Genomic DNA, 56,174 nt, shown 5'->3' on the forward strand with positions numbered 1-56,174 from the left:
AGCAGCGCCGCGCGGGAGCAGCGCCGCGCGGGAGCAGCGCCGCGCGGGAGCAGCGCCGCGCGGGAGCAGCGCCGCGCGGGAGCAGCGCGCGCGTGGCAGCAGCGCCGCGCGGGAGCAGCGCGCGCGTGGCAGCAGCGCCGCGCGTGGCAGCCGGGGCGAGGAGTGGCGTGGGTCAGGCCAGGGCGGCCCGCAGCGCGGCGCCCGCCTCGTCCAGCATGGCGCGGCTGTCGTCGACCGCCCCGCCGAACTGGGCGAAGCCGTGGATCATGCCCGGCGACTCGCGCAGCTCCGCCTTCACCCCGGCCGCGTTCAGCGCCGCGGCGTAGGCGGCACCCTGGTCGCAGAGCGGGTCGAACTCCGCGGTGACGATCATGGCGGGCGGCAGCCCGGACAGGTCGGTCGCGCGGGCCGGGGACATCCGCGGGTCGAGCAGGTCCTCCTCGCCGGCCAGGTAGTGGTTCATGAACCACTGCATCCAGGCGACGGTGAGCAGCGGGCCCGCGGCGTTGCGCGTCATGGACGGGCTCTCGTCGGCGGCGTCGACGGCCGGGTAGATCAGCAGCTGGAACCGCAGAGCGGGCCCGCCGTGGTCGCGCGCGTGCTGGGCCAGCACGGCGGAGAGGTTCCCGCCCGCCGAGTCGCCGCCGACCGCGATCCGGTCCGGGTCGGCGCCGAGGTCCGCGGCGTGCGCGTGCACCCACTGCAGGGCGGTGACCGCGTCGTCGACGGCCGAGGGGAACCGGTGCTCGGGCGCGAGCCGGTAGTCCACCGCGACGACGACCGCGCCCGCCCGGTTGGCCAGCACCCGGCAGACCGGGTCGTGGCTGTCGAGGTCGCCGATCACCCAGCCGCCGCCGTGCAGGAACAGCAGCACCGGGAACGGGCCGGTGCCCTCCGGCGTGTAGATGCGGACCGGCACGTCGCCGGCGCGGTCGTCGCGGACCGAGGCGACCGGCTCGGGCGGACCGGACAGCCCGACCATCTCGCGGATCATGGCCCGGTTCTGCGCGACCGTCATGGTCTCCGGCGGCGGGCCGCCCTGCTCGGCCATGAGGGTCAGCAGGGCTTCCACCTGGGGGTGCAGCGGCACGAGGGCTCCTTCGACGTCGTCGGCGGGCGGGCGGGTCGCGGCCCGCCCGCGATCATCCTGCGCCCGGGGCCGTGCCGCTGTCACGTCTCCCGGCGGCGTGCACCACGACGGCCGCCCCGGCCAGTACCGCGGCCAGCGCCGGCACCACGGCGGGCAGGTGCTGCAGCGCCAGCCCGCCCGCGACCGCGCCCAGCACGATCGCGCCCAGCTGGCGCAGCGCCGACAGGCGCCGGCCGTCGCCCGCGGCGAGGTCGGCGACGGCGCCGGTGAGCGTCCCGGTCATGTACGTCGTGGACTGCCCGAGCAGCTGGGCCACGCTGCTCTGCGCGCCCATCGCGACCGCCGCCGCGGCGAGCAGCGCGGTCGCCGCACCCGGCAGCAGCGGCCAGAGCACCGCGAGCGCCGCCAGCACCGCCGCCTCGGCCGCGAGCGGCCCGGTCACCGCGTGCGGCCACCAGCGGCGCAGCAGCGACCAGAGCCCGACGCCGGTGACGAACCCGGCGACCGCGACCGCGGGCGGCAGCAGCCCGCCGGGGTCGCCGGCGGCGACGGCGTACCCCGCCGTCACCAGGTTCCCGGTGACGACACCGGCGAAGGCGCCGCCGAGCGCGACCACCGCCCAGACGTCCACCACCCCCGCGCACGCCGCCAGCAGGGCCAGGACCACGGCTCGTCGCACGACGTGATCCTCCCGCGGCGGGCGCGATGGTGGCAGGCTGGGCCGATGCAGCTGCGTGCGACCGCCACGCCGGCCGGGGTGCTCCGGGTGCGCTACGAGATCACCGCGGACGGGCGCGCCGTCACGGGATGGACCGCGCGGACCTGGCGCCAGCACCGCGACCTCGTGATCGACGGCCATCCCTACGCGCTGCGCTCGGAGGGCATCGCACGGTTCGCGCTGGAGGGCGAGCTGCGCGCGCACATCCAGCGCTCGGTCGACCACCCCGACGGCCCGCTGTCGCACCCGCGCTGGACGGTCGAGCTCGGCGACCTCACCTACCGGATGACCGGCTCCGGGCTCGGCCGCCGCTTCGCCCTGCTCACCACCGCCGACGCGCTCAACGAGGCCGGACGGGTGTGGCGGACGACCGGGCTGCGCCCGTCCTACGGAGCGGAGCTGCCCGACGCGCTGCCGCTGCCGGTGGGGGTGTTCGTGCTGTGGGCGGCGATGGCGATCTGGCGGGCCACCGTCGCGGCCGCCGGGACGGCCGCGACCGCGCGCTGACGACGGCGGCCAGCCCCGGCCGCGCACGCACGACGGCGCCGGACGCCGTGGTGGCCGCGTCCGGGGCCGGGTGCGGTCGTGCGGGTGCTCAGACCTCGCCGCGGTAGCCGGCGGCCTGCGCCTGCCACATCCAGCGGGCCTCCTCCAGCGCGCGGCCCAGCTCGATGAGCAGGTCCTCGGTGAGCGGGTCGGCCTTGCCGGCCTGCTCGATGCGCGGGCGGAGCCGCTCGACGGCCGCGTCGACCGTCGCCGAGATGGTCAGGACGGTCTGCTCGTCGGACACGTAGCCCGCCGGGTACTCCGGCAGGCCGGTGTCGCGCCCCACGGTCGCCGCGCGGCCGTCGGGTGCGACGCCGATCGCGGCCGCACGCTCGGCCACGTCGTCGCCGTGCTCGCGGGCGAGGTCGACGAGCTCGTCGAGGTGCAGGTGGATGTCGCGGAACTGCTTGCCGACGAGGTTCCAGTGCGCCTGCTTGGCGACCAGGGAGAGGTCGACGAGGTCGACGAGCGTCTCCTGCAGCACCCGACCGGTGATGTCGGTGGCGCCGCTGTCGAGCGGGCTGCTGATCGGGGTGGCCATGAGGTCACGACTCCTTCGCTGTCGGTTCGGGACTGCACCCGGAGTGCCCCGCCGGGGCTCCGACCATGCGCGGACGTGATCTGCTCGACACCCGGTCAGGTATGCCTGACCTGGGGAAAGAGAACCCTACGAGCGGGCCGCGTGGGTGACGAGCACCGGGATCGGCGACTCCAGGACGATCCGCTGCGCGGTGCTGCCGGTGAGCAGCTTGCCGACCGGGCTGCGCCGTTTCACCCCCACCACGAGCAGCTCGGCGCCCTCCTGCGCGGCGAGGTCGAGGACGGCCTCGGCGGGGTCGCCGCCGTCGTCGACGACCCGGACCTCCGCGTCCGGCTCCCCCAGTGCCGCGAGCCGTGAGCGCACCGACGCGCGCAGCGCGTCGTCCCCCGCGCCGTCGGCGGGGTCGGTGTCGAACCGCTCCTGGCGCGCGGTCACGAGCACCGTCAGGCCCACCCCCCGCAGCCGGGACTCGCGGACCGCCAGGTCCAGGGCGGCGTCGCCCTCGGGCGTCGGGCCGTAGGCCACACAGATCGTCATGTCGCTCCTTCGCGCGTCCGGACGCCACGGAGACTAGCCACCGATTCCGGACGAACCGGAGAAAAGTTCGTTGTGGTCACAGCGGTCGTAGAGTTTCCGATCCGGACACTGGAGGACACAGCGGACGTGTGCCAACGTCTGCGCCCATGCCACGACGGCAGGTCATCGCAGCCCTGGGAATCGTCCTCGTCACCGCTCTCGCGGTGGCCGCCTTCACCGACGCCGCCCGGTCCGGGGAGGGACAGGCGGCACGCTCCAACCTCACCATGATCGCCCCCGCGGCCGCGGGAGGCGGCTGGGACCTCGTCGCCCGCGAGGCCCAGCAGGCCGTGCGCACGGGGAACGTCGTCAACACCGTGCAGGTCGTCAACATCCCCGGCGCCGCCGGGACCATCGGGCTCAACCAGCTCGCCGGCCTGGCCGGGGAGGAGACCACGATGATGGTCACCGGCACCGTCATGCTCGGCGGCATCAGCCAGTCCGGCAGCGCGATCTCGCTGCAGGACACGACGCCGATCGCGCGCCTCGCCGAGGACTTTGAGGTCGTCGCCGTCCCGGCGGACTCGCCGTTCCGCACGCTCGAGGACCTGCTGGGCGCGTGGGCCCGCGACCCGGCCGCGCTGCCGATCGGCGGCGGCTCGGCGGGCGGCATCGACCACATGGTCGCCGCGCAGCTCGCGCAGGCCCGCGGCGTGCCCGTCGAGCGGATGGTCTACACCCCGCACCCGGGCGGCGGCGAGCTCACGCTGAGCCTGCTGTCCACCGCGGCCGGCACCGTCGGTGTCGGGATCTCGGGCTACAACGACTTCCGCGACCTGGTCGAGTCCGGGCAGCTGCGCGTGCTCGCCGTCGTCGCACCGGAACGCCTCGCGGGCGTCGACGCCCCGACCATGGACGAGCTCGGGCTCCCCGGGGTCGACCTCGTCAACTGGCGCGGGCTCGTCGCACCGGCCGGGATCGGCCCGCAGGCCCGCGCCGAGCTGGAGCAGATCACCCGCGAGATGGTCGCGACCGAGTCCTGGGACGAGGCCGTGACCCGCAACCGCTGGGTCCGCAGCGAGGCCTACGGCGAGGAGTTCGAGCGCTTCCTGGTCTCCGAACAGCGCCGCATCGACGATCTTCTGAAGGAGCTGGGGCTCGCATGAGCGGCCGTCCTGCACACCTGTCCCGGGGCGCGCTCGTCGTCCCCGCGATCCTCGCCGGGCTGGGCCTGTTCCTGGTCTACGGCACCGTGACCATGGACGTCGTCGGCGACGGCGGCCTGTTCGGCCCGACGACGATGCCGTGGATCGTCGCGGTGCTGAGCTTCGTCGTCGCCGCGCTGCTGGCGTTCGACATCCTGCGCCCGCGACCCGCGCCCGACGCCGGTCCCGGCTCCGACACCGATTCCGGCTCCGGCACCGGCCCGGGGGACGAGGCCGCCGCCGGCACCGGCGTCAACGCCCCGGCCGTGCTCACCGCGGTCGGCGGGGTCGCGGCGTTCGTCGTCGTGCTGCCCCTGCTCGGCTGGATCCTGTCGGCGACGGGCCTGTTCGTCGTCGTCGCGGCCGCACTCGGCAACCGCCGCCCGGTGCCGATGCTGCTCGGCGGCCTCGCCCTGGCCTCGGCCGTGCAGGTCGTGTTCAGCGGGATGCTCGGGATCTCCCTGCCCGCCGGCTTCGTCGGGGGGTTCTGAGCCGTGGACCAGATCACCAGCCTGCTCGGCGGCTTCGCCGACATCCTCAGCCCGTCCGCGCTGCTGTTCGTGTTCCTCGGTGCCCTCATGGGCACCGCGGTCGGGGTCCTGCCCGGCCTCGGCTCGGCGATGGCGGTGGCGCTGCTGCTGCCGCTGACCTTCGTGCTGGAGCCGACCAGCGCGCTGATCATGTTCACCGGCATCTACTTCGGTGGCCTGTTCGGCGACTCCATCGCCGGGTTCCTCATGAACACCCCCGGCAACTCCACCGCGATCGCCAGCACCTTCGAGGGGCACCGGATGGCGTTGCGCGGCCGGGCCGCGCAGGCGCTGGCCACCGGGGCGATCGGCGCGTTCATCGGCGGCATGGTCGCCTCGGCGCTGGTCGTGTTCTTCGCGCCGACGCTGGCCTCGCTCGCGACCGGGTTCGGCCCGGCGGAGTTCCTGGCGCTGGCGGTGTTCGCCTTCGTGGCGATCTCCGCGGTCGTCGCGGACTCGGCGATCCGCGGCGTCGCCGCGCTCGCGATCGGGCTGACCCTGGCCCTGATCGGGATCGACCAGCCGTCGGGGACGCCGCGGTTCTCCTTCGGGTTCTCCCCCCTGCTCGACGGCGTCTCGATCGTCGTGATCACGGTGTCGCTGCTGGCGCTGGGCGAGGTGTTCAGCCAGGCCGCGAAGGTCGGCCGGGCCGACGAGCAGCACGCGGTCATGCCGAGCGGGCGGTGGTGGCTCTCGCGCGCCGAGTTCCGCCAGGCGCTGCCCGCGTGGCTGCGCGGCACCGCGATTGGCGTGCCGTTCGGCGTCATCCCGGCCGGTGGCGCCGAGGTGCCGACGTTCCTGGCCTACGGCACGGAGCGCCGCCTGGACCGGCGCCGGGCCGAGCCGACGTTCGGGAAGGGCGCCATCGAGGGCGTCGCGGCCCCGGAGGCCGCGGGCAACGCCACCGCGGGCACCGCGATGGGGGCGCTGCTCGCGCTCGGCCTGCCCACCTCGGCGACCGCGGCGATCCTGCTCGCCGCGTTCCAGCAGTACGGCCTGCAGCCCGGCCCGCTGCTGCTCGAACGCTCCGGGGACATCGTGTGGGCGCTGCTCGCCGGGTTCTTCCTCGCGATGATCGTGCTGCTGATCCTGAACCTGCCGTTCGCGCCGCTGTGGGCGCAGCTGCTGCGGGTCCCGAAGTCCTACCTGTACGCGGGCATCGCGGTCTTCGCCGCGTTCGGCGTCTACGCGGCCGGCGCGAGCCAGGTCGACCTGGTGATCATGCTGGTGATCGGGGTGCTGGGGCTGGTGATGCGGCTCTACGACATCCCCGTCGCCCCGGTGCTCATCGCGGTGATCCTCGGGCCGCTCGCGGAGTACTCGCTGCGCGACGCGATGGGCAACTCCGGCAACGACCCGGCGGTGCTGGTGTCGAGCCCGATCACGGTGACGCTGTACGTGCTGCTGCTCGCCGGGCTGGCCTGGACGGCGTGGCGGCGCTGGGCGGAGAAGCGCGCCGCCGACGTGTGAGCGGCGCCGGCCGGGCCGGCCCGGCCGGCGGGGGCGGTCAGACCGCCCGGGCCAGCTCGACGGCGCGGGCCAGGGTCGTCAGGCGCTCGTCGAGGGTCTCCCCGGCGGGGTAGAGCCGGACGGTGTCCACCCCCGCGGCCGCCCAGTCCCGCAGCCGTGCCGCGACCCGCTCCTCGGTGCCGACGAGCGTCGTCCCGAGCACCATCTCGTCGGTGACCGTCGCGGCCGCGCCCGCGCGGTCCCCGGCCAGCCAGGCGGCCCGGACGGCGTCGGCCCGCTCGCCCCAGCCCTGACGGCGGTAGGCGTCGAAGTAGAAGTTCTGCTCGGCGGTGCCCATCCCGCCGAGGCTGAAGGCGATACCGGGCCGGCGGGCGTCGACCATCGCGGACTCCTGCGCGGCGTCGGCGGCGAAGGCGACCTCGGCGCCCTGGCAGATCTCGACGGCGGACCGGTCGCGGCCCGCGGCGCGCAGCCCGGCGTCGAGGTGGCCGAGGTAGGCCGCGGCGCCCTCGGGCACGAAGCTGGTGCCCAGCCAGCCGTCGGCGATCCGCCCGGTCAGCTCCAGCATCCGCGGCGACAGCGCGGCCAGGAAGACGGGCAGGTCCGGCACCGGCGACGTGGACAGCCGCATCGGGCGTCCGGCGCCGCCGGGCAGCGGGACGGCGACGGTCTCGCCGTCGTAGGCGACCCGCTCCCCCGCGCAGGCCGCGCGGATCACCGCGACGGTCTCGCGCAGCCGGGTCAGCGGGCGGGCGAACGGGACGCCGTGCAGCCCCTCGATCACCTGCGGGCCGGACGGCCCGAGCCCGAGGACGAAGCGGCCCCCGCTCATGTCGTGCAGGGTCAGCGCGGCCTGCGCGACGGCCACCGGCGAGCGGGTCCCGACCTGGATCACGCCGGAGCCGAGTCGGATCCGCTCGGTGCGCGCGGCCAGGTAGCCCAGCGCCGACGGCGCGTCGGAGCCCCACGCCTCGGCGACCCAGCAGTCGTCGAGGCCCAGCTTCTCGGCCTCGACGACGAACTCGACGGTCTCGCGCCAGTCGCCGCCCGACGCCTCGACCGTGGTCGCCGTCCTCATCGGCGCACCAGCCCGACCGGGTTCCCGGCCGGGACGTCGCCCGCGGCCAGCACGGTCGCTGCGATCGGGGCGAGCAGCGCCGCGAGCTCGGCGGTGCGCCGCTCGCCCAGCGCGGCCCAGGGGCGGGCCGCCGCGTCGTCGGTGCGGCGCTCGATCTCCCCGCGGACGACGGCGCCGGTCGCGGTGAGCGCGCCGGACGCGTCGGCCCATCCGCGGCGGCGCGCTTGGTCGGCGCCGGCGACCCAGGCCTGCTCGTCGAACCCGCGGGCGGTGCGCAGCCACTCGCCGTCCGTGTCGCCCGCGGCGGCCTTGAGGTGGTGCGCGAGGACCGGGCCGATCCCCTCCGCGACCAGGACGGCGACGTGGCCGTCCCCGCGGTGCTCGCGCAGGGTGGTGGCGGCCTGCCACAGCGCCGCGAGCGGGTCCTCGGGGCGGGGCAGGTCGGCGTTCGCGGCGGCGAGCACGCGCCCCGGCACGTCGATCTCCGACGCCGCCGCCCACGCCAGGTCGGCCGCCCGCCCGACCGCGTCGGGCACGCCGGCCCGGCGCAGGGCCGCGCACGCCCCCGCCAGCCGCGCGTCCAGCGCGGCCTGCGGGGTGCACAGCGACCACACCGACGGCAGCGCGCGGGCCGTCATCGTGGCGGCGAAGCCGTGGAACGCCGCCGTCACCGGGCCCGGCCCGACCGGGCCCAGCGGCGCCGCCCGCATCGCGAAGTAGCCGCGCCAGAAGCCCCGGAGCCCCGCGCGCTCGGCGGACGCGCGGGACTCCGGGGCGAAGTAGACGACGTCGTGGACCGGTTCGTACTGCTCCCACAGGGCACGGGCGGCGCTCACGCTCACCCCCGCACCGTAGGCCGTCGTGCATGGTTCCCGGGACCGGAGCGCCGGGAACCACGCACGGGGCCGTCAGGCCAGGTGGTGCCGCTCCTGCAGGGCGTACACCGGGGTGTCGATGCCCTCCTGGCGCGCCTTGAGCTGCAGCGCCAGGTACAGCGAGTAGAACCGGCTCTGGTGCAGGTTGCCGCCGTGGAACCACAGGTTCTGCTGCTGGGTGGGCTTCCACATGTTGCGCTGCTCGCCCTCCCAGGGACCGGGGTCCTTGGTGGTGTCCGAGCCCAGGCCCCACACCTTGCCGACCTTGTCCGCGACCTCCTGACCGACGATGTCGGCGGCGAGGCCGTTCATCGACCGGTACCCGGTGGCGAAGACGACGAGGTCGGCGTCGAGCTCGACGGTGTCCCCGTCCGGGCCGGTCAGGCGCACGCCCTTCTCGGTGAACTCCTGCATCTGCCCGCGCACGAGCTTCACCTTGCCGTCGGCGACGAGGTCGGCGGCACCGACGTCGATGTAGTAGCCCGAGCCTCGGCGCAGGTACTTCATGAACAGGCCGGAGTCGTCGTCGCCGAAGTCCAGCTCGAAACCGGCGTCGGTCAGGCGCTGGTAGAAGTCGGCGTCGACCTCGCGGGCCTTGTCGTAGGCCGGCTTCTGGAACGTGTGCATGATCCGGTACGGCAGCGACGCGAAGATCATGTCCGCGGTGTAGGTGTCCACGCCGTTGCGGACCGCGCGCTCGGAGTAGAGGTCCCCGAGCCCGTACTCCATCAGCGTGTCGGACTTGATGATGTGCGTGGAGGACCGCTGCACCATCGTGACGTCCGCGCCGACCTCCCACAGCGCCCCGCAGATGTCGAACGCGGAGTTGTTGGAGCCGATGACCACGACCTTCTTGCCCTTGTAGGCGTCCGGGCCGGGGTGCTGCGAGGAGTGCTGCACCTCGCCGCGGAACTGCTCCCGGCCGGGGAAGTCGGGCACGTTCGGCTTGCCGGACACCCCGAGCGCGATGACGAGCTGGCGCGGGCGCAGCGTGATCTCGCCCTCGCCCGACCGGTCGACGACGACGTTCCACCGGCCGGCGGACTCGTCGAACTCGGCGCTGCGCGCGGTGGTGGAGCCCCAGTAGTTGAGCTCCATGATCCGCGTGTAGAACTCCAGCCAGTCGCCGATCTTGTCCTTCGGCGCGAACACCGGCCAGTTGTCCGGGAACTTCAGGTACGGCAGGTGGTCGTACCAGACCGGGTCGTGCAGGGCGAGGCTCTTGTAGCGCCGGCGCCAGGAGTCACCGGGCCGCTCGTTGCGCTCGATGATGATCGTGTCGACGCCGAGCTGGCGCAGCCGCGCACCCAGGGCGATGCCGCCCTGCCCGCCGCCGATGATCACGACCTCCGGGTCGCGGGTGCGGCCGAGCTCGGCGAGCTCGTTCTCCCGGCGCTCCTTCCAGGTGACCCGGTCGGGGTTCGCGCCGTGCTCGGTGCCGAACGGGCGCCGGTCGTTCATCGGCTCCTCGTGGCCCTTGAGCTCGTCGAGGGTGGTGAGGAAGGTCCACGCCTTCGGCGCGCCGTCCTCGGAGATCAGCCTTGCGTGGCCGGTGCCGCGGCCGACCGCGGTCTCGAAGCGGAACCAGACGTCGGTGACGCCGTCGGCCTCGGTGGGCTCGGCCGAGAGCTCCCAGTGCGACGGGTCGGTCTGCTCCAGGGTCCGGGTCAGCAGGTCCCGGACGCCGTCGCGGTGCTCGACCGTCTTCAGGTTCCACGTGAAGGAGACCAGGTCGCGCCAGTAGCTCTGCTCGGCGAACAACGAGACGGCTCGGTCGACGTCACGGGCGGACAGCGCGTCGGCGAAGGCGGAGAGCCAGCCTTCGGCGGTCGTGCGCGCCGTGGACTTCTCCTGCGTGGTGGTCACGGGCACCTCCTGCGAGCGGTTCGCCACGACCGCGACGGCGCTCGCCGTCCTGCCGCGGTCGTCGGGGCAACGACGGCAGTGAACACCACGGGCGTGATCCCCGACACCGGTTGCGGGGAGGTTGCAACTCCCCCCGGGCACGGACGCGCCGGTCGGCGCGTCAGGCCGGGCCGGGGTGCGGCGGGGTCCGCTCGCCGGCCTCGACCGCCACGTCCAGGACGTTCCCGGCGGGCGGCAGCGGGCAGGTGGCGTGGGCGGTGAACGCGCACGGCAGGTTGACGACCCGGTTGAGGTCCAGGCGCAGCGTGCCGTCCGGGGCGGGGTCGTCGGTGCGCAGGATCCGCCCGCCGCCGTAGGTCGTGTCGCCGGAGGTGGCGTCGCGGAAGTGCAGCGACAGGCCGCCGTCCTTCCCGGCCAGCGCGACGAGGCGCTGCGTACCCCCGGCCCAGCCGAACGCGACCTCCCCGACCGCGGTCGGGAAGTGCTGCAGCCCGGCCACGACGGCGTCCACGGTCACGGTGCGCGGCGCGTCGTAGGGCGTGAACACCGCGTCGACGACGGCGGCCGGGTCGTACCCCCAGGCCGGCACCCCGGTGAACGCGGTGCGGGTGAGCGCGCGCGGGTCGCGCACGCGCAGCGCGTAGGAGCCGGTGCGCCGGGCGATCTCGACGACACGGTCCCCCACCGCGACCATCGCGCCCGGGGCGCCGTCGACGGGCCGCAGGTGCACGGTGTCCTCCAGCGGGCCGTCCGCGCCGGGCGGCACGACACCGTCGGCGGCGGTCGCGGTGACGGCCACCTCGTCCGGGCCGGCGACCCGCCAGCGGCCCGGCAGCCCGGGCAGCGTGCCGTCGCCGTCGTCGAGCCAGTGCAGCGCGGTCAGCGAGAGCCAGCCGTGCGGCTCGCGCAGGGTCTCCTCGCGGGCGGCGCGCCACGCGTCGTGCGCGGTGCGGCCCGGTGCCTCGGTGCTCGTCATGTGACCCGCAACGCCCCGCCGGACGCGGCTGTTCCGGGTCCGCGTCGCGGGTCAGTGCACGCGCCGGCGCACCGACTCCGGGTCGGGCCGGGTCAGCGCGACCACCCCGGCCAGTGCCACCACCACCCCGAGCAGCGCCCCGCCCTCCCAGCCGGGCCGGATCCGGTCCCCGAGCAGTGCGATCCCGACGACGCCGGGCACGACCACCTCGGTCACCGACAGCACCGCCGTCGCCGGGCCGACCGCGCCGTCCTGCAGGGCGCGGGCGAAGGCCAGCACGCCCAGCACCCCCATCGCGACGACGCCGTACACCAGCGGGTCGAGCAGCAGCGCACCCGCGGTGTCCCAGCGCAGCGGGCCCGGGTGGATCGCGCGGACGGCGAGCGCGGTGCCGCCGAACCCCAGCCCGGCCAGCAGCGCGAGCAGCATCGGCCGCCCGGCCCGCCAGACGAACGGCGCCGCGGCCAGGATCAGCAGGAACGACACCAGCAGCACCGGCGTCGCCGCCTCGGGGAGCGCGTCCGGCCGCTCGGGCTCGGCACTCGCGGCGACCAGGACCAGCCCGGCGAGCACCGCGACGACCGACCACCGGTCGCGCCGGATCAGGTTCCACGGGTTCCACCCGTGGTCGGCCAGCGTGGTCAGCGCGATCGCGCCGGCCAGGATGGACTGCACCGCGAACACCGGCAGGAACCGCAGCGCGACGACGGTGAGCACCCAGGCCAGCACGTCGGCGAGCAGCCCCGCCAGGAACCACGGCTGCAGCCACACCGGACGCCCGTAGCGCGCCAACCTGCTGCCGCGGGCCTCCCACAGCGCGGCGACCGTGTTGCCGGCCATCGCGGCGACGGCGATCAGCAGCGCGAACAGTGTCGTCATCTCCCGGCCCATCCTGCCCGTCGCCCGCCCGGGCGGGCACGGACACGCCGGTCCGCCCCGCACCGGTGTGGTCGTCGGTGCGGACGTGCACACTCGGCACATGCGCATGCGGTTCGGCCCCGACGAGGACGACGCGTTCCACGCGGCGGCCCTGGAGCTGCTCGACGGCTTCGGCGGCTGGCTCGCCGAGAACGAGGTGGTCGCCGAGCCGATGTCGGCGGAGCTGCTCCTGCAGTACAAGTGGCTGGCCGCCGACGGCGACCTCGCCGACTGGCCGCTGGAGCACGTCGAGACCTTCCTCGACGGCTGGTGCCCGCACGTCGTCGCCGAGCACCGGCTGCCGGTGCGGCTCGTGCCCGACAGCGTCGCGGCGTTCGTGGAGTACCTCGACGAGCGCGGGCTGCTCGCCCCGGGCGGCCCGCGGCCCTCCCAGGTGCGGCGGCTGTGTGCGGAGTACACCGAGGAGTACGCCGAGCTGGAGGCCGGGGCCGGGTCGCCGCTGCTCACCGAGCTGGGCGACGACCCCGACCCGGTGCGGATCCCCTCCCCCGCCGACCGCGCGGCGTCCGCCGCGCAGGCCCGGATCCTGCACGACGCCCGCGCGCTGGCCCGCTGGTGCGGCGAGCACGGGCGGCCGCTGACCGCGGCCGGCAACCTGCGGCTGGCCGACGCCCGCGAGCTCGTCACGCTGCTGGGCACCGGCGACGACCCGGAGCGCGGCGGCCGGCTGACCCGCGCCACCCGGCTGCGGACCCTGACCTGGGTGCTGGAGGCCAGCGTGCGGGCCGGTGCGGTGCGCCGCGACGGCGGCCGGCTGGTCGCCGTGCCCCGCTTCGCCGGGCTCGACGACACCTCCGCCCACGAGGACCTGGTCCTGGCCGCCCGCGAGGTCGGCGCGCTGTCGGTCGGGCCGCTCGGCGCGGCCCCGGACCACGGCGACCCCGACCGGCCCCCGCCGCAGGCCGCCACCCGGCCCGGCCCCGCCGCCGGCCCCGACCTCGACGCCGACCTCGACGCCGGGCTCGACGAGGCGGCCACCTGGGCCCTGCTCGGCGACGAGGACGCCGCCGCGTCGGAGGACGCGACGCCCGCGCTGCTGTTCCTGCTGCGCCACGTCGCCGACGGCGTCCCCCACGACGATCTGCGCCACGCCCTGGACGTGCTGCTCGACTGGAACGAGGAGCACGGCGGCGACCTCGACCTCGCCACACCGCACACCGCGACGCTGCTGGACCAGCTCGAACGGCTCGGCGTCGTCGCGTGGACCGGCTCGCGCCCCGTCGACGGCGACCCCGGGGTCCCCGCCGGCGCCCGCCCCGTCCGCACCGGCGGGCTGGTGCAGCTCACCCCCGGCGGGGTGGCCTGCGCGCTGCTGCTGCTCGCCGCGGAGAACCTGCACTACCCGACCCGGCCGGACCCCGCGGTCGCCTCGGCCGCCGAGATCGTCGAGCTGGCCGGGGAGGTGCCGCCCGAGGAGTGGCGCGCCGACATCGACGCCTGGCACGCCGCGCAGCCGGACCCGGCCCGGGCGGTCGCGGAGTTCGTGGCCGCCGCGCTCGCCCCCGGGCAGCCGCTGCTCGTCGCCCTCACCGCGACCGGCGTCGCGGCCGAGCGGTTCGGCGCCGACGCGGTCGACGCGCTGCTGCACGAGCACCTCGACGGCCCGCACCGCGGCATGGTGGCGCGCCGGCTCGTCGCGCGCGGCGCGCTCGACCCCGACGCCGTCGAGCCCGAGCTGCTGCTCACCGCCTCGGTCGACGTCCTGGCCGTCGCGCTGGACACCGTCGACGTCGAGGACTGGCCGGACGCCTTCGCCGCCGAGTTCCCGCGCGAGACCGTCGAGGTGTTCGACGAGCTCTGGCAGCTCGACCACCCGCGCCTCGGCGAGGTCCTGGCCGCGCTGGGCGAGCACCACCCCGACGGCGCCGTCGCCTCGGCGGCGCGGCGGGCCCGGGAGCGCTGGCGCAGCCGCACCGGGGGCGCCTGACCCCTCGCCCGCCGCGGCCCGGCGTGCGAACATGTGTTCGTGCGCGGCCTGGCCACGATCCTGCATGCCGACCTGGACTCGTTCTACGCGTCGGTCGAGCAGCGCGACGACCCGCGCCTGCGCGGGCGGCCGGTCGTCGTGGGCGGCGGGGTCGTGCTCGCGGCCAGCTACGAGGCGAAGGCCCACGGCGTGCGGACCGCGATGAACGGGCGCCAGGCCCGCGCGCTGTGCCCGCAGGCGGTCGTCGTCCCGCCCCGGATGGCGGCCTACTCCGAGGCCAGCCGCGCGGTCTTCGCGATCTTCCGCGACACCACCCCCGAGGTCGAGGGGCTGTCGATCGACGAGGCGTTCCTCGAGGTCGGCGGGCTGGAACGGATCGCGGGCACCCCGCGCGCGATCGCCGCGCGGCTGCGCGAGCGGGTGGCCCGCGAGGCGGGGCTGCCGATCAGCGTCGGCGTGGCCCGCACGAAGTTCCTGGCCAAGGTGGCCAGCGGGGCGAGCAAGCCGGACGGTCTGCTGGTCGTCGACCCGGACCGGGAGCGGGAGTTCCTGCACCCGCTGCCGGTGCGCAGCCTGTGGGGCGTGGGTGCGGTGACCGCGGCCAGGCTGCACGAGGTGGGCGTGCGGACCGTCGCCGACGTCGCCGCGCTCGGCGAGGCGGCCCTGGTCTCCTACCTCGGCCCGGCCGCCGGACGGCACCTGCACGCGCTCGCACACCTGCGCGACCCGCGCCCGGTCGACACGCACCGGTCGCGGCGGTCGATCGGCTCGCAGCGCGCGCTGGGCCGCGGCGCCCGCACCGACACCGAGCTCGACGGCATCCTGGCCGCGACCGTCGACCGGCTCGCGCGGCGGCTGCGCGCCCCGCGCGGCTCCGACCGCGACGACGGCCCGGCCGGCGCGACGGCGGGCCCCGGCGGCGGCCGGGTCTGCCGCACCGTGGTCCTGCGGCTGCGCTTCGGCGACTACACCCGCGTCACCCGCTCGCACACGCTGCCGGTCGCCACCGCGCACACGCCGACGCTGCTGGCCGCGTCGCGGCGGCTGCTCGTCGACGCGCTGCCGGAGATCCACGCCCGCGGGATCACGCTGCTCGGCCTGTCGCTGACCAACCTCGAACGCGACGACGCGCTGCAGCTGGCGCTGCCCCTCGACGCGCACGCGGGCCCGGCCCTGGACACCGCACTGGACGCGGTGCGCTCGCGCTTCGGGGCCGCGTCGGTCGGGCGGGCGAGCCGGCTGGGGCGCGACGAGGGGCTGGAGGTCCCGCTGCTCCCCGAGCACGAGTGATCGTCAACCCGAGGTTGACGACAATACACCGTCAACTTACGGTTGACGCATGACGACCCCCACCCCGCCCGGCGACACCGTGCGTCTCGACGACCTCATCCGCGCCGTCACCGCCGTCCACACCGACCCGCTCGACCGGCTGTCGGGCGCGGTGCTGGCGGGCGACCACCTCGGCGAGGTCGCCGACCACCTCATCGGCCACTTCGTCGACCAGGCCCGCCGGGCCGGGGCGTCGTGGACCGACATCGGCCGCAGCATGGGCGTGTCCAAGCAGGCCGCCCAGAAGCGGTTCGTGCCCCGCGCCGACGCGGCGCCGACCATGGCCGAGGGCTTCGAGCGGTTCACCCCGCGTGCCCGCCGGGTGGTCGTCGCGTCGCAGGAGAAGGCGCGCGCGGCCGGCAGCGACCGGATCACCCCGGCCCATCTGCTGCTCGGGCTGCTCGACGAGCAGGAGGGGCTCGCCGTCGTCGTGCTCGGCGGGCTGGGCACCGACGTCCCCGCGCTGCGCGAGGCCGCGACCGCCACGCTGCCCGCACCGGCCGCCGAGGTGCCCGCGCTGGTCCCGTTCGACGCGGCGGCCCGCAAGGCGCTGGAGCTGACCCTGCGCCACGCGCTGCGCCTGGGCCACAACTACGTGGGCACCGAGCACGTCCTGCTCGCCCTGATCGAGCAGGAGGAGGGCGACGGCGTCCTCACCCGGGCCGGGGTCGACGGCGAGCGCGTCGAGCGGACCGTCGTCGAGGCGGTCACGTCCGCGACCGGGGACGCCTGACCGGCCCGCTCAGGAGGCCAGCTCGATCGTCCCCGTCGCGGACTCCGGCGCCCCGTCGGAACCGGCGGCGAACGCGATGCCCGAGCCGTCCGGCGTCCCGCCGACCCAGAGGTCGGCACCGGCGAAGGCGGGGGTCGTGAGCCGGTAGGAGAGCTCCCGGACGAACGCGGTCGGCCGGTGCCGGCGCGCGATCTCCAGCCCGAGCAGCGCGAACAGCGGCCCGTGCACGACCAGGCCCGGGTAGCCCTCGACGCCGGTGACGTAGGGCAGGTCGTAGTGGATCCGGTGGGTGTTGTAGGTCAGCGCCGACATCCGGAACAGCAGCTCCGGGCCGGTGGGCAGGGTGAAGCCCCACTCGTGCTCCGGGCGCGGCGCCGGGTCCGGGGCGGACAGCCCGCGGCCGCTGCCCGGCGCCTGCGAGCGGTAGACGATGTCCTGCTCCTCCACGCAGAGCAGCTCGCCGTCCGGGCCGCCGCGGCGGAACTCGGCGACCGTCGTCACGAACGCCATCTCCCCGGACCGGCCGTTCTTCACCCGGACCGGGCCGAGCTCCTGGCGGCGGGTGACGGGCTCGCCGACCCGCCACGGGGCGTACCGGGTCAGCCGCCCCCCGGCGAACATGCGACGCCGGTCGGGGACCGGCGGCAGGAAGTGCCCGTCGAGCGGGTGGCCGTCGTCGCCGAGCGCCGAGGTCGGCGGGGCGTCGAGGAAGGCGAACCAGTGCCACAGCGGCGGCAGCGGGTCGCCGTCGGCGGCGACCGGGTCGAGGCCGAGCAGCCCGGAGAAGGCCGCCACCGACCACGCCGTCACGGTGTCGGTGGAGACCAGCGGCGCGGGGGCCCAGCCCTCGAGCGCGTCGGACAGGGTCACGAGGCCACCTCGTAGCGGGTGTGCTGCAGGATCGTCCAGGCCACCAGGGCCGGGTTGTCGACCATCGGGACGTGCCCCACCCCGGGCAGGACGACCAGCTCCGCCCCGGGGACCGCGTCCATCATCGGGCGGGCGTAGCGGACGTAGGGGATGGTGCGGTCCGAGCCGGACCAGGCGATCCGGACCGGGCACGGCAGGTGCTCGAACGGTGCGATCGCGGTGTCCATCCGGGCCGCGGACAGCAGCGGCTCCAGCATCGTGCAGCCCGCGAGGTCGTCGAACAGCTCGGCGACCTCCTCGGGCGTGTAGCGGTCGGTGTGCTCGGCCAGGGTGAGCAGCAGCAGCCGCCGGATCAGCCCGCAGGACGCCAGCGCGCGCACCGGCGCCCACCCGGCGAGCAGCGCGCCGATGCGGAAGGTGGCGAGCAGCCGGTAGAGGTCCGACGGCATCGCCCACGCCCCGGCCGGGGACAGCGCGACCACCGAGCGGGCCCGGCCGCGGCGCGCCATCTCCAGCGCCGCCCAGCCGCCCAGGGAGTTGCCGACGACGTGCGGGCGCTGCGGCACGCCCAGCTCGTCCAGGTGCGCGGTCAGCGCGTCGACGAGCAGGTCCACGCTGAACTCGGCGTCGGGCAGCGGGGGGCCGTCGAGGTGGCCGGGCAGGGTGACCGCCCACACCTCGTGGTGCTGCTCCAGCAGCGGCAGCACCGGCTTCCAGGCCCGCCACGACGAGGTCACGCCGTGGAGCAGCAGCAGCGGCTCCCCCGACCCGCCGACGTGGTACGCGCTCATCTCACGATCATGGGCTCCGCGGCCCCGGGGTGCAGTGCGAGGACCTCCCCGAACCCCTCGGCCAGGCAGCGGGCGAACGTCTCGCGGTCGGTGATCGCGGCCGCGTCCAGGTTGGCGCCGACGCAGCAGTGCTCGCCGTGGGTGACGACCGAGATCATCGCCGCGCAGCCGGGCAGCGGCGCGAACGGGTAGACCCGCTCGATCCGCGCCCCGCACAGGAACGCCTCCGACCGCAGCCCGGGCACGTTGGAGGCCTGCAGGTCGTTGCCCTGCGTGGAGCCGCCCGCGACCAGCGTCAGCAGCGGGCCGGGCAGCCGCGCCAGCAGCGGCGCCACCACGTCGGGGCTCTCCAGCGCGGGCTCCTCGCGGGCCGCCCGCATCTGCGCGCCGACCTCGCGGACGCGCTCGGCCGGGTCCGCGACGCCCATCGGCGCCGCCAGCCGGGCCGGGGCCCACCGGTTGCCGCCCGCGGCGTCGCCCTCGCGGCGCACCGAGACCGGCACCGAGGTGCGCAGCGTCGCGTCGCCGCGCACCGGGTACCCCATCGCCTCGTGGTAGAGCCGGAACCCGCCCAGCAGCGAGGCGACGAAGGCGTCGTTGAACGACCCGCCGACCGACTTGCCGGCCGCGCGCAGGTCGGCGAAGTCCACGTCGAGCGCGACGAACCGCCAGGACATGCCGCGCGGGCGCAGCAGCTCCGACCCGCTGCCCGACGGCGGCGACAGCACGCGCAGCGCCGAGTCCAGGTAGCGGGCGGTGTCGCGGGCCGCGGACAGCGGGTGGGTGAGCGCACCGACGACGTCGCGGGCGGCCCGCGCGGCGGCGGGCACCAGCCCGGCCTCGCGCCGAACCAGCCGGTCCACCTCGGCGAGAGGGTCGGGCGACTCCGGCGCCGGCGCCGGCGGCTGCGGCTTCTCGTCGTCGTGCTCGCGCTTGCGGCTGTGCAGCTGCGACAGCAGCTGGACCACGCCCATGCCGTCGGTGAGCACGTGGTGCAGCTTGAGCAGGAACGCCGAGCGCCCGCCGGGCAGCCCCTCGACCAGCATGGCCTCCCACGGGGGCCGCTCCCGGTCGAACGGGGTCATCATGAACTGCTCCGCGATGCCCGAGAGCTCCGGCCAGAACTCCGGACCGGCACCGGGGATGCGCACCCGGCGCAGGTGGTAGTGCAGGTCGAACTCGACGTCGTGGATCCAGTACGGCGTGCCGAGCCCGCCCAGCGGCTCCCGGATGCGCTCGCGGAAGCGCGGCACCATCCGCGTCGCCCAGTCGACGGCGGCGACGAGCCGGTCCCAGTCCGGCCGGGCGTCGAGCAGCTCCACGGCGAGCACCGGCGAGCGGAACCGCGGGTCGTCGCCCTCGGCCCGCCACATCATCACCTCGAACGGCGACATCTCACGGACCGAGCCCCAGCTCAGCGGGGTGTCGTTCACCGGTCGCCCTCCTGCACGATGCGTCGCTCCGGCCAGGCGGAGAGGGTGTCGAGGAACCGGTCGCGGATCTCCTCGGCGTACTTCCCCGCGTCCTCGGGCACCCAGGACGAGGTGTCGACCGGCGGCAGGACGGTGACCTGCACGGTGCCGCCGCGCAGGGTCTGCGCGCCGCGCCACATGATCTCGCCCGCGTTGCGGATGACCACCGGCACGACCGGCACCCCGGCCTGCATCGCGATGTGGAACGCGCCCTTCTTGAACGGGCCCAGCCGCGGCGTCGCCGAGCGGGTGCCCTCCGGCGCGATGACCAGCGAGATCCCCTCGTCGCGCAGCTTGTCGACGGCGGGCTGCAGCGCCTCACGCGCGGCGCGGGTGTTGCCGCGGTCGACGAAGGCGACGTCGGCGATCCAGAACAGCTGGCCCCACACCGGGATCTGCGCGGCCTCCTTCTTCGCCACGCCGGTGAAGCTCTCCCGCAGCAGCTTCATCATCACCGGCACGTCGAACTTGGACTGGTGGTTGAACACGAACACGCACGGCCGCGCGGAGTGCAGGTACTCCGCACCGGTCACCTCGACGTCGATGCCGGCGAGGCCGAACGCGATGTCGGAGCCGACCCCGCCCGCCATGTCGACGAAGCGCCGGCGCGAGCCGTGCAGCAGCCCGGCACCGGCCGCGGCCGCGAGCCCGCCGGCCATGCCGCCGTAGAAGACGGCGGTGCGGGCGACGTCGGTCAGGCTCGGGAACAGCCCGCCCCGCGGCGCGCAGTCCAGCACCGGCCAGCCCTGACGGCGGGCCAGTGCGCGCAGCGAGTCCGTCGGCGACACCGCGACGGCGTGCCCGACCGCGGACAGGAACTCCGCGTCCTCGGTGCCGTTGGCGTAGCCGAAGCAGTCCGCGAGGTCGACGTCGTGCGCCGCGGCGTCGGCGCGCACCGCGTCGGCCTTGCCCGTCCCCCACAGCGAGGTGCCCGCGACGCGGCCGGTCAGCACGCCGTCGCGCACCTCCAGCTCGGTGCACAGCACCCGGTCCGCGCCCAGCTCCTCGGCCATCGGCTGCACCTGGAAGCGGGTCGCCGAGGACGCCATGACGACCTGGTGGCCCTGCTCCTGGTGGGCCGCGACGAGCTCCCACACCTCCGGGTGCAGCGCGCCCGCGATCTCGTCGCGGAACAGGCGGCGCCCCAGCGTGTGCAGCTCCTCCTCGCTGCGGCCCTTCCAGGTCGCCAGCGTGATCGCGAGGAACTCCTTGAAGTCGTCGTCGGTGCGGATGCCGCGCATCCCCGACAGGACGGTGCGCACCATCTCGACCGGGCCGACGTCGAACTCGCGCAGCCGCTTGCGGTAGAACGCGCCCGCGGAGTAGCCGTCGATGACGGTGCCGTCGTAGTCGAAGTAGGCGATGGTGCCCGGTCCGGGCTCCGCCTCCCGGATCGCCCGGAGCCGCGCCCGGGTGTCCCCCGCCCGCGGGCCGTCAGCTGGCGACACCCGTATCCCCTTCCGCACGCTGTCTCGCCCCGGCCGGCGGGACCACCGACGTCGCGGGGGCCGCGCCCGCCGCCGTCGGGGCCTCGCCGGACCCGAGGACCACCTCGAGGCGGGCGCGCTGCAGCTCGCCCAGCCGTCCCAGATCATCGATCACCGCGGTCACCTCGGCCAGCCAGGCCGCGCGCCGCTCGCGCAGCGGGGCCGCGGCGGCGTCGTCCTCGCCGCCGAGGAGCTCGCGGTTGTCGGCCTGGCGCACCGCGGTCGCGTAGAGCTCGCGCGAGACGGAGTCGGCGCGGTCCAGGCGCTGCTGCAGCAGCATCTGACGGCCGACGCCCAGGCAGTCCTCCAGGAACGCCTTCTCCTCGCTCATCGCGTCCTCCCCCAGCGCGAGCAGCCGGTCGGCGACGACGAGCTGGGCGTCGAGGAACGAGCGCAGCACGCCCGGCGCGACCAGCAGCGGCGCCTGGCGCAGCGCGCCGCGCACGTCCGCGGGGTTCGCCGCCCGGGTCCGCCAGTCCGGGTCGACGAGGTCGAGCTCGCCGATGACCTCCTCGCGGAACTCGCGCCGGGTGGAGAAGAAGAACTCGAACTTGAGCAGGTCGCGCAGCCGGGCCAGCTCGCGCCAGGCCACCTCGACGAGGTCCTCGCCCTCCTGCGCGTCCCCGACGCGCAGCAGCGCCAGCTCCAGCATCGCCCGGTTGACCAGGTGGTGCAGGGCGCCGTTGCGGTAGAACGCGGCGACGTGGTGGCGGCCCGAGCTCACCGCGAACACCGGCTCGGTGCCGCCCTCGTAGATCGTGACGACGCCGGCCTCGGCGAGCCGGTCCAGCGTCATCCGCAGCCCGTGGCGGGTGCGCAGCTCGGCGACCGGGACCGGGATCCCGCGCGCCTCCAGGTAGTCCGCCAGCGGCGCGACGACCTCCCGGACCTGCTGCAGGGTCAGCGCCCGGTCGTGCGCCCACAGCAGCGCGAACGTGGCGAGCGAGGTCGCCGTCGCCGGGGTGACGCGGTTGATCCCGGCGCACACCCGGAACGCGACCTTCTCCAGCTGGGCGCGGCCCTCACCGGCCTCGGTCAGCGCCCGGCGCAGCGAGAACGGCTCGGCGAAGCGGACCCGGGCGGTGCCGATGTGGCGCCGCTGGTCGCGGAAGTAGCCGAACAGCCAGCCGAGGCCCTCGGCCTTCTTCTGCCCGCCGCGCTGCTCGGCGGCCATCGCGCCGACCTCGTGCAGCTGGTCGTAGACGATCGAGACGGGCACCAGCACCGCGTCCAGCTCGGGGCGCTCCTCCAGCGCCGAGACCAGGTAGCGCAGCAGCCCGATCCGGGGCTTGCGCAGCTTGCCGGTGCGGCTGCGGCCGCCCTCGATGTACCACTCGAGGTTGAACCGCTTGGCCAGCAGGTGCCCGAGGTACTCCTGCATCGCGGCCTTGTAGACGGTGTCGCCGCCGAAGCTGCGCCGGATGAACACGATCCCCGCGCGGCGCCCCAGCGACCCCATCGGCCAGAACGACAGGTTGTTGCCGCCGAGCACGTGGTTGCGGGGGAAGTTGCGATCGTGCAGGACCTCGGCGAACAGCAGCGGGTCGGCGTAGGAGCGGTGGCTGGGCAGGAACACCAGCGCGTGCTCCTTGTTGAGCTCGCGCAGGTGCTCCAGCCCGGACTCGTCGACCTGCACGTCCCAGGCCTTGGAGTGCATCGGGCCCATCATCGCCCGGAACACGTCGATCGCCGGGGGGCTCTGCACCGCCGCCATCTCGGTGAGGCAGGACTCCAGGCGCTGCTCGACCTCCGCGGCCGGCGTGCCGGTCTCGCGGGTGAGCCGGTCGACGAGCTGCGGGAACCGCGCCGAGGACGTGATCTGCTCGACCATCCGGCGGGGCACCTTGTAGCGGTCGCCGAGGATGCGGCGCTCGGCGCGGTCGCAGGCGAGCACGGCCTGGCGGGCGACGAAGCGGGTGAACCCGTTCGACCCGGGCCGCCCGCTCTCCTGGGAGACGAACCGCGACACCAGCTCGGACACGGTGGCGGCCTCCCCCGCCACGACGCGCGCGGCGTCGGGACGGTGGCGCGCCATCGACGGGTGCAGCGGCGACCAGGCCATCCGCATGACCGCGGTGGTCGCCAGCCCGGTGAGCTTGCGGACCGCGCCGGTGTCGCCGGGCTCCGGGGTCACCCAGGCCACGCGCGCCGGGACGATCAGCGTGTCGTCGCCGTGCAGGGCCTCGCCCAGCGCCGAGGGGACCTCGCCGTTCGCCCCCAGCCCGACGACGGCCGCGCCCGGGTGCTCGGTCTCGGCCCAGCGCCGCAGGATCCCCCGCTCGGTGTGCGAGCGGGCCTGGGTCACGACGACCTCGCGGGTGCCGGTGAGGTCGTCGGTCGTCATGGAGCCCCCCGTCGGCGCGTCCCCGCCGCGGTGCGGCGCCTGCGCCGTCACAACCTAGTTACTCTCCGGTTGCCCAACAACCCGGGGTGCCGGGTCCGGCCGCGGATCACACGATGCCCGCCGCCTCGGTCAGGACGTGGCGCAGGATCGCCTCGATCTCGTCGAACTCGGCCTGCCCGGCGGTCAGCGGCGGGGCCAGCTGGATCACGACGTCGCCGCGGTCGTCGGGGCGGCAGTAGAGGCCGGCGTCGAGCAGCGCGCCGGGCAGGAAGCCGCGCACCAGGCGCTCGCGCTCCTCGGGCCCGAACGTCTCCCGGGTGGCGGGGTCGCGCACCAGCTCGACGGCCCAGAAGTAGCCGTCGCCGCGGACGTCGCCGACGATCGGCAGGTCGAGCAGCCGCGACAGGGTCGCGCCGAACGCACCGCCGTGGGCGAGCACGTTGCCGTAGAGGTCCTCGCGCTCCATCAGGTCCAGGTTCGCCAACGCGACGGCGGCGGAGACCGGGTGCCCGCCCCAGGTGTAGCCGTGCGGGAAGGTGACCCCGGGCTGCAGGAACGGCTCGATCACCTTCTCCGAGGCGATCATCGCGCCCAGCGGGCCGTAGCCGGAGGTCATGCCCTTGGCGCAGGTGATGATGTCGGGCTCGATCCCGAACAGCGACGACGCGAACGGCGCGCCGTGCCGCCCGAAGCCGGTGATCACCTCGTCGGCGACGAGGAGGACGTCGTGGCGGTCGCAGATCTCGCGGACCCGCCGGAAGTACGACGGCGGCGCGGTCAGGCAGCCGCCGGAGTTCTGCACCGGCTCCAGCACGACGGCGGCGACGGTGTCGGCGCCCTCGAACGCGATGGCCTCCTCGACCCGGTCGGCGGCCCAGCGGCCCAGCGCCTCGGCGTCGCCGTCGAACTCGGGGTGGCGGTAGAGGTTGGTGTTCGGCACGCGGAACCCGCCCGGCGCGAGCGGCTCGAAGTCCTTCTTCATCGCCGGGAGCCCGGTGATCGCGAGCGCCCCGTGGGTGGTGCCGTGGTACGCCGTCGCCCGCGAGATCACCTTGTGCTTGCGGGGCCTGCCGCGCAGCGCGAAGTGCTGCTTGGCCGCCTTCCACGCGCTCTCGACGGCCTCGCCGCCGCCGGAGGTGAAGAAGACCCGGTCCAGGTCCCCGGGGGCCAGGTGCGCGAGGCGCTCGGCCAGCTCCGCCGCCGGCGGGGTGGTGTAGCCCCACACCGGGAAGAACGCGAGCTCCGAGGCCTGCTTCGCGGCGACCTCGGCCAGCTCGCGGCGGCCGTGCCCGGCCTGCACGACGAACAGCCCGGACAGGCCGTCGAGGATGCGGCGGCCGCGGTCGTCCCACAGGTGCACGCCCTCGCCGCGGGTGATCACCGGGACCGGGTGCGCGCCGTCGCGGCCGTGCATGCGCGCGAAGTGCATCCACAAGTGGCGGCCCGCGGCGCGGGCGTGCTCCGAGGTGACGGGGGCGTCCGGGGTCGCCCCGGCCTCGGACTCCGGGCGGTTCTCGAGTGCGGTCATGTCCCGATCGTCACGCCCGCGGGCCACCGGGTCAGGCATACGATCCGTACCGCCCGCCCCGGTCGTGTGAACGGAGTGTCGCCCGATGCACCCGACGATCGCCGACGTGCTGGCGCGCCCGGAGGTGCGCGCCGGTGCACCCGCCGTCCGCGCCGGGCGCCGCGCCCTGGACACCCCGGTGCGCTGGGCCCACGTCAGCGAGGTGGCCGACCCGGCCGGGACGCTCCCGCCGGGGTCGCTGGTGCTGTCGGTCGGGATGGCGGCCGCCGACCCGACCACCGACCCGCAGCGCTACGTCGCGGCGCTGCGCGGCGCGGGCGCGGTGGGGCTGGTCGTGGAGATCGGGCGGCTGCCCGCGCTGCCCGCGGGCCTGGTGCAGGCCGCCCGCGCGGCCGGGTTCGTGCTGGTGGAGCTGCGCCGCGCGGTGCGCTTCGCCGAGATCGTCGCCGGCGTGCTGGAGGACGTCGTGGCCGCGCGCCGCGCCGACGGGGCGGGGGCGGCCCACGCCGCGGCCCTGCTCACCGGGCTGGCGCTGCACCGGGCCGCGCCGCAGCAGGTCCTCGAGGAGGCCGCCGGGCTGCTCGGCGCACCGCTGGTCTGCGAGGACCTGGCCCACCGCGTGCTGCTCGACGCCGGCGGGCCCGACCTGCGCGACTGGCCCGCCCGCTCCCGGCTCGCGGGCCCGGCCGGCCCGGAGGGCTGGGTGACCGCGCCGGTGGGCCGCCCCGGTCGCCGCTGGGGACGCCTGGTGCTGCCCTCGCGTCCGCCCGCCGCGGACCGGGCCGCCGCGCTGCTGGACCGGGCGGCGGACGCGCTCTCCCTGCTCGACGCCGACCCGGTCGCGCTGCTGCACGACGCCCGGGACGCCGTCGTCGCCGGTCTGCTCGCCGCGCCGCCGGGGCCGGGCGGGGCGGCGGCGGTGCGGGCGCACGCCGTCGGCGTCCCGGCCGGACCGGACCTGGTCGTGCTGGCCGTGCGCGGCGGCCCCGCGGCCACCGGCCTGCGCGCGGCCGTCGACGACGCCCTGACCGGGTTCGCGGGGGCCGTCGTCGCGGCCGGCGCCGACGGGGTCCTCGCCCTGGTCCCGGGCCCGGTCCCGCCCGACCTGCCGGCCGCGGTGGCCGCCCGGCTGCCCGGTGGCACCGCGGTCGCGGCCGCGGGGCCGGAGCGCGACGCCGAGCCGCCCGCGCTGCTGCGCCGCGCCGTCGCCGACGTCGCCGCGCACGCACGCACCGGCGGCACCGGGGCGGTCCGCACCCCCGCGCTGCGCGGGCTGGTGCACGCGCTGCGCGACGACCCGCGCCTGCTGGGGTTCACCGGTCGCGTCCTCGGGCCGGTCCTCGCGCTGCCCGGGCCCGCCCGGGCCGAGGCGCTGGCCACCCTGGAGGCCCTGACCGCCACCGGCGGGGTCGTCGCCGAGGCCGCCCGGCGGCTCGGCGTGGGCCGTCCGGCCGCCTACGCCCGGCTGCGACGCCTCGGCGTGCTGCTGGGGGCCGACCCCACCGACCCGGAGGTGCGTACGGCGCTGCACCTGGCGCTGCTCGCCGCGCGGTCCTCGGGCCGCGACGAACGGTCCATGGGACACCGCACCCCATAGTCGCGGAGGGTGTGCGGGCCGTAACACCGGGATGATCGGAGGCGAGGCCGCGTCATGGACCTCCGTCGGGCCACCGGCTATCTCGCGCTCGCCCTGCTCGCCCTGTACTGGCTGTGGGTGCTCTCGTGGACGGCCCCGGCGCTGCGCCGTGGCTGCCGTGACCGGCGGCTGCGCACCCGGCTGCTGGTGCTGCGGACCGCCGCGGCCGGCTGGACGGCGCTGTTCGTGGGGACCGTGCACTTCTGGGCGACGTCGTGGTGGCACGTGGTCCTCGCCGTCCCGGTCGCGCTGGCCGGTGCCGTCGCGCTGCAGAAGGTGCACCACCGGCTCGTCGCGCCGCCGCGGCACCGGGTCGCGCTGGCCCAGCGGGTGCGGCGCGCCGGGCACCTGCACGTGATCCGGCCGCCGCGCCGGACCGCGCCGCACCGGCACGCCGCACACCCGGGGGCGCTCGCCGGTACCGGGGTGCTCCCGGGAGCCGTCACCGGAGCCGTCGCACCCGCCGCCGCACCGCTCGCGTTCCCGGTCGCGGGTCCGGCCCCGGGCCAGGTCGCGGGCCCGCTCACGCCCGGCCCGCTCACGCCCGGCCCGCTCGCGGTCCCGCCTCAGCGGACCGCGCCGACCGGCGCCCGGTCCTCCGGGTCGTCCTCCTCCGCCGGTTCGCCGGCCGGGCTGCCGACCAGCTCGCCGTAGACCCCCGCGAGCGCGTCGGCGATGCGGGCCGTGTCGAACCGCGACACGGCCCGGTCCCGGCCCGCGATGCCGAACCCGGCGCGCAGCGCCTCGTCGGCGAGCAGGCCGCGCAGCGCGGCCGCGAGCTCGGCCGGGCGGCCCGGGCGCACATGGATCCCGGTCACCCCGTCCACGACGGCGTCGCGCAGCCCGCCGATCCCGCTCGCCACGACCGCCCGCCCGCAGGCCATCGCCTGCAGCACCGGCCCCACCGGCACGTCGTGCTCCGGCGCGGCGACGACGACGTCGGCCGAGCGCAGCAGCCGGGGCAGCAGCGCGCCCTCGACCGGGCCGAGGAACCGCACCCGCGCGGCGACCCCGGCCTCGCGCGCCACCCCGAACAGCCGGTCGCGGTCCGGGTCGGTGCCCACGACCCCGCCCGCGACCAGCAGCTCGGCGTGCCGGATCCGGGCCAGCGCGCGGATGGCGGCCTCCGCGCCGGCGCCGCGGGCCAGCGACCCCAGCGTCAGCAGCCGCGGGTGCTCGCCGCGGCGCAGCGCCGGCCCGCCCGGCGCGAACCCGGTGGTGTCCACCGCGGGCGGCACGGTGCGCAGCGCGGCCCGGGGCACCCCGCGGGCCAGCAGCGCGCCGTGCTGGTCCTCGCTCGACGCGACGACCCGCGCCACCCCGGCGGGCGGCCCGGTCCGCGACCCGGTGACGGCCACCGGCCCCGGCCCGTCGGCCGGATAGGCCTGCACGACCGGCACACCGGTGGCGGCCGCCGCGGCCCCGGCCGCCGGTCCGATGGCGTGCACCACCTCGGGCGGGTCGTCCGACCAGGCCGCGGCCAGGCCCGCGGTCCGCAGGCCCGGCCACGGCTGCACGCGCAGCGCTCCGGCGGCGTGCGGGAGGACCAGGTCGGGGTCGTCGGGCCGGTCGGTGAGCACCCGGACCGTGTGCCCGGCGGCGACCAGCGAGGTCGCGGTGACCCCCGCACCGCAGCCGGTCGGGACCTCGGGGGTGCGGACGATGGCGATGCGCAACGGAACCTCCACGTCGTGCTCGCGGATGCGGGCACGCGCAGGTGGCTCTACGCGTCGTCGACAGCGACCGTACCCGCTCCGCCGCCGGACGGGTGGGACCCGGTCGCGTACCGGACGGGGGTGTGCGCAGCGGACACATCGGGTAACCGGATCCCGCCGGATGCCCCGGACGGAGGTGGAACGCGTGACCGAGCAGACCTGGATCCTGCGGGTGGCCCCCGAGCCGGCCTCGTGCCGCGTGGCGCGCACCGAGCTGGCGCGGTTCCTCACGCCGCTGGTCGACGACGCGACGACCGCCGACGCCCAGCTCGTGCTGCACGAGCTGGTCGCCAACGGCGTGGACCACGCCCGCACACCGATGCTGCTCACCGCGCGGGTGCGCGACGGCGCGGTCCGCCTCCGGGTCCGCGACGGCTGCGCCGTACCGGGCCGCGAGCAGCCCTTCGACCCGGCCGCGCTGCGCGGGCGCGGCCTGCAGATCGTGGGCAGGCTCTCGCGGCGCTGGGGCGTGCGGCGCCACCGCGGCGGCAAGACCACGTGGGCCGACCTGGGGGTCGCGCGCGACCGTCCGGCCGCGGACCTCGCGCGCGACCGTCCGGCCGCGGACCTGCAGCTCGTGCGCGGCGGCTGAGCCCGGGGACCTCCCGTCGGAGGTCAGGCCGACGCGGGCAGGGCCCCCCGGTCGCGCCCCGTGGGGGCGAGCCCGAGCCGGTCCACCAGCTCGGTCGTCGCCGTCGACCGGTTCAGGCAGTAGAAGTGGATCCCGGGGACGCCCTCGGCGAGCAGCCGCTCGCACAGCTCCCCGGTGACCTCCATGCCCGCGGCGCGGAAGGCCGCCGCGTCCCCGGAGTACGGGGCGAGCCGGCGCACGAGCGCCTCCGGCAGCGGCGAGCCCGACAGCTCGGGGCCCTTGTGGAAGGTCCGCTCCGAGGTCAGCGGCATGATCCCGGGGATGATCGGCTGGTCGAACCCGGCCGCGGCGACCCGGTCGCGCAGCCGCAGGTAGCCCTCGGGCTCCAGGAACAGCTGGGTCACGGCGAACTCGGCGCCGGCGCGGAACTTGCCGACCAGGCGCTCGGTGTCGGCGTCGAGGTCGGCCGAGCGCGGGTGGCCGTAGGGGAAGGCGGCCACGCCCACGCAGAACGGGCCGGAGCGCTTGATCAGCGCGACCAGCTCGTCGGCGTGGTGCAGGCCGTCGGGGTGGGCGACCCACTCGCCCAGCGGGTCGCCGGGCGGGTCGCCCCGCAGCGCCATGATGTTGCGGACCCCGGCCGCGGCGAGCGACCCGATGACGTGGCGCAGCTCCTCGGTCGAGTGCGACACCGCGGTCAGGTGGGCCATCGAGCACAGCGTCGTGTCGGTGGCGATCCGCTCGACCGTGCGCACCGTGCGGTCGCGGCTGGAGCCGCCCGCGCCGTAGGTCACCGACACGTACGCCGGGTCGAGCACCTCGAGACGGCGGATCGCGCGCCACAGTTCGGCCTCACCGCGGTCGTCCTTCGGCGGGAAGAACTCCACCGCGAAGAAGGGGCGGTCGACGCTGATCCGTTCGGTCACCGTGGATGCAGAGCTCGTCGTCACGCCAGCAGACCTTACGGGGCCCGCGTGTGCGGGGCACCGTCCATGACGCGTGCCATGACGCGTGCCACCCGCCATCGACGGGCCGCGGCCGCGGCCCACCGATAGCCTGGCGACCGTGGTCGAACCCGCCTCCCCCGTGTCCGGACCCACCGGCCTGTCCACCGCGGGCCCGGCCCCGCTGGACGACGCGCTGCCCCAGCACGTCGAACGCGTCCTGGCCGGCTGGCTGGACCGGCGGCGCACCGAGGTGCTCGGGATCGACCCGGTCGTCGCGCAGGCCGCCGACGCGCTGGCCGGGTTCGTCCTCGGCGGCGGGAAGCGGCTGCGGCCCACGTTCGCCTGGTGGGGCTGGCGCGGCGCGGGCGGCGACCCGGGCGACCCGCACGCCCAGGGCGTGCTCGCCGCGATCTCCTCGCTGGAGCTGATCCAGGCCTGCGCGCTGGTGCACGACGACCTGATGGACGCCTCCTCCACCCGCCGCGGGCGCCCGACGGTGCACGTCGAGTTCGCCCGGATGCACGCCGCGAACGGCTGGTCCGGCCCGCCGGCCCGGTTCGGCGCCGCCGTCGCGATCCTCGTCGGCGACCTCGCCCAGGTGTGGGCCGACGACATGTTCCACGCCGCCGCCCTGCCCGAGGGCGCCCACGAGCGCGCCGCCGAGCCGTGGCGGGCGATGCGCACCGAGGTGCTCTCCGGCCAGTACCTCGACGTGCTGGCCCAGGCCTCCGGCGACACCGCCGAGTCGACCGCGCTGACCATCGACCGGTTCAAGACCGCCGCCTACACCGTGGAGCGCCCGCTGCACCTGGGTGCCGCGATCGCCGGGGCCGAGCCGCGGGTCGTGGCCGCCTACCGGCGCTACGGCGCCGACATCGGGGTGGCCTTCCAGCTGCGCGACGACCTGCTCGGCGTGTTCGGCGACCCGCGGGTCACCGGCAAGCCCGCCGGGGACGACCTGCGCGAGGGCAAGCGGACGCTGCTCGTGGCCGCCGCGCTGCAACGCGCCGAACAGCGCGGCGACCGGGCCGCCGCCGAGGTCGTGACCGCCGCGCTCGGCGACCCCGACCTCGACGCCGCGGCCCTGGACCGGGCCCGCTCCGCGCTGTCCGAGCTGGGCGCCGTGCAGGCGGTGGAGCAGCGCATCGCGGCCCTGACCGGCTCCGCGCTCGACGCGCTCGACGCCGCGCCGGTGGCCGAACCGGGCCGGTCGCACCTGTTCGAGCTGGCCGAGCGCGCGACCCGGCGGGCCTGGTGAGGGGGACCATGGGCAGCAGGCGGATCGAGGGGCGCAGCGACCACGTCGTCGTCGTGGGGGCCGGCCTGGCCGGGCTGTCGACGGCGCTGCACCTGCTGGGTGCGGGCCGCCGCGTCACGGTGGTCGAGCGCGAGTCCTTCCCGGGCGGGCGGGCCGGGCGCGCCGACGTCACCGACGAGCACGGCACCCACGCCCTGGACACCGGGCCGACCGTGCTGACCATGCCGGAGCTGCTCGACGACGCGTTCGCCGCCGTCGGGGAGACCACCGCCGACCGGCTCGACCTGGTCCGGCTCGACCCGGCCTACCGCGCCGAGTTCGCCGACGGCTCCGCGATCGCCGTGCACACCGACGCCGCGGCGATGGAGCACGAGATCCGGCAGCAGTGCGGGCCGGACTCCGCGGCCGGGTACCGGCGGCTGCGCCGCTGGCTCACCGACCTCTACCGCGCCGAGATGGACAGCTTCATCGGCGCGAACATGGACTCGCCGCTGTCGCTGCTCGGCCCGGACCTGGCCCGGCTGGCCGCACTGGGCGGATTCGGCAGGCTCGGGCGGCGCATCGAGCGCTTCCTGCCCGACGAGCGGCTGCAGCGCGTGTTCTCCTTCCAGGCGCTCTACGCCGGGGTGTCCCCCCGCGACGCGCTCGGCGCGTACGGGGTCATCGCCTACATGGACACCATCGCCGGGGTGTGGTTCCCGCGTGGCGGCATGCGGATGATGGGCACCGCGCTGGCCGGCGCCGCCGCCGACGCGGGCGCGGAGATCCACTACGGCCGCACCGTCACCGGCCTCGTCCGCGCCGGCGACCGGGTGCGGGCGGTGCGCCACACCGGCCCGGACGGCACCGACGGCGCCGAGACCCCGTGCGACGCGGTCGTGCTGACCCCGGAGCTGCCGGCCGCCTACGAGCTGCTCGGGCGGGCCCCGCGGCGCCCGGTCGGGCTGCGCTGGTCGCCCAGCGCGGTCGTCGTGCACGCGGGGATGCCCGCGCCCGCGCCGGGCACCGCGCAGCACCACCACACGATCTCCTTCGGCGGGTCCTGGGCGGGCACCTTCCGCGAGATCATCGACGAGGGGCGGCTGATGAGCGACCCGTCGCTGCTGGTCACCCGGCCCGGGCTGACCGACCCGTCGCTGCAGCCCGGCGGGCGCGAGGTGATGAGCGTGCTCGCGCCGTGCCCGAACACCGCGGTGGCGCCGGGCATCGACTGGGAGCGGGTCGGCCCGGCCTACGCCGAGGAGCTGTTCGGCACGCTCGTCGAGCGCGGCCTCGTCGACGCCGGCGCCCGGCCGAGCTGGACCCGGATGTGGACGCCGCGGGACTGGGCGGGCGCCGGGATGGCCGCGGGCACGCCGTTCTCGGCGTCGCACACGCTGGCCCAGACCGGCCCGTTCCGGCCCCGCAACCTCGTCCGCGGGACCGCGAACGCGGTGCTCGCGGGCTGCGGGACGACCCCGGGGGTCGGCATCCCGCCGGTGCTGATCTCCGGGCGCCTGGCCGCCGAGCGGATCACCGGCCCGCGCCCGGCCGCGCACGCCGGGCACGGCGCGGGGTCGCGCTCGGGTCACTGAGGGCGGCCCGCGGGGCGCGTGGAATCATCGTGGCCGAGATGACCGCGCAGCCCTCGCCCCCGCTCCCCCGCCCGGCGGCACCGGACCCGGTGACGCCGGACACCGGCGCGGGCGCCCGCCCGCGGCCCGGACCGGCCGCCGTCGGACGCCCGGGGCTCGCCGAGCGGCTCGGCTCCCCGCCGCGCGGCGTGCTGCTGCTGGGCCTGGCCGGGACCGTCCTGATGTTCCTCGGCGCCCCCGGCGGCGGTGGCGTGCCGATGCGGGACCCGGTCATCGGCAACTCGGCGCTGTCGTTCTGGCGCTACGGCCACGGCGCGATGCTCGCGACGATCGTGATCTACACCGGCCTGGCGCTGATGGTGTGGGCCTGGGTGCGGCTGGGCCGCGCCGTGCTCGCCCGCCGCGCCGGCGGGCGCGCCGTGCTGACGACGGCGGCGGTGTGGATGCTGCCGATGCTGGTCACGGTGCCGCTGTTCACCCGCGACCCCTACAGCTACCTCGCCCAGGGCGCGCTGCCGAACAACGGCCTCGACCCGTACGTGGTCGGCCCGGACGCGATGGGCGGGGTCTTCACCGACAACGTCCACTTCTTCTGGCAGGACACCCCCGCCCCCTACGGCCCGCTGTTCATCCTGCTGGCCCAGGGCGTGGTCCTGCTCGCCGGGACGAACGTGCTGCTCGGCGTGCTGCTCATGCGGCTGAGCCTGGTCACCGGGCTCCTGCTGCTGGTCGCGGTGCTGCCCGCGCTGACCCGGCGCCTGGGCGGGCGGCCCGCGGTCGCGCTGTGGCTGGCCGTCGCGAACCCGGTGACGGTGGTGCACCTGGTCGGCGGGATCCACAACGACCTGCTGGTCATCGGCCTGCTCCCGCTGGCCGCGCTGCTGGCCCTGCGCGGGCGCTTCGCGTGGGCGGTCGCGGTGGCGTCGCTGGCGATGGCGGTGAAGGCCTCGGCCGGGCTCGTGCTGCCGTTCCTCGTGCTGGTGTGGGCGGCGAAGCTGTCCGGCGGGTTCGTCTCGCGGCTGGTGCGCGCCGGGGCGCCGTCGGTGGCCGTGTTCGGCGTCGTGTTCGGCGCCGCGACCTGGGTCAGCGGGCTCGGGTTCGGCTGGCTGCCCGCGCTCAGCGCGCCGTCGATGATCGTCAACTGGCTGTCGGTGTCCACCGCTGCCGGGCAGGCCGGCGCCGGGGTGGCGCGGATGTTCGCCGACGAGGTGGACGCGCAGGTCTTCGTCGACGTGTCCCGCGCGGTCGGCGCCGGTCTGCTCGCCGTGCTGACGGCGCTGCTGTGGTGGCGCGCCCGCGACGACGCGACGGCCGCGGTCCGCAACGCCGCGATCGCGCTCGCGCTGGCCGCCGTGCTCTCCCCCACGACCCTGCCGTGGTACCTGAGCTGGGGTTTCTGCCTGCTCGCCATGACCCCGTGGAGCGCCCGCGGGCTGCAGTGGGTGGTCGCCGGCTCGGTGTGGCTGATGATCGTGTACTTCCCCGACGGCGAGACCGCGCTCTACGTCCCGCACTACCTGCTGGCGTGCGCGCTCGCCGGGGCGCTGGCGGCCGTCTCGCTGCTGCGTCCGGACCCGCTGGGGCTGCGCGGCCCGCGCCGCGGCCCGGACGTCACCGCCGGGGCGGTGAGCACCGGTGCGCGCCCCCGCGGCTGAGCGGGCCGTGCGCGCCGAGCTCGACGCCGCCGGCCTGACCGACCCGCGGCTGCGCGCGGCCTACGCCGCCTGCCGGGACCTGCACGCCGAGCACGGCCGGACCTACTACCTGGCGACCCGGCTGCTGCCGCCCGCCCGCCGCGTCGACATCCACGCCCTCTACGGCTTCGCCCGCCACGCCGACGAGATCGTCGACGACCCGGACGGCGCCGGCGGCGGCGACCCGCACACCCTGCTCGACGCCCTGGACGCCCAGCTGGAGGCCGCGCTGGCCGGTGCCCCGCTGCCCGGCTCGCGGCCCGAGGTGCTCGCCGTCGCCGAGACCGCGCGCCGCCACGACCTCGACCCGGCGCTGTTCCGCGACTTCATGGTGTCGATGCGGATGGACCTCACCGTCACCGGCTACGCCACCGACGCCGAGCTGGCCGTCTACGTGCACGGGTCGGCCGCGGTGATCGGGCTGCAGACGCTGCCGGTGCTCGGCACCGTCGTGCCGCGGGCCGAGGCGGAGCCGCACGCGGCGCTGCTCGGGGTGGCCTTCCAGATCACGAACTTCCTGCGCGACGTGGGCGAGGACCTCGACCGCGGCCGCGTCTACCTGCCCGCCGACGAGCTGGCCGCGTTCGGCGTGGACCGCGAGCTGCTGGCGTGGAGCCGGCGCACGGGGCGCCCGGACGCCCGGATCCGGCGGGCGCTGGCCCACCTCGTCGCCCGCACGCGTGCCACCTACCGGCGCGCGGACCCCGGCATCGCGATGCTGGAGCCGGTGTCGCGGGCCTGCGTCGGCGCGGCCCGTGTCCTGTACTCGGAGATCCTCGACGAGATCGCCGACGCCGGCTACGACGTGCTGGGCCACCGCGTGTCGGTGCCGAACCGGCGCCGGGCCGCCGTGGCGCTGCCCCGGCTGGGGCGGGCGCTGACCGCCCGCGGCCTGCAGGTGGCGCGCGAGCGCGTCACCCGCCCGGCCGCGGGCTGAGCGGGCGCCCGCTCAGAACGCCATCGCCTGGGCGCGGCGCTTGATCTCCTTGTGCCGGCCCTGGCGGATCGCGGCGATCGGGGTGCCCGACAGCGACGTGTCCTCGGTGAACAGCCAGGTCAGGATCTCGCGGTCGTCGAAACCGCCGTCGCGCAGCACCACGATGGTGCCGGCCAGGCCGCGGACGACGCCGTCGGCGTCGAGGAACGGGGCGGGCACGACGACGTCGTGCCCGTTCTTGAACGAGAGCAGCTGCCCGTCGCGGACGAGCTGGTGCACCCGGGAGGCGGGGATCGACAGGCGCCCGGCGACCTCGGAGACGGTCAGGGTCTCCGCGGTCACCGCGGCGGGGAGGGACTCGGTCACAGCCGGACACTGTCCCACACCGCACCCGTGCCGCAGCACGGCGTACCCGAGGGCGCACCCGGCGTGTACGGCGACCACCCGCGCGGTCGCCGGGGGCCGCTGAAGTAGCCTCGCCTGCGATGAGCGCACCGTCCGGACCGGTCCAGCCCGGCACCCCGGGTGGGGCCGGACGGGTCGCGCCCGACGGCCCCGGCCCGGTGCTGCTCGACGGCCGCTACCTGGTCGGCCCGGTACTGGCCCGCGGCGGCATGTCCACGGTGCACCACGGCACCGACACCCGGCTCGAGCGCGCCGTCGCGATCAAGGTGATGGACCCGCGGATGGCCGGGGACCACGCGTTCCGCACCCGGTTCGACCGCGAGGCCCGGCTCGCCGCGCGGATCGACCACCCGTGCGTCGTCGCCGTCTACGACCGGGGCGCGGTGCCGGCCGGGCCGCTGGGCGAGGCGAGCCTGTTCGTCGTCATGGAGCTGGTCGACGGCGGCACCCTGCGCGACGTGCTGCGGGCCCGCGGCGCGCTCGGACTGCCCGCCGCGGTGCGGGTGCTCGAACCGGTGCTGGCCGGGCTCGCCCGCGCGCACCGGCTCGGCATGGTGCACCGCGACGTGAAGCCGGAGAACGTGCTGATCTCCTCCGGCGGCGAGGTGAAGGTCGCCGACTTCGGGCTGCTCACCGCGGCCGCGGAGGCCGGGGTCAGCCACGCCGGGATGATCCTGGGGACGATGGCCTACCTGTCCCCCGAGCAGGTCGTGTCCGGGCGCGCCGACGGCCGCAGCGACGTCTACGCCGCCGGCGTCGTGCTGTACGAGATGCTCACCGGGCAGGCGCCCTACACCGCGGACAACCCGCTGTCGGTGGCCTACCGGCACGTGAACGAGGACGTGCCGCCGCCGTCGGCGCTCGCGCCGGGGCTGCCGCCCGCGGTCGACGCGCTGGTCGCCCGGGCGACGGCCCGCGACCCCGAGCAGCGCCCGGTCGACGCCGAGCACTTCCGCCGCGAGCTGCTGGAGATGGCCGACCGCCTCGGCCTGCCCCGCACCGCCACCCCGCGCCCGCCCGGCCCGCCCCCGCCCGACGACGGCGTCACCCTGCCCGCCGCGGGCCCGCACCGGCACCGTCCGGTGGGCGCCGAGTCGCCGGGCCCCGGCGGCACCCGGGTCGCGACCCGCGGGCGCCCCTACGGCGCGCACGGCACCGCCGTCACCCCGGCCGGGGAGCCGGAGCCGATGACCCGCGCGGAGCTGGCCGGTCGCCGCCGCCGCGGCCGCCGCGTCTTCGCGCTGTGGATGGTGCTGCTCGTGCTGCTCGCGGCGCTCGCCGGCACGGGTGCGTGGTGGCTCGGCTCGGGCCGCTGGACGACCATGCCCGCGGTCACCGGCCTGGACCGGGAGCAGGCCACCGCGCTGGTGGCCGAGTCCGACCTGACCCCGACCGTCACCGAACGCGCCGACGACCAGGTCGCGCCGGACCGCGTCGCGCAGGTCGACCCCGCCCCGCAGACCCGGGTGCTGCGCGGCACCACGGTCACCCTGGTCGTGTCCACCGGCAGGCCCACGGTGCCGCAGGTGCCGCCGGGCAGCGCCGTCGCCACCGCCGAGGACGCGGTGCGCCGGGCCGGGCTGACCCCGGTGCGCTCGACCTCGGCCGAGGAGTTCAGCGCGGACGTGCCCGCGGGCGCCGTGGTGCGCACCGACCCGGCCGCCGGGACGCGGCTCGCCGGCGGGTCCCCGGTCACGCTGGTGCTGAGCAAGGGCGCCGAGCCCGCCGCGCCGCCGGTGCCGGACCCGTTCGCCGACGGGCCGGCCGCGGTCCCGTTCGTGATCGGGATGCGGGCCGACGAGGCCGAGTCGCTGCTGCGGCAGGAGGGCTTCGACGTCGACGTCGAGCGGAGCTTCCCGTTCGGGCGCCGCGACGGCCGGGTCATCTCCCAGGACCCGGGCTCGGGCACCGCGACCGACCCCGGCGAGACGGTGACGATCACGGTCCTCTGAGCGCCGGGGCCCGTGGGTCCCGGCGCCCCCGGCCGGATGGCGGTCCGACCGGGGACACCGGTGATCGGGTGGGTCAGAGCCCGAAGCGGGTGCGCTCGTCGTCGCCGACGGCGGGCAGCTGCGCCCCGGCGACGGTGACCGCGAGGGCCCCGGCGCGCACGGCGTAGCGGGCCGCGCCGAGCAGGTCGTCCCCGGCGGCGAGGCGCACGGCGACGGCGGCGAGGAACGCGTCCCCCGAGCCGGTGGTGTCCACCGGCCGCACCGCCATCGCTTCCACTGTGGACACCGTAGCGCCCCGGCCGTCGCGGACCTCGCAGCCCGCGGCCCCGCGTGTCACGACCGAGCGCGGCACCGGGTGCCCGCCCAGCAGCGCCGCCTCGTGCTCGTTGACCACCAGCACGTCGGTGGCGTCGAGCAGCTCGCCGGGCACCTCGGCGTAGGGCGAGAGGTTGAGCAGCACCGTCGTCCCGGCCGCGCGGGCGGCGCGGGCGGCGGCCAGCACGGTCGCCGTCGGGATCTCCAGCGACAGCGTGAGCACGGCGACGTCGTCGAAGGAGGGCAGGTCGGCGGCCGCCAGCGAGGCGTTCGCCCCCGGCGAGACGACGATCGTGTTGTCCCCGGCGGCGTCCACGGTGATGACCGCGGTGCCGGTGGCCGCTCCGGCACGCACCGCGACCCGCGAGACCCCGGCCCCGGCCGCGGCGACCGCGTCGCGCACGGTCCGGCCGTGGTCGTCGTCGCCGGTCGCGCCGACCATCTCCACCGCGACGCCGGCCGCCGCGCCGAGGCGGGCGGCGGCCACCGCCTGGTTGGCGCCCTTGCCGCCGGGGCCGACGACCAGGTCGGACCCGGCCACCGTCTCCCCCGCCCCGGGGAAGCGCTCGGTGCGCACCACCAGGTCGGCGTTGAGCGAGCCGACGACCAGGACCCGGCTCACCGGGCGTCCTGCAGGTCGCGGGCGGCGGCCGGACCGGTCTCGGCGGCCGCCGGGCGCGGGATGAGCAGCGACAGCGCGAGGGCGCCCGCGGTGCACACCGCCCCGACGAGCATCCCGGCGGTGTAGCCGGCGGTGCCGGCCTGGGCCTCCCCGCCCACGGCCACCTGGACCGCGGGCAGCACGACGAAGCTGATGCCGGCGCCCAGGTTGAACGCGCCCGCGTTCAACCCGGGCAGCATCCCGGGGTGCGCGGCCGGGGAGAGCAGCACGCCGAGGCCGTTGAGCATGATGTTGGCGATGCCGGCGTAGGTGGCCCCGAGCAGGACGGTCGCGACCACGAGCACGGTGAACGACTGCACGCCCGCGAGCGCGAGCACCAGCGTCGCGACGACGCTGCCGGCCAGCCCGATCCGCAGCACGAGCCGGTAGCCCAGCACCGGCGCGAGGCGCCCGGCGAACGGCCCGACGATCCAGCCGACCAGGGCGTAGGGGGCGAGCAGCGCGAGCGCGGTGGCGTCGGCCTCGAGACCGAACCCGGCGGACGGGTTCTGCGCCAGCGAGGCGACCAGGCCGTTGACCACGGCGAACACGCCGGTCATGGTCAGCAGCGTGGTGCCCAGCGTGGCCCAGGTGGCGCGGCGGCGCAGGTCGGCCGGGGCGATGAGGGGCTGCTCGGTGCGGCCCTGCAGCCGCCAGAACACGACCGCCGCGGCGCCGGCGATCAGGGCGTGGAGCCCGACCAGGCCCCAGCGGGCGTCGGCGAGCGCGGCGGCCTCGTCGAAGGCCAGCAGCAGCGCCCCGACCGCGACGACCAGCGGGACGACCCCGCGCCAGTCCATCCGGGTGCCGTCCGAGGGACGCGACTCGACGCCCCACACCGCCACCAGCACCAGCGACAGCACGGTCACCGCGGCGATCACCCAGAAGATCGAGCGGAACCCGTGGTGGGTCGCCAGCCAGCCGCCGAGCAGCGCGTCGAGGCCGGCGACGCCGCCGTTGACGGCGGTGACCAGGCCGAGCACGGCTCCGTAGCGGCGCGGGTCGGCGATCTCGCTGCGCAGCATGAGCAGGCAGATCGGGACGACCGGGCCGGTGATGCCCTGCAGGATCCGCCCGGCGAACAGCATCTGCACGTTCACCGCCAGCGCGGCGACGACGCTGCCGAGCAGCATGACGGCGAGCATCACCAGCAGCACGCGGCGCCGCCCGGCGATGTCGGACAGCCGCGGCAGGAACAGCGAGAACATCGCGGCGAGGGTGAAGAACATCGTCTGCGACAGGCCGACGGCGGCCTCGTCGGTGCCCAGCTCGCGGGCCATCGTGACCAGCGCGGGGCTGAGCATCGAGGCGTTGAGCTGGAACGCGACGCAGGCGGCCAGCACCGCGACGACGAGGGTGAGGACCGGACGGCGGTCGGGGACGGGGGTGCTCATGCGCTCTGCTCCGTTGCAGCGAGGGGGTCGCCGATGGCGCGCAGGGCGTCCACGACGAGCTCCCAGAACCGGGTGTGGTCGAGGTCGAGGGCGGCGTGCGTGCGGCAGCCCTCGGGGGCGGGCCCGCGACGGTCGGCGACGGTCATGCCGGTGGTGTACCGCCCGGCGGTCTCCACGACGATCGGCATCGCGTACGCCCGCACGATCGTGGGGTCGATGACGTGCGCGACGGCGCAGGGGTCGTGCACCGGCGGGGCGTCGAAGCCCTGCACGTCGCGGTAGGTCGCGGCGAAGAAGTCCAGCAGCTCGTCGACGAAGCGGGCCGGGCCGGTCCCGACGGCGCGGATCGCGCGGCGCACCTCGGGACCGGCCAGCGCCTGGTGGGTCAGGTCGAGACCGACCATGACCACCTCCCAGCCCGCCTCGAACACGATCGCGGCGGCCTCGGGGTCGATGGCGATGTTGAACTCGGCGACCGGCGTGCGGTTCCCGACCGCGACGCCGCCGCCCATCAGCACGACCCGCTTGACCCGCCCGACGATCTCGGGCGCCCGCCGCGCGGCCAGCGCGATGTTGGTGAGCCCGCCGGTCGGGACGAGGGTGACGGTGCCGGGCTCGTGGGCGAGCACGGTGTCGACGATGAGGTCGACGGCGTGCCGGTCGTCGGTGCCGAAGGCGGGGGCGGGCAGCTCCGGGCCGTCGAGCCCGGTCTCGCCGTGGATGTCGGCGGCCACGGCGATCTCCCGCAGCAGCGGGCGGTCGGCCCCGGCGGCGAACGGGACGCCGGTGATGCCGGCCAGGGTCGCGACCGACAGCGCGTTGCGGGTCACCTTGGCCAGCGTCTGGTTCCCGACGACGGTGGTGACCGCGAGCAGCTCGACGCGCGGGTCACCGTGCGCGAGCAGCATCGCGATCGCGTCGTCGTGGCCCGGATCGCAGTCCAGGACGATCTTCTCCGTCATTCGCGTGTCCCACTCCGTCGTCGGTCGCCGCCCGGGTGCCCGGGCGTGGTCACTGTGACCCGTCAAGCGCATGACGTCAAGCGCTTGATGACGGGCGTCTCCGGGTAGGCTCGGCGCATGGCAGGTCCGGGGGGCCGGCGGGTGACCGCGGCGATGGTGGCCCGGCGGGCGGGGACGAGCGTGTCCACCGTGTCGCTGGTGGTGAACGGCAAGTCCCGCGGGCGCGTGTCGGCGGTGATCACCGAGCGGGTGCGCGCGGCCGTCGACGAGCTCGGCTACGTCGTCGACCACGCGGCGAGCTCGCTGGCCCGCGGTACCACCGACCTCGTCGTGCTGCTCGCGCCCGACCTGCCCAACCCCTACTTCGGGCGGGTCACCACCGGCATCCGCGAGGCACTGGGCAGCCGCCACCAGCTCATGCTGTCGGTCATCGAGGGCGGCGAGCAGCCCGGCGCCGACGACGTGCGCCGCGTCGCCGCGTTCCGCCCGGCCGGGCTGCTGGTGCACGCGCCGTCGCCGACGTTCCTCGACGACCTCGAGCCCGGCGGCCCGCCGCTGGTGCTGATGGACGCCCCCGGCTTCGAGGGCCGTGCCGCGACGGTCACCTTCGACCTCGGTCCCGGCGTGCGCGCGCTGGTCGGGCACCTGGCCGCGGCCGGGCACACCACGCTGGCCTACCTCGACGGGACCACGCCGTCGGCGACGTTCACGGTGCGCCGCGACCTGCTGCGCACCGTCGCCGCCGAGCACGGCCTGACCGTCCTGGACGACGACGAGCGCGCCGGGCTGACCCTGGACTCGGCGGCCGACGCCTGCGCCGAGGCCCTGCCGCGCTGGCGGGCGGCCGGGGCCACCGCCGTCGTCGCGGCGGCGGACACGATGGCCTACGGCGTGCTCGCGGCCGCGCACCGGCTCGGCATCGAGGTGCCGGGCGACCTGGCCGTCGCCGGGTTCGACGACCTGCCGTACTCGCAGGTCACGGCGCCGCCGCTGACCAGCGTGGCGCTGCCCGCCGAGGAGCTCGGCCGCGCCGCCGCACAGCGGCTCACCGCGGTCCTCGCGGGCGACGGCGACGCCGCGTCCGCTCCCCTGCTGCCCTCGCGCCTGGTCGCCCGCGCGAGTACCGGCGCCTGAGGCGCCGGGCCCGCCCGCCGGCCCGGGCGGGCCCGGGCCGGACGCGGTCAGCCGCGCAGCATCTCCGCGACCAGGAATGCCAGCTCCAGGCTCTGCTGGGTGTTCAGCCGCGGGTCGCAGGCGGTCTCGTAGCGACCGGCGAGGTCGGTGTCGGAGATCCGCTGCGCACCGCCGAGGCACTCGGTGACGTCCTCACCGGTCACCTCGACGTGGATGCCGCCCGGGTGGGTGCCCAGCGAGCGGTGCACCTCGAAGAAGCCCTGCACCTCGTCGACGATGCGGTCGAAGTGGCGGGTCTTGTACCCGGTGGAGGACTCGTGGGTGTTGCCGTGCATCGGGTCGCACTGCCAGATGACCTTGTGCCCGGAGGCGGTGACCTTCTCCACGATGGCCGGGAGCACGTCGCGGACCTTGTCGTTGCCCATCCGCGAGATGAGCGACAGCCGGCCCGGGCGGTTGTGCGGGTCGAGCCGCTCGACGTACTCGACGGCCTGCTCCGGGGTCGTGCCCGGGCCGATCTTCATGCCGATCGGGTTGGCCAGCAGCTCGGCCAGCGCGACGTGCGCGCCGTCGAGCTGGCGGGTCCGCTCGCCGATCCAGAGGAAGTGCGTGGACAGGTCGTAGAGCCGCGGCGCGGCGCCGTCGGTGGTGTCACGCTCCAGGTCCAGGCGCAGCATGGCGCGCTCGTAGTCCAGCAGCAGCGCCTCGTGGCTGGCGTAGAACTCGACCTGGTGCAGGTTGTGGTCGCGCACCCCGCAGGCGTCCATGAACCGGACGGCGCGGTCGATCTCGGCGGCGACGGCCTCGTAGCGCACGCCCGCGGCGGAGGTGCGGACGAAGTCCTTGTTCCAGTCGTGGACCTTCGACAGGTCCGCGAGGCCGGTCGCGGTCAGCGCGCGGACGAGGTTCATCGCGGCCGAGGCGTTGGCGTAGGCGCGCACCATCCGCGACGGGTCCGGGATGCGGCCCTGCGGGTCCGGCGCGAGGCCGTTGACGATGTCGCCCCGGTAGGACGGCAGCCCGGAGGAGTCGACCGGGGAGCTGCGCGGCTTGGCGTACTGGCCGGCGATCCGGCCGACCTTCACCACCGGCATCGAGGCGCCGTAGGTGAGCACGACGGCCATCTGCAGCAGCGTGCGGATCGTCGCGCGGATGTGCGGCTCGGTGTTGTCGACGAAGGTCTCGGCGCAGTCCCCGCCCTGCAGCAGGAACGCCTCGCCGTTCGCGACGTCGGCGAGGCGGGACTGCAGGCGGTCGACCTCCGGCGGCAGGACCACCGGCGGGACGGACTCCAGGACCTTGCGGACGTCGCCGACCTGCGACGGGTCGGGCCACTCGGGCTGCTGGGCGGCGGGGCGGGACAGCGCGTCGTCCAGCGCGGAGCGCAGGTCCGCGGGCAGCGGCGGCAGCTCCGGGAGGACGTCGATCGGAGCATCGACGGACCAGTTCACGACGACCAGGGTAGAGCCCGCCCGATCGGCGGCTCGCCCCGCGTTCCGCGGAACGCGTTTCCGCCGCTCCGGGCGAGGCCGTCGGTCACCGGTACGCCGGGCCCCTGGCCAGGTGGGGGTGGGCGCGCCGGAACGACTCGGCGATCTCCGCCTCCGCGTGCCCGTACTCGCGGGCAGCCTCGACGAGCCGGTCACTGACCTCACGCAGCTCGTCCCGCTCCGCCTCGTGCAGGGCGATCACCGCATCCACCCGGGCCTGCAGGTCCGGCGTGTAGTCCCGCGAGATCGGATCGCGGCCGGGCGCCCCCAGCATTCTGACCTGCGCGGCGGCACGGAGAGCCCTGGACACCGTGACCCAGTTCGCCTCGTAGAGGTTCCGCAGGGCCAACACGTTGGCCTCGACCACCTGGAGCATCAGGCTGTCCGATGCAGTGCGACGGGGCTCGTGCGCGGACGTCGTCATGCCCCGGACCGTAAGGGCGGGCCGCCGCAACCACGGCCGGTCCCGTGCAGCCGGTCGCGATCGCGAATCTCAGCGCCGGAGGTTGCCCAGGACGTCCCGGGCGAAGCCGACCGCCCGGTCACAGGCGGCCTCCACCGCCGCCGGGTCCCCGCCGTCAGCGTCCGGGCTCCCGGTCACCTGGACCCGGACAGTCTGGTTGTCGCTCACATCCAGGGGTAGCTGGCAGAACGGGTCGCGCCCCGGAGAGTTGTCGACGTCGTCGGGGGCCCGGACCGCGCCGTAGCCGTCGATCACCACGAGCCGGGATTCGCCGGGCGTCCAGGCGACTGTCGCCGGGGCCTCGATGATTTGCACCGTGTAGCCGATCTGGGTCCTGGAACTCCCCCACAGACACCCCGGCGACGGCTTCCCCGCGACCTCGGCGGTGTTCTCGAACTCGTCGTCGATAGCCCGGACGCGCTTCTGCTCGTCGGTCAACGTCGCACACAGGTCCACACCGGACAGGTCGATCGACATCGGCCGCGCCGGGAACGGGTTCGGTGGCGCCACCGGCGGCGGCGTCACCGCCGACCCGCACCCCCCGAGCGCCAGGACCACCACCACCGCACCCAGCACACGGACCAGCACGGCGATCAGGCTAGTCGGCCGACCACTCCACCCGGGGCCGTTACGCCCGATGGGCTAGCGGGTCCCGGCCCCCGTCGCCAGCGCCTCGCTGATGACCTCCCAGCGGCGCAGGTTGTGCCGGGCGTCGGCGAGCGCGTCGTGCGCCTCGCGCGGGGGTGGCGGCAGCGTCGGCCGCCCGGCGTCCTCCCAGCGCTGGCGGAGCTCGCGGGTGAAGCGCGGCATCGCCCGCGGCAGGGCCGGCATCGCGCCCCACAGCTGGCACAGCGCGACGTGGTCGTAGGCGGCGATCCAGGCCCAGAGCTCGACGTCGCCGGGCGCGCCGGTGCAGAAGTCCAGGACCTCCTCGCGCATCCGGGCCCGCGACATCCAGGCGCGGTCGCTGGGCGAGGGCAGCTTGGGCAGCACGTTGGCCCGCACCCACTTGCCCGCCCGGTCCGGGTCGAACTCGGTGGAGACGGCGTAGAACTCGCGGCCGTCCTCGCCGACGATCCCGATCGACACCAGGTCGATGGTGGTGCCGTCCTCGATGAACTCGGTGTCGTAGAAGAAGCGCATGATGCCGTCGTGTCTACCCGAGCGGATCAGGACGCGCGGGAGTCGGGCACGTTCGCGTCCGGGCGGGCGAGGGCCGGGCGCGAGGGGGCGGGCGGCGGCGCACCGGCCGCGGCCTTCTCCTTGACCGACGCCGCGTAGAGGTCGACGTAGGTCTGGCCGGACAGCTCCATCAGCGCGTACATGATCTCGTCGGTCATGGAGCGCTCGATGAACCGGTCCCCGGCCATGCCCTCGTAGCGGGAGAAGTCCAGCGGCTCGCCGATGACGATCCGGACCTTGCGCGGGCGCCACATCTTGGAGCCGATCGGGTTGACCCGGTCGGTGCCGACCATGGCGACCGGGATGACCGGCACCCCGGCCTCCAGGGCCATCCGGGCGACACCGGTCTTGCCCTTGTAGAGCCGCCCGTCGGGCGAGCGGGTGCCCTCGGGGTAGATGCCGAGCAGCTTGCCCTCGTCCAGCAGGCGCACCGCGGTGTCCATCGCGGCCCGCGCCGCGGACCCGCCGGAGCGGTCGACCGGGACCTGCCCGACGCCGGTGAAGAACTGCTTCTTGAACCAGCCGCGGATCCCCGGCTCGGTGAAGTACTCCCGCTTGGCCAGGAAGGTCACCCGGCGCGGCAGCATCAGCGGCAGGAAGAACGAGTCGGCCACCGCGAGATGGTTGCTCGCGAGGATCGCGCCGGCGTGCGCGGGAACGTTCTCCGCGCCGCGGACCTCGGGCCGGCAGAACAGCCTCATCAACGGGCCGAGCAGCACGAACTTGGACCACCAGTACAGCACCCTGCGCTGCCTCCCTACCGACTTCGGCGACAGCCTACGGAGCGTGGACACCTCCTCACAACGGGGCCGTCGTCACGCCGCGGACCGCGTGACAGGATGGGACGGCACGAGCCGGGAAGGACGGGCATGACCCCTGCACGGGACCGTGGCACCCCCGACGACCGTGGCGACGACTTCGACGCGATCGTCGCCGCCTGGCGGGACGAGGGGTCGGTGCCCGACTGGCCGTCCGCACCCGCCGACGGCGCGCCCGCCGCGGACCGTGCGGCCGAGGGCGCCGTGCACCGGCCGGGACCGGCCGCGCCGCCCCCGGAGGCGGACGACCACTACCACCCGCCGGAGCCGCCGCCGCTGCCGCGGCCGGGGCCGCCGGTCGTCGTCGGGGGCGGGCTGATCGCGGTGGGGCTGCTGCTGTGCGTCGCGCCGGGGCTGCTCGGCGTCGGCGGGACGTGGCCGCTGCCGCTGGGGCTGGTGCTGATCGCGTCCGGGCTGGGGTGGCTGCTGCTGCGGCTGTGGAACACCGAGCCGGGCGAGGACGGTCCCGACCCGTTCGACGACGGCTCGCGCATCTGAGCCGGTCGCGGCCGCCGGTGTGCCGCGCTCAGCGCGCGGCCGGACTCTCCCGGGCCAGCGTCGCCGCGCCGACCACCGCGGCGGCCGCGCCCAGCTGCGCGGTGCGGATGCGGGCCAGCGGCCGGTTCCCGGCGCCGGTGGCGATGCGGGCGTAGTGCTCGCGGGCCGCGTCGAGGAACAGCGGCGCCGACGCCGACACCCCGCCCGCGATCACGACGAGGTCGGGGTCGAACACGTCCGCGGCCAGCGACAGGCCCTCCCCCAGCCAGCGCGCCATGTCCTCGACGGCGGCGCGCGCGACCGGGTCGCCCTCGCGCGCCGCGGCGGCGACCCGCTTGCCGGTGACCCGGCCCGGGTCCACCGCGGCCTCGCGGGCCAGCCCCGACGGTCCGGGCGCGTCGCCGCCGGAGAGGATCTCCAGCGCGGTGGCGGCCAGCGCGGTGCCGCTGCAGTAGCGCTCCCAGCAGCCGCGCTTGCCGCACGGGCAGGCGCGCCCGTCGGGGACGACGCGCAGGTGCCCCAGCTCGGGCGCGACGCCGTGCGCGCCGCGGAACAGCTCGCCGTCCAGCAGCAGGGCGCCGCCGATGCCGGTGCCCAGCGCGACGACCAGGGCCACCGAGGCGCCGGCGGCCGCGCCGTAGCGGCGCTCGGCCAGGGCGGCGGAGTTCGCGTCGTGCTCGACGACGACCGGCAGGCCGCCGAGGCGCTCGCCGATCCGGCGGGCGACCGGGGCGTCGCGCCACGACAGGTGCGGGGCGTAGCGGACGAGCCCGCGCGGGGCGTCGACGAACCCGGCCAGCGCGAGCCCCACGGCCGCCACGGTGTGCCGGGCGCGCAGCTCGTCGACGACGCCGGCGATCGCGGCCTCCAGCGCGTCGTCGGTGCGCGGGGTCGGCGCGGAGGCGGTGTCGAGGACCTCGCCGTGGGCGTCGACGACCCCGGCGCGCACGCTGGTGCCGCCGACGTCGACCCCGATGGTCCGGACGTCGCCCGGGCGGCGGCTCACGTCCGGCGCACCACGATCCGCTGGACGGTGCGCCCGTGCGGCGGGCGCTGACCGGCCGGGCCGTGCGGGGCGTGTCCCGCGCCGCCGTGCGCGGCCCCGCCGCCGCCCGGGGCGGGGCGCGGCGCGGCCTCCTCCAGCACGGCGACGAGCAGCGCGAGCAGCCCGGAGGCCTGCTCCGCGAGCCGGGTCGCGAGCTCCGAGCGCTCCCCGCGCACCACCGCGAGGAGCGCGCAGACCGGGCAGGCCGTGCAGGCGCCGGGGTCACCGGGACCGGGCTCGCGCGCGGCGGCCTGCAGCGACTCCGACACGGTCTCGGTCGCGGCGCGCAGCCGGTCGAGCAGCGCCACCGCCGTCGCGCGCAGGTCCTCGGGGACCCCGCCGTGGCCGCAGCCGTGGCCGGTGCCGCTCACGAGGTCATCCAGGTGCCCGGGTCGGGCACGAACGTGATCACCAGGCGGGCCCCGGCCCCGGAACCCTCCAGGCGCGCGCCGGTCGCCTCGCAGCGGCGCAGCACCGACGGCAGCGACACCACCCGCCGGGAGAACCCGATCCCGACGACCATGTCGTCGCCGACCCGGGCCAGGTCCAGCGGGGCGTCCTGGGCGCCGGGCAGCGCGACGTCGAGCTCGAACTCGGTGTCGCGCGACACCCCGTGCCCCGCGGTGCGGCGCAGCTCCATCAGCGGGCGCGGCGGGACGTCCTCGGCGGCGCCGGCGGGGTCGTCGTCGCCGTAGACCGAGCGGGCCAGCTCGCGCAGCGCACCGACCCCGGTCGGCTCGGCGGCGGTGTAGCGCACCACGGTGACCGGCACGTCGGCGCCGAGCTCGCCCAGCTCGCGCAGCACCGTCTGCTGCTCTGTGGCGCGCTCGCGCAGCCAGCGCGCGGCCGGCCCGCGCAGCGACGGCGGCGGCCCGGGCATGACGCGGTTGGCCATCAGCGCGTCGACCCGCAGCTCGTGCAGGGCGAGCGCGGTCAGCGTGCGGCGGGTCTCGGCGGCGACGACCCGCTCGGGGGTCAGGACGAGGCGGATCGAGGTCCGCTCCCGGTCGGCGAGCAGCGCGCGCAGCCCGCGCAGCTGCTCGGCGAGCGCGCCGAGGGCGTCGACGGTGCGCTCCCAGCCCGCGCCGTCGGCCTTCGCGCCCGCGAGCCCGGCGACCAGGCCCCGCACGGCCCGCCGGTGCGCGGGGAACAGCCGCTCCAGGTACCCCGACAGCGCCTCGGGCAGGGTCAGCAGGCGCAGCGTCTCCGCGGTCGGCCCGCAGTCCACGACGACGACGTCGTAGTCGCCGGAGTCGGCGAAGCGCTGCACCTCGACCAGCGCGAGCAGGTCCTCGACGCCGGGCAGCACGGTCAGCTCGTCGGCGACCAGCTCGTCGACACCGGCCCCGGCGAGCAGCGTGCGCAGGTGGCCCTGCAGGTCACCCCAGGCGCCCTCCAGCAGGTGGCGCGCCTCGATGTGCGCGCCCCACAGCCCGTCCGCGACGGCGGTCGGCTCGGCGCCCAGCTCGGCGTCCAGGGCGTCGCCCAGGGAGTGCGCGGGGTCGGTGGACACGACGAGGGCCCGCCGGCCGGACCCGGCGACGAGCGCCGCGGTGGCGGCGGCCAGGGTCGTCTTGCCGACCCCGCCCTTGCCGGTGAAGAGCACGACGCGCACGCGGCGGAGCCTAACGATCGTGGTGGCGAGGACCGGTCGCTACCCCTTCTCGACGCGCCGCTTGAGTCCCTTCAGGGCCGCGTCGATGATCACCTTCTCGGCCTTGCGGCGGAGCATCCCGATCATCGGGAAGTTGACCTCGACGCTGAGCTCGTAGGTCACGGTGGTGCCGCCGGCGTCGGGCGCGAGCCGGTAGGCGCCGTCCTGGGCCTTCTGGATCCCGCCCTTGACCAGGGTCCAGGACACCGAGCGGTCGTCGGCGGCCCAGTCGTAGTCCAGCGTGTAGGAGTCCTTGATCGCGCCCGCGTCCATGGCGAAGCGGACCTGGCGGGCCCGCCCGTCGGCGCCGGGGTCGAGGATCTCGACCGCGGTGATCTGGTCGGTCCACTCCGGGTACGACGCGAAGTCCGCGATCACCGCCATGACCCGCTCCGGCGGGGCGTCGATGTGGATCGAGGACGAGGTCGCGTCGGCCATGGCGGGCAGGCTAGCGCCACCTGGTCAGAGGTGGAGCACGTAGGGCGTGCCGTGCGCCCGGAAGTGCCCGGCGTTGACGCACTCGGTGCGCCCGATCCGGGTACGCCGGTGCAGCGGCTGGTGGACGTGCCCGAACAGCGCGTGCGACGGCTGCTCGGCCCGGATCCGCGCGGCCAGCGGCGCGGAGGCGATCTCGCCGCGGCGGGTGACCACGTCGTAGGTCAGGCCCGGGTCGGCCGGCGGGACGTGGGTGCACAGCACGTCGGCCGGGCCGAGCGCGTCGAGGCGGGCCGTCCAGTCGTCGTGGGCGAGGAAGTAGGGCTGCCAGGGCCCGCTGCGGCGCGGGTCGACCCCGGGCGGCAGCGGGACCCCGCCGAGGAAGCCGACCCGCCGCCCGCCGATCTCGACCACGCGGCCGTCGGCGGGGGTGACGCCCTCGGTGTCGGGCCAGGCGTCGGGGACGTCGACGTTGCCGGGGATCGCCCACACCGGCACGCCCAGGCTCCCGAGCACGCCGAACACCTCGGCGTACTGGGCGGCGACGGCCTCGGCGACCGCGGCGGCCGGGTCGTCGAAGCGGGCCCAGGAGCGTTCCAGCAGGCCCAGCATCTGCGCCCGCGGCGCCCCGACCCGGCGCATCCGGCCGAACTCCGCGGCGACCCCGGTGCCCAGCAGCCGGGAGATGATCCCGTTGGCCGGGTCGCGGTAGTCGATGAACTCCAGCAGGTCGCCCAGCACGACCACGCCGTCGGCGCCGTCCGCCGCGCGGGCCAGCGGGCCGGTGGCCCCGTGGACGTCGGTCACCACGTGCAGCCGCACGCTCAGACCTCCCCGGGCGCGACGCCGGCCCGGCGCCCGTCCTCGAGCCGGCGCTTGAGCGCGAACGCGTGCGCCTTGAACGCGCGGTGGCGCCGGTCGGTCTCGGCGCGGGCCCACCGGGCGCGGCGCGGCCGGCCCGCCGGCACCGGACCGGCCGGGTCCGCGCGCAGGAAGAAGTGCAGCACGGTGCCGTCGCCCTCGGGCTCGCACCAGACCTCCATGGTCCCCACCAGCGCGCCGGTCACCGTCCAGCGCAGCCCGGCCGGGCCGCGGTCGTGCGCGACCTCCGGACGCAGGTCCGGCCAGTACGACGGCCAGCGGGCCGGATCGGCGAACTCCGCGGCCACCCGCTCGCGCGGGACGGCCAGGAAGGTCTCGTCGATCACATCGATCGAGGGCACGCGGTCAGCGTGCCACCTCTCCGGCGGCGTACCCGGCAGGGGTACGGTCCCGCCTCGACCGGATCGGCAGCGGACGGTGGCGCGTCCGTTATGACCGATTCGATGTACGCAGACCCTACTTCCCGGTAGGTTCTCCACCGAAGTGTCACCGCAGCCGTCGCGGTGACCGCCGTTGAGCCCTGCCGAGGCCGCCAGGAGGTCGATCCCCGTGCGTGAGTACAGCGTTCCCGCCACGGTGTCCGTGGGAGACGAGGAGTCGCTCGCCGACGCCGTGTTCGACAACGCCGCCCGGCACCCGTCCGACGTGCTGTACCGCCGCAAGGACGCGGGCGGCACCTGGTCGGAGGTCACCGCGCGCGAGTTCGCCGAGCAGGTGACCCGGGTCGCCGCCGGTCTCGTCGCCGCCGGCGTGCAGGCCGGGGACCGGGTCGCGCTGCTCTCGCGGACCCGCTACGAGTGGACGCTGTTCGACTACGCGATCCTCGCCGCCGGCGGGGTCACCGTGCCGATCTACGAGACGTCCTCGCCCGACCAGATCTCCTGGATCGTGTCCGACTCCGGCGCCGTCGGGATCGTCGTCGAGACCGGCGAGCACGCCGCGTCGGTGGAGAAGGTCCGCTCCGAGCTGACCGGCCTGCGCCACGTGTGGCAGATCGAGCCCGCGGCCTCGGCGCCGGACGCGCCCTCGGCGGTGGAGCAGCTGCGCGGGCTCGGCTCGGACACCCCCGACGCCGTCGTGGCCGAGCGCCGCGGCGGCGTGCGCGCCGGCGACCTCGCCACGCTGATCTACACCTCCGGCACCACCGGCCGCCCCAAGGGCTGCGAGCTCACCCACCGCAACCTCCTCAGCGAGGTCCGCACGATCGCCGCCACCGTGCCCGACCTGCTGACCGCGGGCGGCTCGGTGCTCCTGTTCCTGCCGCTCGCGCACGTGTTCGGCAAGGTCATCCAGTGCGGCGCGCTGCACACCCGCACCGTCGTCGGCCACTCCCCCGACGTGAAGAACCTGCTGCCCGACCTCGCCGAGTTCCGCCCGACCTTCCTGCTCGCGGTCCCCCGCGTGTTCGAGAAGGTCTACAACGGCGCCCGTCTCAAGGCCCACAACGACGGCAAGGGCAAGATCTTCGACGCCGCCGCCGAGACCGCGATCGCGTACTCCGAGGCGCTCGACGCGGGCGGCGCCGGCCTGCTGCTCAAGGCCCGGCACGCGCTGTTCGACAAGCTCGTCTACGGCAAGCTGCGCGCCGCCGTCGGCGGGAACGTGCGGGCCGCCGTCTCCGGGTCGGCGCCGCTGGGCGCGCGGCTCGGGCACTTCTTCCGCGGCGTCGGCCTGCCGGTGCTGGAGGGCTACGGCCTGACCGAGACCGCCGCCGGGATCACGCTCAACACCCTCGACGCGCAGCGGATCGGCTCGGTCGGGCGCCCGGTGCCCGGCTGCGCGGTCCGCATCGCCGACGACGGCGAGATCCTGCTGCGCGGCGACATCGTGTTCCGCGGCTACTGGGGCAACGAGCAGGCCACCGGGGAGGCCCTGGAGGGCGACGGCTGGTTCCACTCCGGCGACATCGGCGAGCTCGACGACGCCGGGTTCCTGACGATCACCGGCCGCAAGAAGGAGATCATCGTCACCGCCGGCGGCAAGAACGTCGCCCCGGCGGTGCTGGAGGACCGGCTGCGGGCCCACCCGCTGGTCGGCCAGTGCATCGTGATCGGCGACCAGAAGCCGTTCATCTCCGCGCTGGTCACCATCGACCCGGAGGCCCTGCCGGGCTGGCGCGAGCGCAACGGCAAGCCCGCCGGGGACGCGGCCTCGGCGGCCGACCTCGTCGAGGACCCGGAGCTGCGCGGCGAGATCGCGGCCGCCGTGGAGGACGCGAACCAGGCGGTGTCGCGGGCCGAGCAGATCCGCAAGTTCCGGATCCTCCCGCAGGACTTCAGCGAGGCCGGTGGCGAGCTGACCCCGACGATGAAGGTCAAGCGCAAGGTCGTCGTCGAGTCCTACGCCGAGGAGATCGAGGCGATCTACTCCGGCACCTCGGCCGACCGGGGCTGACCCCCGCCGCCGGCGGCCCCCGTGCGGGGCGCCGGCGGCGCGGGTGCCGCCGTCACCCGGCGACGGCGAGGAAGGCGCGCAGGCGGGCCGCCGAGGCGGTGCCGCCCCAGTGCCGGCGCACGCGCTCGCGCCCGGCGCGGCCCATCGCCGCTGCGCGGGCGGGGTCGGCGAGCAGCCCCGCGACGGCGGCGGCGACACCGTCGACGTCGCGCCCGCGCACGACGTGGCCGGTGACCCCGTCCTCGACGGTCTCGGGGGCGCCGCCGGAGTCCCCCGCGACGACCGGCAGCCCGCAGGCGGCCGCCTCCAGCAGCGCGATGCCGAGCCCCTCGACGTCGAGGCCGCCCAGGTGGGTGCGGCAGGGCAGGGCGAACACGTCGCCCGCGGCGTGGTGGGCGGCCAGCTCCGCGGCCGGGACGCCGCCGGTGAGCACGACCGCGTCGGCGACGCCGGCCCGCTCGGCGAGACGGCGGATCCGGTCGCGGTCCGGGCCGCCGCCGACGAGCAGCAGCCGCGCGCCCGGCACCCGGGCGCGGATCCCCGGCAGCGCCGCGACCAGCACGTCCTGCCCCTTGCGCGGCACGAGGCGCGACACGCACGTGACGACGGGCGCGTCGCCGAGCCGGTGCCGGGCGCGGATCTCCGCACGGGCCGCGGGATCCGGGGCGAACCTGCCGGTGTCCACCGGCGGGGGCAGCAGCTCGCACGCCGTGTCCGGCCCGAGGGCCCCGGCGAGCCGGTCGCGCGTGAAGCGCGAGACGGCCGTGACGACGTCGGCGCGTGCGCCGATGCGGCGCAGCGCGGGCCGCGACCCGGGCAGCATCGACCAGCCGACCTCGTGGCCGTGCGTGGTGGCGACGACGCGGCCGACCCCGGCCCGGCGGCGCAGGTGCGCCCCCAGCAGCCCCAGCGGCGCGGCGGCGCCGAACCAGACGGCCTCGGCGTCGTGCTCGCGGGCCAGCTCGACGGCCCGCCGCGCGACGGAGGGCACCGGCAGCATCAGCGACGACGGGTGCCGGTGCACCGGGAACGCCAGCGCGGCGTCGTGCCGGGCCGCCCCGCGCCAGGCCGGCGCGTAGACGGCCAGTTCCCCGGGCGGCAGGGCACGGGCCAGGCCGGACAGGTAGGACTGGATCCCGCCGGGACGGGGCGGGAAGTCGTTGGTCACCAGCAGCGTGCGCCCCACGGGGGGCGACGGTAGCCCGGGGGCCGGGACGGCGGCACCGCACGCGCCGTGGGCGCGTCGGGGACGCGGGCCGCCGTCCGGCCACTCCGGGGAGCGGACGAGTTCCGCTCTCCTCACCGGTGCGTGACCGGTTCCGGGGCCCGCAGGCCCTGTCACTGGTCCGTACGGGTGGCGGGGGACCACCCGGCGGTACGACCGGTGAGGAGGTCGTGCTGTTCAGGTGAACGAGCCCGGGGCCTCGCGGTGACGGGTCCGGCCGAACTTTCCCCGACGGCGCCCGATCGCGACCGATTCTGTCGGACCCCTGCCCTAGCGTCCGCCCCGCACGGACACCGGATCCCTCGGAGGAGGAGAGATGATCGTCGACTGCGACCGCTGCGAGGTCCGCGGGGCCGCCTGCGGTGACTGCGTCATCGGCGTGCTCATGGAGGTCCCCGAGATCGACCGGCCGATCCCGTACCTGCCGGTGGACCTGCCGGCGGCGGGCGCACCCGCCGGGCCCGCGGCGCGGGAGTTCGCCGAGCCCGAGCGCCGCGCGCTGCAGGTGCTCGCCGAGCAGGGCCTGATCCCGCACCTGCGCCTCGTCGAGCCCGCCCCGCGCCGGGGACCGGCCACGCCCGGGCCGACGGCGCTGCCGATGCCCGGGATCCGCCGGCGCGACGCGGGCTGAGGCGGGTCCGGTGCGCTCAGCCGCCGAGCCGGCGCAGCAGCACCGCGGAGGCCACGGTGTGCGCGCCCCGGCGGCGCACCCACCGCACGATCTCCTGGTCGGAGGTCGCGACCAGCAGCGGCCGCCCCGCCGGTTCGGCGGCGACGAGGTCGCGGACCACGTCGTCGGCGATCACACCGGCGTCGCTGAACAGCACCCGCACGCCGCGGCTGCCCCGCACCGGCGCGGCGACGACGGCGGCCCCGTCGAACACCACGGTGATCTCGGCCCCGGTCCGGGCCCCGAGCGCGCCGAGCTGGGCGACCAGCCGCGAGCGCTGGTCGGCCAGTGGCAGGTCCGGGTAGCCGGTCTTGCTGACGTTGTAGCCGTCGACGATCAGGTGCACCGACGCGACGCCGAGCAGCGCGTCCAGCGCCGCGAGGCCGTCGGCCGGGGCGGCGCCCTGCCCCCCGCCGCCCGCGCGGTCCCCGGCGGTGCCCGCGACGAGGTCGGCGGGCCGTGGTCCCCCGGCCCCGACGTCGAGCTCGCGGCGCAGCCCGGAGATCGCACCGCTGACGGTGTCGAGCAGCAGCTCCAGGCGCACCTCGTCGCCCCGGCGGGCCTCGCGGGCGGCCTGGCGGGCGGCGGCGACCTGCCCGGCGGCCGCGTCGGCGCGACGGCGTTCGCGGTCGGCCCGCTCGCGCTCGGCGGCGCACTCGGTGCGGGCCCGCGCGATCTCGGCGTCGACGCCGGCGCGCAGCCGTGCGACCTCGGCCTCCAGCTCCGTGCGGGCGTCCAGCGCGGTGCGCAGGCGGGCGCCCTGCTCGCTGACCCGGCGACGCATCTGCTGGTACTCGGCCTCCCGCTCGCCGACCAGCGCGCGCGCCCGGTCGCGCTCCTCGACCAGCTCCACGCGGGCGCGGTCGAGCTCGGCGGTCAGCTTGTCGACCTTGGCCAGCGCCTCGTCGCGCTCGGCGCGCAGCGTGACCAGGTCACCGGTCTGACCGACCTCGGCGACCCGGCGCCGCGCGAGCGGGTCGGCGGTGAGGAGCGCGACGGCCGCCGCGTCGAGCTTGTCGACGGGCGCCGGCAGCGGGTCCGTCTCGCCCGCCCGCGCGATCCCGGCGTCGGGGACCGGCGCTGCAGCGACCGGTGCCGCCTCCCCGGTGCCGGTGCCCCCGGTCGCCGGGCCCGCGGCGGCGGCCGCACCGGCCCCGGTCGCGGACCCCCCGGCCGGCAGCTCCAGCTCCCCCGGCCGGTTCTCCGCCCACCACGCGACGACGGCGGTCCGGAACGCCGGGTCCTGCTCCAGCCGTCCCACCAGTGCCGGCGCGCCCAGGCGGGCCCGCTTGGCCGGGGTGAACGACGCGAGCCGGCGCAGCGGCGCCGGGACGTCCGAGGCGGGCAGCCCGGCGAGCGCGGTGCCGGCGATCTCGGCCAGCCGGGCCCGCAGCGGCGGCGGCAGCGCGGG

At 76.4% G+C, this 56,174-nt stretch carries 53 protein-coding genes (1 of these 53 running past the window's edge); 19 read left to right on the top strand and 34 right to left on the bottom strand.

What is annotated here, in order from left to right; all coding sequences use genetic code 11:
- Positions 1 to 172 precede the first annotated feature (172 nt).
- Together WJX68_RS12470 and WJX68_RS12475 are read right to left on the bottom strand one after the other, a co-directional pair.
- Positions 173 to 1,090 (bottom strand): alpha/beta hydrolase, encoded by a 918-nt coding sequence (locus WJX68_RS12470; protein WP_340289973.1) that lies wholly within the window; start codon positions 1,088 to 1,090, stop codon positions 173 to 175.
- 52 nt (positions 1,091 to 1,142) lie between these two features.
- Positions 1,143 to 1,769 carry a DUF1275 family protein gene (locus WJX68_RS12475; protein WP_340289975.1) on the bottom strand — a complete coding sequence of 209 codons (627 nt, stop codon included), beginning with the start codon at positions 1,767 to 1,769 and terminating at the stop codon, positions 1,143 to 1,145.
- Positions 1,770 to 1,814: 45 nt separating this feature from the next.
- Here WJX68_RS12475 and WJX68_RS12480 point away from each other — a divergent pair, with 45 nt between their 5' ends.
- Entirely contained in the window at positions 1,815 to 2,315 is a 501-nt protein-coding gene (locus WJX68_RS12480) for a hypothetical protein (RefSeq protein WP_340289978.1), read from the top strand.
- 88 nt (positions 2,316 to 2,403) lie between these two features.
- Here WJX68_RS12480 and WJX68_RS12485 read toward each other — a convergent pair whose 3' ends face one another.
- Positions 2,404 to 2,895 (bottom strand): Dps family protein, encoded by a 492-nt coding sequence (locus tag WJX68_RS12485; RefSeq protein WP_340289981.1) that lies wholly within the window; start codon positions 2,893 to 2,895, stop codon positions 2,404 to 2,406.
- A 126-nt stretch (positions 2,896 to 3,021) separates the two neighbouring features.
- Positions 3,022 to 3,432, bottom strand: coding sequence for a universal stress protein (locus tag WJX68_RS12490; RefSeq protein WP_340289984.1), 411 nt, complete (start codon positions 3,430 to 3,432; stop codon positions 3,022 to 3,024).
- Positions 3,433 to 3,578: 146 nt separating this feature from the next.
- On the opposite strand from WJX68_RS12490, the gene WJX68_RS12495 reads away from it, so the two are divergent.
- From WJX68_RS12495 to WJX68_RS12505, 3 genes are read left to right on the top strand one after another with little or no spacing between them, the layout of a single operon-like run.
- Positions 3,579 to 4,577, top strand: a complete 999-nt coding sequence (locus WJX68_RS12495) for a Bug family tripartite tricarboxylate transporter substrate binding protein (protein WP_340289987.1) — start codon at positions 3,579 to 3,581, stop codon at positions 4,575 to 4,577.
- Positions 4,574 to 5,107, top strand: a complete 534-nt coding sequence (locus WJX68_RS12500; RefSeq protein ID WP_340289991.1) for a tripartite tricarboxylate transporter TctB family protein — start codon at positions 4,574 to 4,576, stop codon at positions 5,105 to 5,107. Before WJX68_RS12495 ends, WJX68_RS12500 begins: the two co-directional genes overlap by 4 nt.
- A gap of 3 nt (positions 5,108 to 5,110) precedes the next feature.
- The gene (locus tag WJX68_RS12505; RefSeq protein ID WP_340289994.1) at positions 5,111 to 6,616 is read left to right on the top strand and encodes a tripartite tricarboxylate transporter permease; all 1,506 of its coding nucleotides are present in this window, start codon (positions 5,111 to 5,113) and stop codon (positions 6,614 to 6,616) included.
- Positions 6,617 to 6,653: 37 nt separating this feature from the next.
- Here the strand turns inward: WJX68_RS12505 and WJX68_RS12510 are convergent, their stop codons facing one another.
- From WJX68_RS12510 to WJX68_RS12530, 5 genes are all read right to left on the bottom strand, one after another.
- Positions 6,654 to 7,694 (bottom strand): LLM class flavin-dependent oxidoreductase, encoded by a 1,041-nt coding sequence (locus tag WJX68_RS12510; RefSeq protein WP_340289997.1) that lies wholly within the window; start codon positions 7,692 to 7,694, stop codon positions 6,654 to 6,656.
- Positions 7,691 to 8,536: an SCO6745 family protein gene (locus WJX68_RS12515; protein WP_340289999.1), complete on the bottom strand. Its 846-nt coding sequence runs from the start codon at positions 8,534 to 8,536 to the stop codon at positions 7,691 to 7,693. Before WJX68_RS12515 ends, WJX68_RS12510 begins: the two co-directional genes overlap by 4 nt.
- 66 nt (positions 8,537 to 8,602) lie before the next feature.
- Entirely contained in the window at positions 8,603 to 10,435 is a 1,833-nt protein-coding gene (locus WJX68_RS12520; RefSeq protein ID WP_340290001.1) for an NAD(P)-binding domain-containing protein, read from the bottom strand.
- A gap of 160 nt (positions 10,436 to 10,595) precedes the next feature.
- The gene (locus WJX68_RS12525; RefSeq protein ID WP_340290003.1) at positions 10,596 to 11,411 is read right to left on the bottom strand and encodes a DUF1684 domain-containing protein; all 816 of its coding nucleotides are present in this window, start codon (positions 11,409 to 11,411) and stop codon (positions 10,596 to 10,598) included.
- Positions 11,412 to 11,462: 51 nt separating this feature from the next.
- Positions 11,463 to 12,290, bottom strand: a complete 828-nt coding sequence (locus tag WJX68_RS12530; RefSeq protein ID WP_340290004.1) for a hypothetical protein — start codon at positions 12,288 to 12,290, stop codon at positions 11,463 to 11,465.
- 100 nt (positions 12,291 to 12,390) lie between these two features.
- Here WJX68_RS12530 and WJX68_RS12535 point away from each other — a divergent pair, with 100 nt between their 5' ends.
- From WJX68_RS12535 to WJX68_RS12545, 3 genes are read left to right on the top strand one after another with little or no spacing between them, the layout of a single operon-like run.
- Entirely contained in the window at positions 12,391 to 14,277 is a 1,887-nt protein-coding gene (locus WJX68_RS12535) for a hypothetical protein (RefSeq protein ID WP_340290007.1), read from the top strand.
- A gap of 33 nt (positions 14,278 to 14,310) precedes the next feature.
- Positions 14,311 to 15,567, top strand: a complete 1,257-nt coding sequence (dinB, locus tag WJX68_RS12540) for a DNA polymerase IV (RefSeq protein ID WP_340290009.1) — start codon at positions 14,311 to 14,313, stop codon at positions 15,565 to 15,567.
- Between the two features lie 49 nt (positions 15,568 to 15,616).
- Complete coding sequence (locus tag WJX68_RS12545; RefSeq protein ID WP_340290012.1) at positions 15,617 to 16,339, top strand: Clp protease N-terminal domain-containing protein; 723 nt, start codon at positions 15,617 to 15,619, stop codon at positions 16,337 to 16,339.
- A gap of 9 nt (positions 16,340 to 16,348) precedes the next feature.
- Here the strand turns inward: WJX68_RS12545 and WJX68_RS12550 are convergent, their stop codons facing one another.
- The 6 genes from WJX68_RS12550 to WJX68_RS12575 all read right to left on the bottom strand — a co-directional run bounded on the left by WJX68_RS12550 (position 16,349) and on the right by WJX68_RS12575 (position 24,831).
- Positions 16,349 to 17,209, bottom strand: a complete 861-nt coding sequence (locus WJX68_RS12550) for an HTD2 family dehydratase (RefSeq protein ID WP_340290016.1) — start codon at positions 17,207 to 17,209, stop codon at positions 16,349 to 16,351.
- On the bottom strand, positions 17,206 to 18,000 hold the full coding sequence (locus tag WJX68_RS12555) for an alpha/beta fold hydrolase (protein WP_340290019.1): 795 nt from the start codon (positions 17,998 to 18,000) through the stop codon (positions 17,206 to 17,208). The genes WJX68_RS12550 and WJX68_RS12555 overlap by 4 nt, the downstream gene beginning before the upstream one ends.
- Positions 17,997 to 19,433, bottom strand: a complete 1,437-nt coding sequence (locus WJX68_RS12560) for a wax ester/triacylglycerol synthase domain-containing protein (RefSeq protein WP_340290022.1) — start codon at positions 19,431 to 19,433, stop codon at positions 17,997 to 17,999. The genes WJX68_RS12555 and WJX68_RS12560 overlap by 4 nt, the downstream gene beginning before the upstream one ends.
- Positions 19,430 to 20,920 carry an HAD-IB family hydrolase gene (locus WJX68_RS12565; protein WP_340290024.1) on the bottom strand — a complete coding sequence of 497 codons (1,491 nt, stop codon included), beginning with the start codon at positions 20,918 to 20,920 and terminating at the stop codon, positions 19,430 to 19,432. Before WJX68_RS12565 ends, WJX68_RS12560 begins: the two co-directional genes overlap by 4 nt.
- Positions 20,907 to 23,303: a glycerol-3-phosphate 1-O-acyltransferase gene (locus WJX68_RS12570; RefSeq protein ID WP_340290026.1), complete on the bottom strand. Its 2,397-nt coding sequence runs from the start codon at positions 23,301 to 23,303 to the stop codon at positions 20,907 to 20,909. Before WJX68_RS12570 ends, WJX68_RS12565 begins: the two co-directional genes overlap by 14 nt.
- Positions 23,304 to 23,409: 106 nt before the next feature.
- Positions 23,410 to 24,831, bottom strand: coding sequence for an aspartate aminotransferase family protein (locus tag WJX68_RS12575; RefSeq protein ID WP_340290029.1), 1,422 nt, complete (start codon positions 24,829 to 24,831; stop codon positions 23,410 to 23,412).
- Between the two features lie 85 nt (positions 24,832 to 24,916).
- On the opposite strand from WJX68_RS12575, the gene WJX68_RS12580 reads away from it, so the two are divergent.
- Together WJX68_RS12580 and WJX68_RS12585 are read left to right on the top strand one after the other, a co-directional pair.
- The gene (locus WJX68_RS12580) at positions 24,917 to 26,428 is read left to right on the top strand and encodes a PucR family transcriptional regulator ligand-binding domain-containing protein (RefSeq protein WP_340290032.1); all 1,512 of its coding nucleotides are present in this window, start codon (positions 24,917 to 24,919) and stop codon (positions 26,426 to 26,428) included.
- 54 nt (positions 26,429 to 26,482) lie between these two features.
- The gene (locus WJX68_RS12585; RefSeq protein ID WP_340290035.1) at positions 26,483 to 27,121 is read left to right on the top strand and encodes a hypothetical protein; all 639 of its coding nucleotides are present in this window, start codon (positions 26,483 to 26,485) and stop codon (positions 27,119 to 27,121) included.
- On the opposite strand, the gene WJX68_RS12590 is transcribed toward WJX68_RS12585, so the two are convergent.
- Positions 27,034 to 28,143 carry a glycosyltransferase family 4 protein gene (locus WJX68_RS12590; protein ID WP_340290038.1) on the bottom strand — a complete coding sequence of 370 codons (1,110 nt, stop codon included), beginning with the start codon at positions 28,141 to 28,143 and terminating at the stop codon, positions 27,034 to 27,036. The genes WJX68_RS12585 and WJX68_RS12590 overlap by 88 nt on opposite strands.
- A gap of 184 nt (positions 28,144 to 28,327) precedes the next feature.
- Between WJX68_RS12590 and WJX68_RS12595 the strand changes: the two genes are divergently transcribed.
- Positions 28,328 to 28,774 (top strand): ATP-binding protein, encoded by a 447-nt coding sequence (locus tag WJX68_RS12595; RefSeq protein WP_340290041.1) that lies wholly within the window; start codon positions 28,328 to 28,330, stop codon positions 28,772 to 28,774.
- A gap of 23 nt (positions 28,775 to 28,797) precedes the next feature.
- Here WJX68_RS12595 and WJX68_RS12600 read toward each other — a convergent pair whose 3' ends face one another.
- Entirely contained in the window at positions 28,798 to 29,724 is a 927-nt protein-coding gene (locus tag WJX68_RS12600; RefSeq protein WP_340290045.1) for a methylenetetrahydrofolate reductase, read from the bottom strand.
- A 154-nt stretch (positions 29,725 to 29,878) separates the two neighbouring features.
- On the opposite strand from WJX68_RS12600, the gene WJX68_RS12605 reads away from it, so the two are divergent.
- The 4 genes from WJX68_RS12605 to WJX68_RS12620 are packed head-to-tail and all read left to right on the top strand — an operon-like array spanning position 29,879 to position 35,184.
- A complete protein-coding gene (locus tag WJX68_RS12605; RefSeq protein ID WP_340290550.1) occupies positions 29,879 to 30,979 on the top strand; it encodes a polyprenyl synthetase family protein in 1,101 nt (366 codons plus the stop codon).
- 8 nt (positions 30,980 to 30,987) lie between these two features.
- Complete coding sequence (crtI, locus tag WJX68_RS12610; RefSeq protein WP_340290048.1) at positions 30,988 to 32,553, top strand: phytoene desaturase family protein; 1,566 nt, start codon at positions 30,988 to 30,990, stop codon at positions 32,551 to 32,553.
- A gap of 38 nt (positions 32,554 to 32,591) precedes the next feature.
- Positions 32,592 to 34,208 carry a polyprenol phosphomannose-dependent alpha 1,6 mannosyltransferase MptB gene (gene mptB, locus WJX68_RS12615; protein ID WP_340290050.1) on the top strand — a complete coding sequence of 539 codons (1,617 nt, stop codon included), beginning with the start codon at positions 32,592 to 32,594 and terminating at the stop codon, positions 34,206 to 34,208.
- Complete coding sequence (locus tag WJX68_RS12620; protein ID WP_340290054.1) at positions 34,189 to 35,184, top strand: phytoene/squalene synthase family protein; 996 nt, start codon at positions 34,189 to 34,191, stop codon at positions 35,182 to 35,184. Before mptB ends, WJX68_RS12620 begins: the two co-directional genes overlap by 20 nt.
- Positions 35,185 to 35,196: 12 nt before the next feature.
- Here WJX68_RS12620 and WJX68_RS12625 read toward each other — a convergent pair whose 3' ends face one another.
- Positions 35,197 to 35,550: an Rv2175c family DNA-binding protein gene (locus tag WJX68_RS12625; protein WP_340290057.1), complete on the bottom strand. Its 354-nt coding sequence runs from the start codon at positions 35,548 to 35,550 to the stop codon at positions 35,197 to 35,199.
- 119 nt (positions 35,551 to 35,669) lie between these two features.
- Here WJX68_RS12625 and pknB point away from each other — a divergent pair, with 119 nt between their 5' ends.
- Positions 35,670 to 37,541: a Stk1 family PASTA domain-containing Ser/Thr kinase gene (gene pknB / locus WJX68_RS12630; protein ID WP_340290060.1), complete on the top strand. Its 1,872-nt coding sequence runs from the start codon at positions 35,670 to 35,672 to the stop codon at positions 37,539 to 37,541.
- 73 nt (positions 37,542 to 37,614) lie between these two features.
- On the opposite strand, the gene WJX68_RS12635 is transcribed toward pknB, so the two are convergent.
- From WJX68_RS12635 to uriH, 3 genes are read right to left on the bottom strand one after another with little or no spacing between them, the layout of a single operon-like run.
- A complete protein-coding gene (locus WJX68_RS12635; RefSeq protein WP_340290063.1) occupies positions 37,615 to 38,478 on the bottom strand; it encodes a ribokinase in 864 nt (287 codons plus the stop codon).
- A complete protein-coding gene (gene uriT / locus WJX68_RS12640; protein ID WP_340290066.1) occupies positions 38,475 to 39,911 on the bottom strand; it encodes a uridine transporter UriT in 1,437 nt (478 codons plus the stop codon). The genes WJX68_RS12635 and uriT overlap by 4 nt, the downstream gene beginning before the upstream one ends.
- Positions 39,908 to 40,873, bottom strand: a complete 966-nt coding sequence (gene uriH, locus WJX68_RS12645; protein ID WP_340290069.1) for a uridine-preferring nucleoside hydrolase UriH — start codon at positions 40,871 to 40,873, stop codon at positions 39,908 to 39,910. The genes uriT and uriH overlap by 4 nt, the downstream gene beginning before the upstream one ends.
- 117 nt (positions 40,874 to 40,990) lie before the next feature.
- On the opposite strand from uriH, the gene WJX68_RS12650 reads away from it, so the two are divergent.
- Positions 40,991 to 42,007 (top strand): LacI family DNA-binding transcriptional regulator, encoded by a 1,017-nt coding sequence (locus WJX68_RS12650; RefSeq protein ID WP_340290072.1) that lies wholly within the window; start codon positions 40,991 to 40,993, stop codon positions 42,005 to 42,007.
- Positions 42,008 to 42,054: 47 nt separating this feature from the next.
- Here WJX68_RS12650 and WJX68_RS12655 read toward each other — a convergent pair whose 3' ends face one another.
- From WJX68_RS12655 to WJX68_RS12675, 5 genes are all read right to left on the bottom strand, one after another.
- Complete coding sequence (locus WJX68_RS12655) at positions 42,055 to 43,458, bottom strand: class II 3-deoxy-7-phosphoheptulonate synthase (RefSeq protein ID WP_340290075.1); 1,404 nt, start codon at positions 43,456 to 43,458, stop codon at positions 42,055 to 42,057.
- A gap of 85 nt (positions 43,459 to 43,543) precedes the next feature.
- A complete protein-coding gene (locus tag WJX68_RS12660; protein ID WP_340290078.1) occupies positions 43,544 to 43,921 on the bottom strand; it encodes a hypothetical protein in 378 nt (125 codons plus the stop codon).
- A gap of 69 nt (positions 43,922 to 43,990) precedes the next feature.
- Positions 43,991 to 44,548, bottom strand: coding sequence for a DUF3558 family protein (locus WJX68_RS12665; RefSeq protein WP_340290081.1), 558 nt, complete (start codon positions 44,546 to 44,548; stop codon positions 43,991 to 43,993).
- A 54-nt stretch (positions 44,549 to 44,602) separates the two neighbouring features.
- The gene (locus WJX68_RS12670) at positions 44,603 to 45,103 is read right to left on the bottom strand and encodes a polyadenylate-specific 3'-exoribonuclease AS (protein ID WP_340290084.1); all 501 of its coding nucleotides are present in this window, start codon (positions 45,101 to 45,103) and stop codon (positions 44,603 to 44,605) included.
- 26 nt (positions 45,104 to 45,129) lie between these two features.
- Positions 45,130 to 45,885 carry a lysophospholipid acyltransferase family protein gene (locus WJX68_RS12675; protein ID WP_340290087.1) on the bottom strand — a complete coding sequence of 252 codons (756 nt, stop codon included), beginning with the start codon at positions 45,883 to 45,885 and terminating at the stop codon, positions 45,130 to 45,132.
- Between the two features lie 126 nt (positions 45,886 to 46,011).
- Between WJX68_RS12675 and WJX68_RS12680 the strand changes: the two genes are divergently transcribed.
- Positions 46,012 to 46,458, top strand: coding sequence for a hypothetical protein (locus WJX68_RS12680; RefSeq protein WP_340290090.1), 447 nt, complete (start codon positions 46,012 to 46,014; stop codon positions 46,456 to 46,458).
- A 28-nt stretch (positions 46,459 to 46,486) separates the two neighbouring features.
- Here the strand turns inward: WJX68_RS12680 and WJX68_RS12685 are convergent, their stop codons facing one another.
- From WJX68_RS12685 to WJX68_RS12710, 6 genes are read right to left on the bottom strand one after another with little or no spacing between them, the layout of a single operon-like run.
- Positions 46,487 to 47,464 carry an ROK family protein gene (locus WJX68_RS12685; RefSeq protein WP_340290093.1) on the bottom strand — a complete coding sequence of 326 codons (978 nt, stop codon included), beginning with the start codon at positions 47,462 to 47,464 and terminating at the stop codon, positions 46,487 to 46,489.
- On the bottom strand, positions 47,461 to 47,874 hold the full coding sequence (locus WJX68_RS12690) for a hypothetical protein (RefSeq protein WP_340290096.1): 414 nt from the start codon (positions 47,872 to 47,874) through the stop codon (positions 47,461 to 47,463). The genes WJX68_RS12685 and WJX68_RS12690 overlap by 4 nt, the downstream gene beginning before the upstream one ends.
- Positions 47,871 to 49,118 (bottom strand): ArsA family ATPase, encoded by a 1,248-nt coding sequence (locus tag WJX68_RS12695; protein ID WP_340290099.1) that lies wholly within the window; start codon positions 49,116 to 49,118, stop codon positions 47,871 to 47,873. Before WJX68_RS12695 ends, WJX68_RS12690 begins: the two co-directional genes overlap by 4 nt.
- Positions 49,119 to 49,157: 39 nt before the next feature.
- Complete coding sequence (locus tag WJX68_RS12700) at positions 49,158 to 49,595, bottom strand: SRPBCC family protein (RefSeq protein ID WP_340290102.1); 438 nt, start codon at positions 49,593 to 49,595, stop codon at positions 49,158 to 49,160.
- Positions 49,596 to 49,619: 24 nt separating this feature from the next.
- Positions 49,620 to 50,414 (bottom strand): metallophosphoesterase family protein, encoded by a 795-nt coding sequence (locus WJX68_RS12705; protein WP_340290105.1) that lies wholly within the window; start codon positions 50,412 to 50,414, stop codon positions 49,620 to 49,622.
- Positions 50,415 to 50,416: 2 nt separating this feature from the next.
- Positions 50,417 to 50,815 carry a polyketide cyclase / dehydrase and lipid transport gene (locus WJX68_RS12710; protein WP_340290109.1) on the bottom strand — a complete coding sequence of 133 codons (399 nt, stop codon included), beginning with the start codon at positions 50,813 to 50,815 and terminating at the stop codon, positions 50,417 to 50,419.
- Positions 50,816 to 51,023: 208 nt separating this feature from the next.
- Between WJX68_RS12710 and WJX68_RS12715 the strand changes: the two genes are divergently transcribed.
- The gene (locus WJX68_RS12715; protein ID WP_340290112.1) at positions 51,024 to 52,868 is read left to right on the top strand and encodes an AMP-dependent synthetase/ligase; all 1,845 of its coding nucleotides are present in this window, start codon (positions 51,024 to 51,026) and stop codon (positions 52,866 to 52,868) included.
- A 52-nt stretch (positions 52,869 to 52,920) separates the two neighbouring features.
- Here WJX68_RS12715 and WJX68_RS12720 read toward each other — a convergent pair whose 3' ends face one another.
- Positions 52,921 to 54,054: a glycosyltransferase family 4 protein gene (locus WJX68_RS12720; protein WP_340290115.1), complete on the bottom strand. Its 1,134-nt coding sequence runs from the start codon at positions 54,052 to 54,054 to the stop codon at positions 52,921 to 52,923.
- Positions 54,055 to 54,409: 355 nt separating this feature from the next.
- Here WJX68_RS12720 and WJX68_RS12725 point away from each other — a divergent pair, with 355 nt between their 5' ends.
- Complete coding sequence (locus WJX68_RS12725; protein WP_340290117.1) at positions 54,410 to 54,724, top strand: hypothetical protein; 315 nt, start codon at positions 54,410 to 54,412, stop codon at positions 54,722 to 54,724.
- Positions 54,725 to 54,740: 16 nt separating this feature from the next.
- On the opposite strand, the gene WJX68_RS12730 is transcribed toward WJX68_RS12725, so the two are convergent.
- Positions 54,741 to 56,174 carry the 3' portion of an NYN domain-containing protein gene (locus tag WJX68_RS12730; protein ID WP_340290120.1) on the bottom strand. The gene runs 105 nt beyond the window's last position, so 1,434 of the gene's 1,539 nt are visible here — the last part of the coding sequence; its start codon lies off the right edge, out of view — the gene reads right to left on this strand; its stop codon occupies positions 54,741 to 54,743.

Origin of the sequence: Pseudonocardia spirodelae, assembly GCF_037727765.1 — a bacterium.
Lineage (GTDB): Bacteria > Actinomycetota > Actinomycetes > Mycobacteriales > Pseudonocardiaceae > Pseudonocardia > Pseudonocardia spirodelae.

Bases quoted from the DNA above. Each gene is read 5' to 3' on its own strand.
- WJX68_RS12480 (WP_340289978.1), top strand. From the start codon at position 1,815: ATGCAGCTGCGTGCGACCGCCACGCCGGCCGGGGTGCTCCGGGTGCGC.
- WJX68_RS12485 (WP_340289981.1), bottom strand. From the start codon at position 2,895: ATGGCCACCCCGATCAGCAGCCCGCTCGACAGCGGCGCCACCGACATC.
- WJX68_RS12490 (WP_340289984.1), bottom strand. From the start codon at position 3,432: ATGACGATCTGTGTGGCCTACGGCCCGACGCCCGAGGGCGACGCCGCC.
- WJX68_RS12495 (WP_340289987.1), top strand. From the start codon at position 3,579: ATGCCACGACGGCAGGTCATCGCAGCCCTGGGAATCGTCCTCGTCACC.
- WJX68_RS12500 (WP_340289991.1), top strand. From the start codon at position 4,574: ATGAGCGGCCGTCCTGCACACCTGTCCCGGGGCGCGCTCGTCGTCCCC.
- WJX68_RS12510 (WP_340289997.1), bottom strand. From the start codon at position 7,694: ATGAGGACGGCGACCACGGTCGAGGCGTCGGGCGGCGACTGGCGCGAG.
- WJX68_RS12525 (WP_340290003.1), bottom strand. From the start codon at position 11,411: ATGACGAGCACCGAGGCACCGGGCCGCACCGCGCACGACGCGTGGCGC.
- WJX68_RS12530 (WP_340290004.1), bottom strand. From the start codon at position 12,290: ATGACGACACTGTTCGCGCTGCTGATCGCCGTCGCCGCGATGGCCGGC.
- WJX68_RS12535 (WP_340290007.1), top strand. From the start codon at position 12,391: ATGCGCATGCGGTTCGGCCCCGACGAGGACGACGCGTTCCACGCGGCG.
- WJX68_RS12545 (WP_340290012.1), top strand. From the start codon at position 15,617: ATGACGACCCCCACCCCGCCCGGCGACACCGTGCGTCTCGACGACCTC.
- WJX68_RS12555 (WP_340290019.1), bottom strand. From the start codon at position 18,000: ATGAGCGCGTACCACGTCGGCGGGTCGGGGGAGCCGCTGCTGCTGCTC.
- WJX68_RS12570 (WP_340290026.1), bottom strand. From the start codon at position 23,303: ATGACGACCGACGACCTCACCGGCACCCGCGAGGTCGTCGTGACCCAG.
- WJX68_RS12575 (WP_340290029.1), bottom strand. From the start codon at position 24,831: ATGACCGCACTCGAGAACCGCCCGGAGTCCGAGGCCGGGGCGACCCCG.
- WJX68_RS12580 (WP_340290032.1), top strand. From the start codon at position 24,917: ATGCACCCGACGATCGCCGACGTGCTGGCGCGCCCGGAGGTGCGCGCC.
- WJX68_RS12585 (WP_340290035.1), top strand. From the start codon at position 26,483: ATGGACCTCCGTCGGGCCACCGGCTATCTCGCGCTCGCCCTGCTCGCC.
- crtI (WP_340290048.1), top strand. From the start codon at position 30,988: ATGGGCAGCAGGCGGATCGAGGGGCGCAGCGACCACGTCGTCGTCGTG.
- mptB (WP_340290050.1), top strand. From the start codon at position 32,592: ATGACCGCGCAGCCCTCGCCCCCGCTCCCCCGCCCGGCGGCACCGGAC.
- pknB (WP_340290060.1), top strand. From the start codon at position 35,670: ATGAGCGCACCGTCCGGACCGGTCCAGCCCGGCACCCCGGGTGGGGCC.
- uriT (WP_340290066.1), bottom strand. From the start codon at position 39,911: ATGAGCACCCCCGTCCCCGACCGCCGTCCGGTCCTCACCCTCGTCGTC.
- uriH (WP_340290069.1), bottom strand. From the start codon at position 40,873: ATGACGGAGAAGATCGTCCTGGACTGCGATCCGGGCCACGACGACGCG.
- WJX68_RS12650 (WP_340290072.1), top strand. From the start codon at position 40,991: ATGGCAGGTCCGGGGGGCCGGCGGGTGACCGCGGCGATGGTGGCCCGG.
- WJX68_RS12660 (WP_340290078.1), bottom strand. From the start codon at position 43,921: ATGACGACGTCCGCGCACGAGCCCCGTCGCACTGCATCGGACAGCCTG.
- WJX68_RS12670 (WP_340290084.1), bottom strand. From the start codon at position 45,103: ATGCGCTTCTTCTACGACACCGAGTTCATCGAGGACGGCACCACCATC.
- WJX68_RS12680 (WP_340290090.1), top strand. From the start codon at position 46,012: ATGACCCCTGCACGGGACCGTGGCACCCCCGACGACCGTGGCGACGAC.
- WJX68_RS12700 (WP_340290102.1), bottom strand. From the start codon at position 49,595: ATGGCCGACGCGACCTCGTCCTCGATCCACATCGACGCCCCGCCGGAG.
- WJX68_RS12725 (WP_340290117.1), top strand. From the start codon at position 54,410: ATGATCGTCGACTGCGACCGCTGCGAGGTCCGCGGGGCCGCCTGCGGT.